At 72.0% G+C, this 57,530-nt stretch carries 47 protein-coding genes (1 of these 47 cut by a window edge); 17 read left to right on the top strand and 30 right to left on the bottom strand.

Translation table 11 applies throughout. The annotated features are described in order from the left end of the window. Positions 1–12 precede the first annotated feature (12 nt). Genes ettA through ACFYNL_RS10025 form a run of 3 tightly spaced genes read left to right on the top strand, consistent with a single transcriptional unit; the run spans position 13 to position 2,786 of the window. Positions 13–1,677 carry an energy-dependent translational throttle protein EttA gene (gene ettA / locus ACFYNL_RS10035; RefSeq protein WP_388799496.1) on the top strand — a complete coding sequence of 555 codons (1,665 nt, stop codon included), beginning with the start codon at positions 13–15 and terminating at the stop codon, positions 1,675–1,677. Positions 1,678–1,683: 6 nt separating this feature from the next. Further along, positions 1,684–2,097: an acyl-CoA thioesterase gene (locus ACFYNL_RS10030; protein WP_388799493.1), complete on the top strand. Its 414-nt coding sequence runs from the start codon at positions 1,684–1,686 to the stop codon at positions 2,095–2,097. Then, on the top strand, positions 2,094–2,786 hold the full coding sequence (locus tag ACFYNL_RS10025; RefSeq protein ID WP_388799490.1) for a hypothetical protein: 693 nt from the start codon (positions 2,094–2,096) through the stop codon (positions 2,784–2,786). The genes ACFYNL_RS10030 and ACFYNL_RS10025 overlap by 4 nt, the downstream gene beginning before the upstream one ends. Positions 2,787–2,921: 135 nt before the next feature. Here ACFYNL_RS10025 and ACFYNL_RS10020 read toward each other — a convergent pair whose 3' ends face one another. Then, on the bottom strand, positions 2,922–3,326 hold the full coding sequence (locus tag ACFYNL_RS10020) for a globin (RefSeq protein ID WP_388799487.1): 405 nt from the start codon (positions 3,324–3,326) through the stop codon (positions 2,922–2,924). Between the two features lie 245 nt (positions 3,327–3,571). Between ACFYNL_RS10020 and ACFYNL_RS10015 the strand changes: the two genes are divergently transcribed. After that, a complete protein-coding gene (locus tag ACFYNL_RS10015; RefSeq protein ID WP_388799484.1) occupies positions 3,572–4,576 on the top strand; it encodes a methyltransferase domain-containing protein in 1,005 nt (334 codons plus the stop codon). 91 nt (positions 4,577–4,667) lie between these two features. On the opposite strand, the gene ACFYNL_RS10010 is transcribed toward ACFYNL_RS10015, so the two are convergent. The 15 genes from ACFYNL_RS10010 to ACFYNL_RS09940 all read right to left on the bottom strand — a co-directional run bounded on the left by ACFYNL_RS10010 (position 4,668) and on the right by ACFYNL_RS09940 (position 25,783). Then, the gene (locus tag ACFYNL_RS10010) at positions 4,668–6,146 is read right to left on the bottom strand and encodes an FHA domain-containing protein (protein WP_388799481.1); all 1,479 of its coding nucleotides are present in this window, start codon (positions 6,144–6,146) and stop codon (positions 4,668–4,670) included. A 91-nt stretch (positions 6,147–6,237) separates the two neighbouring features. After that, complete coding sequence (locus ACFYNL_RS10005; protein WP_388799478.1) at positions 6,238–7,584, bottom strand: VWA domain-containing protein; 1,347 nt, start codon at positions 7,582–7,584, stop codon at positions 6,238–6,240. Positions 7,585–7,682: 98 nt separating this feature from the next. After that, the gene (locus ACFYNL_RS10000; protein WP_388799476.1) at positions 7,683–9,179 is read right to left on the bottom strand and encodes a PP2C family serine/threonine-protein phosphatase; all 1,497 of its coding nucleotides are present in this window, start codon (positions 9,177–9,179) and stop codon (positions 7,683–7,685) included. 3 nt (positions 9,180–9,182) lie between these two features. Continuing rightward, complete coding sequence (locus ACFYNL_RS09995) at positions 9,183–11,783, bottom strand: tetratricopeptide repeat protein (protein WP_388799473.1); 2,601 nt, start codon at positions 11,781–11,783, stop codon at positions 9,183–9,185. Positions 11,784–11,805: 22 nt separating this feature from the next. After that, positions 11,806–13,137 carry a hypothetical protein gene (locus ACFYNL_RS09990; RefSeq protein WP_388799470.1) on the bottom strand — a complete coding sequence of 444 codons (1,332 nt, stop codon included), beginning with the start codon at positions 13,135–13,137 and terminating at the stop codon, positions 11,806–11,808. A 154-nt stretch (positions 13,138–13,291) separates the two neighbouring features. After that, entirely contained in the window at positions 13,292–14,335 is a 1,044-nt protein-coding gene (locus tag ACFYNL_RS09985) for a glutamate ABC transporter substrate-binding protein (protein ID WP_388799467.1), read from the bottom strand. 14 nt (positions 14,336–14,349) lie between these two features. Next, the gene (locus ACFYNL_RS09980; protein WP_388799464.1) at positions 14,350–15,798 is read right to left on the bottom strand and encodes a hypothetical protein; all 1,449 of its coding nucleotides are present in this window, start codon (positions 15,796–15,798) and stop codon (positions 14,350–14,352) included. 332 nt (positions 15,799–16,130) lie between these two features. Beyond that, the gene (locus ACFYNL_RS09975) at positions 16,131–17,102 is read right to left on the bottom strand and encodes an N-acetylglucosamine kinase (RefSeq protein ID WP_388799461.1); all 972 of its coding nucleotides are present in this window, start codon (positions 17,100–17,102) and stop codon (positions 16,131–16,133) included. Then, entirely contained in the window at positions 17,093–18,358 is a 1,266-nt protein-coding gene (locus ACFYNL_RS09970) for a 6-phospho-beta-glucosidase (RefSeq protein ID WP_388799458.1), read from the bottom strand. The genes ACFYNL_RS09975 and ACFYNL_RS09970 overlap by 10 nt, the downstream gene beginning before the upstream one ends. A 7-nt stretch (positions 18,359–18,365) precedes the next feature. Next, complete coding sequence (locus tag ACFYNL_RS09965; RefSeq protein ID WP_388799455.1) at positions 18,366–19,256, bottom strand: carbohydrate ABC transporter permease; 891 nt, start codon at positions 19,254–19,256, stop codon at positions 18,366–18,368. 1 nt (position 19,257) lies between these two features. Further along, positions 19,258–20,199 carry a carbohydrate ABC transporter permease gene (locus tag ACFYNL_RS09960; protein ID WP_388799452.1) on the bottom strand — a complete coding sequence of 314 codons (942 nt, stop codon included), beginning with the start codon at positions 20,197–20,199 and terminating at the stop codon, positions 19,258–19,260. Between the two features lie 7 nt (positions 20,200–20,206). Next, positions 20,207–21,568, bottom strand: coding sequence for an ABC transporter substrate-binding protein (locus ACFYNL_RS09955; RefSeq protein ID WP_388799449.1), 1,362 nt, complete (start codon positions 21,566–21,568; stop codon positions 20,207–20,209). A gap of 114 nt (positions 21,569–21,682) precedes the next feature. Further along, positions 21,683–22,894, bottom strand: a complete 1,212-nt coding sequence (locus ACFYNL_RS09950; RefSeq protein ID WP_388799446.1) for an ROK family protein — start codon at positions 22,892–22,894, stop codon at positions 21,683–21,685. A gap of 179 nt (positions 22,895–23,073) precedes the next feature. After that, positions 23,074–24,291, bottom strand: a complete 1,218-nt coding sequence (locus tag ACFYNL_RS09945; RefSeq protein WP_388800583.1) for an MFS transporter — start codon at positions 24,289–24,291, stop codon at positions 23,074–23,076. Between the two features lie 397 nt (positions 24,292–24,688). Next, on the bottom strand, positions 24,689–25,783 hold the full coding sequence (locus ACFYNL_RS09940; RefSeq protein ID WP_388799443.1) for a mechanosensitive ion channel family protein: 1,095 nt from the start codon (positions 25,781–25,783) through the stop codon (positions 24,689–24,691). A gap of 318 nt (positions 25,784–26,101) precedes the next feature. On the opposite strand from ACFYNL_RS09940, the gene ACFYNL_RS09935 reads away from it, so the two are divergent. Continuing rightward, positions 26,102–26,638 carry an HNH endonuclease gene (locus tag ACFYNL_RS09935; protein ID WP_388799440.1) on the top strand — a complete coding sequence of 179 codons (537 nt, stop codon included), beginning with the start codon at positions 26,102–26,104 and terminating at the stop codon, positions 26,636–26,638. 99 nt (positions 26,639–26,737) lie between these two features. On the opposite strand, the gene ACFYNL_RS09930 is transcribed toward ACFYNL_RS09935, so the two are convergent. From ACFYNL_RS09930 to ACFYNL_RS09910, 5 genes are all read right to left on the bottom strand, one after another. Then, a complete protein-coding gene (locus ACFYNL_RS09930) occupies positions 26,738–27,346 on the bottom strand; it encodes a hypothetical protein (protein ID WP_388799437.1) in 609 nt (202 codons plus the stop codon). Continuing rightward, the gene (locus ACFYNL_RS09925) at positions 27,343–28,701 is read right to left on the bottom strand and encodes a hypothetical protein (protein ID WP_388799434.1); all 1,359 of its coding nucleotides are present in this window, start codon (positions 28,699–28,701) and stop codon (positions 27,343–27,345) included. The genes ACFYNL_RS09930 and ACFYNL_RS09925 overlap by 4 nt, the downstream gene beginning before the upstream one ends. Then, a complete protein-coding gene (locus tag ACFYNL_RS09920) occupies positions 28,698–29,498 on the bottom strand; it encodes an ABC transporter ATP-binding protein (RefSeq protein WP_388800580.1) in 801 nt (266 codons plus the stop codon). The genes ACFYNL_RS09925 and ACFYNL_RS09920 overlap by 4 nt, the downstream gene beginning before the upstream one ends. Positions 29,499–29,782: 284 nt before the next feature. Beyond that, positions 29,783–30,712, bottom strand: a complete 930-nt coding sequence (locus ACFYNL_RS09915; RefSeq protein WP_388799432.1) for a zf-HC2 domain-containing protein — start codon at positions 30,710–30,712, stop codon at positions 29,783–29,785. Beyond that, positions 30,709–31,308 (bottom strand): RNA polymerase sigma factor, encoded by a 600-nt coding sequence (locus ACFYNL_RS09910; RefSeq protein ID WP_388799429.1) that lies wholly within the window; start codon positions 31,306–31,308, stop codon positions 30,709–30,711. Before ACFYNL_RS09910 ends, ACFYNL_RS09915 begins: the two co-directional genes overlap by 4 nt. Positions 31,309–31,529: 221 nt before the next feature. Here ACFYNL_RS09910 and ACFYNL_RS09905 point away from each other — a divergent pair, with 221 nt between their 5' ends. From ACFYNL_RS09905 to ACFYNL_RS09895, 3 genes are all read left to right on the top strand, one after another. Then, positions 31,530–31,790 (top strand): hypothetical protein, encoded by a 261-nt coding sequence (locus ACFYNL_RS09905; RefSeq protein ID WP_388799426.1) that lies wholly within the window; start codon positions 31,530–31,532, stop codon positions 31,788–31,790. Next, complete coding sequence (gene malQ, locus ACFYNL_RS09900; protein ID WP_388799423.1) at positions 31,791–33,929, top strand: 4-alpha-glucanotransferase; 2,139 nt, start codon at positions 31,791–31,793, stop codon at positions 33,927–33,929. It begins immediately after the preceding gene. 156 nt (positions 33,930–34,085) lie between these two features. Next, entirely contained in the window at positions 34,086–34,361 is a 276-nt protein-coding gene (locus ACFYNL_RS09895; RefSeq protein WP_388799420.1) for a hypothetical protein, read from the top strand. Between the two features lie 118 nt (positions 34,362–34,479). Here ACFYNL_RS09895 and ACFYNL_RS09890 read toward each other — a convergent pair whose 3' ends face one another. Then, positions 34,480–35,064, bottom strand: coding sequence for a TetR family transcriptional regulator (locus tag ACFYNL_RS09890; RefSeq protein WP_388799417.1), 585 nt, complete (start codon positions 35,062–35,064; stop codon positions 34,480–34,482). A gap of 234 nt (positions 35,065–35,298) precedes the next feature. On the opposite strand from ACFYNL_RS09890, the gene ACFYNL_RS09885 reads away from it, so the two are divergent. Further along, positions 35,299–36,867, top strand: coding sequence for an FAD-dependent monooxygenase (locus tag ACFYNL_RS09885; protein WP_388799414.1), 1,569 nt, complete (start codon positions 35,299–35,301; stop codon positions 36,865–36,867). Positions 36,868–36,921: 54 nt separating this feature from the next. Here the strand turns inward: ACFYNL_RS09885 and ACFYNL_RS09880 are convergent, their stop codons facing one another. Beyond that, on the bottom strand, positions 36,922–37,437 hold the full coding sequence (locus ACFYNL_RS09880) for a MarR family winged helix-turn-helix transcriptional regulator (protein WP_388799411.1): 516 nt from the start codon (positions 37,435–37,437) through the stop codon (positions 36,922–36,924). A 133-nt stretch (positions 37,438–37,570) separates the two neighbouring features. Here ACFYNL_RS09880 and ACFYNL_RS09875 point away from each other — a divergent pair, with 133 nt between their 5' ends. Continuing rightward, a complete protein-coding gene (locus tag ACFYNL_RS09875) occupies positions 37,571–38,533 on the top strand; it encodes an EamA family transporter (RefSeq protein WP_388799408.1) in 963 nt (320 codons plus the stop codon). Positions 38,534–38,644: 111 nt separating this feature from the next. Here ACFYNL_RS09875 and pepN (ACFYNL_RS09870) read toward each other — a convergent pair whose 3' ends face one another. Beyond that, entirely contained in the window at positions 38,645–41,236 is a 2,592-nt protein-coding gene (pepN, locus tag ACFYNL_RS09870) for an aminopeptidase N (RefSeq protein ID WP_388799405.1), read from the bottom strand. Between the two features lie 182 nt (positions 41,237–41,418). On the opposite strand from pepN (ACFYNL_RS09870), the gene ACFYNL_RS09865 reads away from it, so the two are divergent. Next, complete coding sequence (locus tag ACFYNL_RS09865; protein WP_388799402.1) at positions 41,419–41,889, top strand: DUF1203 domain-containing protein; 471 nt, start codon at positions 41,419–41,421, stop codon at positions 41,887–41,889. 11 nt (positions 41,890–41,900) lie between these two features. Here ACFYNL_RS09865 and ACFYNL_RS09860 read toward each other — a convergent pair whose 3' ends face one another. Further along, positions 41,901–42,917 (bottom strand): aspartate-semialdehyde dehydrogenase, encoded by a 1,017-nt coding sequence (locus ACFYNL_RS09860; RefSeq protein ID WP_388799399.1) that lies wholly within the window; start codon positions 42,915–42,917, stop codon positions 41,901–41,903. A 346-nt stretch (positions 42,918–43,263) separates the two neighbouring features. Between ACFYNL_RS09860 and ACFYNL_RS09855 the strand changes: the two genes are divergently transcribed. Then, positions 43,264–43,806, top strand: coding sequence for an RNA polymerase sigma factor (locus ACFYNL_RS09855; RefSeq protein WP_388799396.1), 543 nt, complete (start codon positions 43,264–43,266; stop codon positions 43,804–43,806). A gap of 1 nt (position 43,807) precedes the next feature. Further along, complete coding sequence (locus tag ACFYNL_RS09850) at positions 43,808–44,662, top strand: hypothetical protein (RefSeq protein ID WP_388799393.1); 855 nt, start codon at positions 43,808–43,810, stop codon at positions 44,660–44,662. A 49-nt stretch (positions 44,663–44,711) separates the two neighbouring features. Here the strand turns inward: ACFYNL_RS09850 and ACFYNL_RS09845 are convergent, their stop codons facing one another. Further along, positions 44,712–47,999, bottom strand: a complete 3,288-nt coding sequence (locus ACFYNL_RS09845) for a S8 family serine peptidase (protein WP_388799390.1) — start codon at positions 47,997–47,999, stop codon at positions 44,712–44,714. A gap of 228 nt (positions 48,000–48,227) precedes the next feature. Between ACFYNL_RS09845 and ACFYNL_RS09840 the strand changes: the two genes are divergently transcribed. From ACFYNL_RS09840 to ACFYNL_RS09830, 3 genes are all read left to right on the top strand, one after another. Further along, the gene (locus tag ACFYNL_RS09840) at positions 48,228–48,686 is read left to right on the top strand and encodes an NUDIX hydrolase (RefSeq protein WP_388799387.1); all 459 of its coding nucleotides are present in this window, start codon (positions 48,228–48,230) and stop codon (positions 48,684–48,686) included. Between the two features lie 231 nt (positions 48,687–48,917). After that, complete coding sequence (locus ACFYNL_RS09835; RefSeq protein ID WP_388799384.1) at positions 48,918–50,705, top strand: TIGR03767 family metallophosphoesterase; 1,788 nt, start codon at positions 48,918–48,920, stop codon at positions 50,703–50,705. Positions 50,706–50,804: 99 nt separating this feature from the next. After that, positions 50,805–51,992, top strand: a complete 1,188-nt coding sequence (locus ACFYNL_RS09830) for a serine hydrolase domain-containing protein (RefSeq protein ID WP_388799381.1) — start codon at positions 50,805–50,807, stop codon at positions 51,990–51,992. Between the two features lie 81 nt (positions 51,993–52,073). Here ACFYNL_RS09830 and ACFYNL_RS09825 read toward each other — a convergent pair whose 3' ends face one another. Together ACFYNL_RS09825 and pepN (ACFYNL_RS09820) are read right to left on the bottom strand one after the other, a co-directional pair. Next, entirely contained in the window at positions 52,074–53,135 is a 1,062-nt protein-coding gene (locus tag ACFYNL_RS09825) for a hypothetical protein (protein ID WP_388799378.1), read from the bottom strand. A gap of 281 nt (positions 53,136–53,416) precedes the next feature. Continuing rightward, positions 53,417–55,996, bottom strand: a complete 2,580-nt coding sequence (pepN, locus tag ACFYNL_RS09820) for an aminopeptidase N (protein ID WP_388799375.1) — start codon at positions 55,994–55,996, stop codon at positions 53,417–53,419. A gap of 152 nt (positions 55,997–56,148) precedes the next feature. Between pepN (ACFYNL_RS09820) and ACFYNL_RS09815 the strand changes: the two genes are divergently transcribed. Continuing rightward, entirely contained in the window at positions 56,149–56,793 is a 645-nt protein-coding gene (locus tag ACFYNL_RS09815; RefSeq protein ID WP_388799372.1) for a DsbA family protein, read from the top strand. Between the two features lie 3 nt (positions 56,794–56,796). On the opposite strand, the gene ACFYNL_RS09810 is transcribed toward ACFYNL_RS09815, so the two are convergent. Both ACFYNL_RS09810 and ACFYNL_RS09805 read right to left on the bottom strand, forming a co-directional pair. Further along, positions 56,797–57,030: a hypothetical protein gene (locus tag ACFYNL_RS09810; protein WP_388799369.1), complete on the bottom strand. Its 234-nt coding sequence runs from the start codon at positions 57,028–57,030 to the stop codon at positions 56,797–56,799. After that, positions 57,030–57,530 carry the 3' end of a glycerophosphodiester phosphodiesterase family protein gene (locus tag ACFYNL_RS09805; protein ID WP_388799366.1) on the bottom strand. 555 nt of this gene lie beyond the right edge of the window, so the window shows 501 of its 1,056 coding nt (coding positions 556–1,056); the start codon falls outside the window, past its right edge — the gene reads right to left on this strand; the stop codon is at positions 57,030–57,032. The genes ACFYNL_RS09810 and ACFYNL_RS09805 overlap by 1 nt, the downstream gene beginning before the upstream one ends.

Here is a 57,530-nt window from a genome sequence, read left to right as displayed (position 1 = left end):
GGACGGTTTCTCTTGGCTGAGTTCATTTACACCATGCGCAAGGCGCGCAAGGCGCACGGCGACAAGGTGATCCTCGACGACGTCACCCTGAACTTCCTCCCCGGAGCGAAGATCGGCGTCGTCGGCCCGAACGGTGCCGGTAAGTCGACCGTTCTGAAGATCATGGCGGGCCTTGAGCAGCCGTCGAACGGTGACGCCTTCCTGTCGCCCGGATACAGCGTCGGCATCCTCATGCAGGAGCCCAAGCTGAACGACGAGAAGACCGTCCTGGAGAACGTCCAGGAGGGTGTTGCCGAGATCAAGGGCAAGCTCGACCGGTTCAACGAGATCGCCGAGCTGATGGCGACCGACTACTCCGACGCGCTGCTCGACGAGATGGGCAAGCTCCAGGAGGAGCTGGACCACGCCAACGCCTGGGACCTCGACGCCCAGCTGGAGCAGGCCATGGACGCGCTGGGCTGCCCGCCCGGCGACTGGCCCGTGGTCAACCTCTCCGGTGGTGAGAAGCGCCGCGTCGCGCTGTGCAAGCTGCTCCTGGAGGCCCCCGACCTGCTGCTGCTCGACGAGCCCACCAACCACCTCGACGCCGAGTCGGTGAACTGGCTGGAGCAGCACCTCGCCAAGTACGCGGGCACGGTCGTGGCCATCACCCACGACCGGTACTTCCTCGACAACGTCGCCGAGTGGATCCTTGAGCTCGACCGCGGGCGTGCCTACCCGTACGAGGGCAACTACTCCACGTACCTGGAGACCAAGCAGACCCGTCTGAAGGTCGAGGGGCAGAAGGACGCCAAGCGGGCGAAGCGGCTCAAGGAAGAGCTCGAGTGGGTCCGCTCCAACGCCAAGGGGCGGCAGGCCAAGTCCAAGGCGCGTCTGGCCCGCTACGAGGAGATGGCCGCCGAGGCCGAGAAGATGCGGAAGCTGGACTTCGAGGAGATCCAGATCCCGCCGGGCCCGCGTCTGGGCAACATCGTCGTGGAGGTCAACAACCTCAGCAAGGCCTTCGGCGAGAAGGTCCTGATCGACGACCTGTCGTTCACGCTGCCGCGCAACGGCATCGTCGGCGTCATCGGCCCGAACGGCGCCGGCAAGACCACGCTCTTCAAGATGATCCAGGGCCTGGAGACGCCGGACTCCGGTGACATCAAGGTCGGCGAGACCGTCAAGATCTCGTACGTCGACCAGAGCCGCGAGAACATCGACCCGAAGAAGACGCTGTGGGCCGTGGTCAGCGACGAGCTCGACTACATCAACGTGGGGCAGGTGGAGATGCCCTCGCGCGCGTACGTCTCCGCCTTCGGCTTCAAGGGACCCGACCAGCAGAAGCCGGCCGGCGTGCTCTCCGGCGGTGAGCGCAACCGCCTGAACCTCGCGCTCACCCTCAAGCAGGGCGGCAACCTGCTGCTCCTCGACGAGCCGACCAACGACCTCGACGTCGAGACCCTCTCCTCGCTGGAGAACGCCCTGCTCGACTTCCCGGGCTGCGCCGTGGTCGTCTCCCACGACCGGTGGTTCCTGGACCGGGTCGCCACGCACATCCTCGCCTACGAGGGTGACTCCAAGTGGTTCTGGTTCGAGGGCAACTTCGAGTCGTACGAGAAGAACAAGATCGAGCGGCTGGGGCCGGACGCGGCGCGTCCGCACCGGGCCACCTACAAGAAGCTGACCCGGGGCTGATCGGTCTTGCGGCACATCTACCGCTGCCCGCTGCGCTGGGCGGACATGGACTCGTACGGCCACGTCAACAACGTGGTCTTCCTCCGCTACCTGGAGGAAGCGCGTATCAACTTCCTGTTCCGCCCGGACAAGGACTTCAAGCAGGGGTCCGTGGTGGCGCGCCACGAGATCGACTACAAGCGGCAGCTCGTCCACCGGCACACGCCGGTGGACATCGAGCTGTGGGTCACGCAGATCCGCGCGGCGTCCTTCACCCTCACCTACGAGGTGAAGGACGACGACCTCGTCTACGTCCGGGCGTCGACGGTGATAGTGCCGTTCGACTTCGAGGCCCAGCGCCCGCGCCGGCTCACCTCCGAGGAGCGCGAGTTCCTCCGTGAGTACATGGACGACGACGAGGAGGAGGCCGTCGCCGCATGACGGTGCTCCACCTCGCCGACGAGGGGGAGGCAGCGGATCTCGCGGCCTTCCTCTCCCGGCTGCTCCACTACGACCGTGGGGCCGCGGTGCGCCTGCAGGGGGCGGGCACCGCGCTCGCCGTCTTCGGGCGGCCGCCGTCCTTCGAGGTGCTGGCGATCCGCGCGGTACGGCTGGCGAAACCGTACGAGAACGGGCTCGACGTCACACTCGATGTGACCGTCTCCGCGGGTGAGCTGCTGGAGTCCGTGGACGAGGCGGCGGCCACGGCCGTCGTCCCGGCCGCCGTGACCGGCCCGCCGTGGGCCGGGGTGCTTCCGCCGCGCGGCGGCTGGCGGCGCGAGCCGGGGCTGCCGGCACCGGGCGAGCTGCGGGCCATGGTGGGTGCGGCGGTCGCCGAATTCCGCTCCCGTACGCAGGAGTTGGCGCCGGAGAGTCGCACGCGGGCCGAGCTCGACCACATCGGGCGGGAGATCTGGTCCCGGGCGGTCGGGGACACCCGGCTGCCGGTGCGGGCCGTGCACGCGGCCCAGTCGCTGGGCTTCCTGCGCGCACCGGGCGGCACCCACGCGCCCGACGCGGCGCAGCTGGTCCTGTTCTCGTCGGGCGCGTGGCTGAGGCTGCGTACGCCGTACGGGTCGATCGCCGTACGCAGGGCGGGACTCGGGGCGTTGGACGTCAGCGTCCGCTGACCCTGCCGCGGAAGAAACGCCGGACGCGGAAGGAACGCCGGACGCAGAGGGGCCCCTTCTGCGTCACCGGCGCCGTCCGGATCCGGCCACCCCGCTGTCCGGCGGCGCTTCCGGTATCCGGCGACCAGGAGGCTCTCAGCCCTCCGTGTTCACCATCGACGCCGCCGCGTACGTCAGGTAGTTCCACAGCGTCCGCTCGTGCTCCTCGGAAAGGCCGAGCTCGTCGACGGCGTCGCGCATGTGCTTCAGCCAGGCGTCGTGTGCCGCCCGGTCGACGGTGAAGGGGGCGTGCCGCATCCGCAGGCGGGGGTGGCCGCGGTTCTCGCTGTACGTCGTCGGGCCGCCCCAGTACTGGATCAGGAACAGGGTGAGGCGCTCCTCGGCCGGGCCCAGGTCCTCCTCGGGGTACATGGGTCGCAGCAGCGGGTCCTCCGCGACACCCTCGTAGAAACGGCGGACGAGCCGGCGGAAGGTCTCCTCCCCGCCGACCTGCTCGTAGAAGGTCTGCTCCTGAAGAGTGCCGCGCCGAATCTCGGTCACGCCGCGCCGAATCTCGGTCACTGTGGGCTGCCTCGCATGTCTTGTTCCGGTCCGCCCGAGTCTGCTCTGCCGGGGGCCCGGGGGTCGTCCCCCGGAATGCAGTACGTCCCCCATGGTCTCAGACCGGGCGGCCCAGGACTCAAGGCCTAGGACCGGACCCGTTGCCGGAGGGTGCCATCACGCCGACTCCGGATCCGTCCGCAGGGGCGCTCGCCTCGCGCCGCCCCTCGCAGGACAGTGGACGTATGAGCACGCAGGATCTCGGCAGGGACGCGAGGGACGCGGAGGCACTCGCGTCGCTCGCCGCTTCGGCACGGGCCGCTCTGGTGCGTGAGATCGAGGCGAGCGGGGCGTGGGCCGACGACCCCGTGTGGCGGGACGCCTTCGCCGCCGTACCACGGCACCTGTTCGTCCCCTACTACTACGTCGGCGTCGTCGGCGGCTACGAGCGTCGCTGGGGCCTGAGTCCCGACCCGGCGGCGCGGGAGCGCTGGGTGCGCGGCGCGTACGCGGACACCCCGCTGGCCACCCGGCTGCGCGACGGAGAGCTGCTCTCCTCCAGCAGCCAGCCGTCCCTGATGGCGATGATGCTGGCCGCGCTGGCGGTTCGGGACGGGGACCGGGTCCTGGAGATCGGAGCGGGCACCGGCTACAACGCCGCCCTGCTCGCCCACCGGCTCGGCGACGACGACCTCGTCACCACCGTCGACCTGGAGCCGGACATCACCGAGACGGCCCGGCAGCATCTGGCGGCCGCCGGGTACCACCCCGTCGTCGTCACCGGCGACGGCGCGCGCGGCGTGCCGGAGCGCGCCCCCTTCGACCGGGTCATCGCGACCTGCACCCTGACGTCGATCCCGCGCGCCTGGCTCGCCCAGTCCCGTCCCGGCGCCCGCATCCTGACACCGCTGGCCACCGGTCTGGTCGCCCTCACCGTCCGCGACGCCGAGCACGCCGAGGGCCGCTTCCTGCACACGCCCGCCTACTTCGTGCCGCTGCGTGGCGGGAGCCGGGGCGAACCGGAGCGCGCGCGGCTGGGCGCACTGCCGCACCGGGCCCGCGATCACGACCTGCTCCGCTTCCTGCTTGCGCTGACCCGCGGCAGCCTCGATCCGCAGGAGGCGTACACGCTGTGGGAGCGCGAGGGGCAGCCGGCGCGGGAGCGGTACGGCATCACGGTGCGCGGAGAGCACGAGTGGGCGTGGCTGGACGACCCCGAGGGGCCGTACGCGTGGCCGCTGCCCGGCTGAGGCACCGCGTCGCCCCGGACACGCGGGAGGGGGCGGTCGCACGGCACTTCCACGCCGTGCGACCGCCCCCTCCCGGTCGAGCTTCGGGCTCCTAGCCGCGCCGGATCGTGATCGTCGTCCACGCCCCGACGTGCACCCGGTCGCCGTCCTGCAGCGGGACCGGGACGAACGGCTGGATCGGGTCCTCGGCGCCGTTGACCGTGGTGCCGTTGGTCGAGTTCTGATCGACGACCGCCCAGGTGCCGTCCGGCTGCTGGACCAGGACCGCGTGCTGGTGGGAGACGCCCGGGTCCTCCGGCGGCACCGACAGGTCGATGTCGGGGGTGTCGCCGGTGGAGTGGCGGCGGCGGCCGATGGTGACCTGGTTGCCGGTGAGCGTGCGCTGCTGCTCGGGCGAGTACGCGGGCAGGTTGAGCCCCGCGGCCTCCGGGCCGGAGCGCTGCATCATCGCCATGAAGTAGTCGCGGTCCGGGCCGATGGTCGCCGTCCAGGTCGCCGGCTGCTGCGGGAAGCCGGGGCCGGGCGGGGGCGGGGCCTGGGACGCGCCGGGCTGCGGGTAGCCGTAGCCGCCCTGGGCCTGCGGGGCGCCGGGGCCGCCGTGACCGCCACCGGGGCCGGACGACGGCGGGGAGATCACCCAGTCGTCGTCACCGCCGCCGAAGGGGGGCGGGCCGCCCTGCGGACGGTTCTGTTCCTGCGGGTATCCGGGCGGGGCGGAGGGGCCACCCGGTGCGGGCGGGGCCGCGTGGCCGCCGGGGCCGGGCGGGCCGGACTGCAGGAAGCCCTGCGGAAGGCCACCGGTCGCGCCGGGGCCGCCGGGCGGCGTGGGTCCGGGCGGGGGCGGAACCGGCCGTGACGGGTCGCCGCCGAAGCCGGAGGGGCCGTTGCCCTGCGGGCCGCCGGGGCCACCGGGGCCGGGCCCGAAGCCTCCGGGACCGGGGTTGGTCTGGGCAGGGCCACCGGGACCCGGGCCGAAGCCATGGGGGCCACCGGGGTTTCCGGGACCACCGGGAGGACCAGGGTGCCCCGGTCCGCCGGGTCCGCCGGGTCCGCCGTGGCCTCCAGGACCTCCGTGCCCGGGCGGCTCCGAGCCGAACGGAGGGATCGGCTCCGCCGGGCGGTTCACCTGCGAGGGGCGCGAGCTCTGGTAGTCGTACGCGTCACCGCCGCCGTACGACGGGCCGGGACCCGGCGGCGGCGGGAATCCGCCGGACGGGCCCGGGCCCGGGCCGGGTGCCGGCTGGCGCGGGGCGGCGGGGGTGTAGGACGTCGCCGTGTTGGTGAGGAAGTTCCACCGGCACTCCTCGCAGAACGGCGCACCGCCCTCACGCGGCGTGCGGCACTGCGGGCAGAGCTCCGGCTCGGGCGCTCCGCCCATGTGCGGGCGGCCGGCCGGCTGGCCGGCGTTCGGCCCCCCGGACGGGCCGCCGGGGCCGGGCGGCGGGAAGCCGTAGCCGCCGGGCGGGGGCGGCGGGGGAGGGGGCGGAGGTACGGCACCGGCCATGCGGTGACCGCAGACCTCGCACCAGTCGTCGGAACCCGACTGGTGTCCGTTCGGGCAGGTCGGCATGTCGGCGCTTCCCCCTCTCCTTTCCGGTCGCCTCGACCGGACTACTCCAACCCCAAGGGGTCAGGCTCGCTGCTTTTTCGGTCTTGCTGGGTCACTTCTTTACACGAACAGTCTTTGTCGACCGTGTTTCGAGAGTCATCTCGTCGGCCTCCGCGACCTTCGCCTTCAGTCGCACAGTACCTGCCGCGGCATCGACCACGTCCACCACCTTCGCAAGGAGTTTCGCCGTATCCGCGTTTCCGGAGCTGCTGGCGAGCTGGACCGCCCGGCCCAGTTTGGCTGTCGCTCCGTCGATATCTCCCGCTTTGCGCAGGTCGAGACCTTGCTGGATGGCCTGTGCCAGTTCGGCCTGGCCGGTGTAGTGGGCGACCTGGGGGTTGATCGAGGTCGAGGCGGCCATGTCATCGGTCCAGACGGCCCGTACGAGACCCTGGGCGCCCAAGTTGTGCGCGGTGCCGTCGGGTTGCGGGACCACCAGGGAGACCCGGGCGGCGAGCATCTCCTGGCCCAGGTTCGCGGCCGGGACCTCGACGCAAACGTGGTAGTCACGGGACTCGTCTCCCCATGAGCCGGTGGGGTAGTCACCGGCGCGCGGACCGGCGTCGGTGCGCCGCTCGGTCAACTCCTCCACGGTCGGCGCCACTTGCTTGACGAACTTGATGGTGGTGCCCACCGGTGTCCACAGCCGCAGCGCGACGTCCGCGACCTCCTTGCCCATCGCCGTCTCCATCATCCGGGTGAAGTCGGCGGCGAGGCCTGCCGGGTCGGCGACGATGTCGGCGCTGCCGAGCAGCGCGGAGGCGATCGCTGTGACTTCTTTCACTTCCCAGTCGGTGCCCACGCCTCGGGCGTCACATGTGAAGCGTCCGGCACAGTCGTCGAGCGCGGCCTTCAGGTCCTCGGGTGACTCGTGTTCGTTGCGGCCGTCGGTCAGCAGGATGCCGTGCCGGATGCCGACGTCGGCCGAGGACAGCAGGCGGTCGGCCAGCCGCAGCCAGGTTCCGATGGCGGTGCCGCCGCCCGCGCCGAGTCTGCGCAGCGCCTGCTTGGCCTGGTCGCGGGTGGTGGCGTCGGCCACGGCAAGACGGCCGCCGCCCGGATAGACCTCCTTCGCCACGTGCGTGCCGCCGATCACCGCGAAGTGCACACCGTCGCGCAGGGTGTCGACGGCGGCGGCGGTGGCGTCGCGGGCGTTGCGCATCTTGGTCGGCGGGTAGTCCATCGAGCCCGAGCAGTCGACCATGATCGCCACTGCCGCGGACGGACCCTGGCCCGGTGCGTAGAGGTGGGGCGCCGCGACCGCGCTTCCGACCGTGCCGCCGCCGGTCGCGGTCACCGTGACGATCGCGTTGACCTCGCGACCGCCCTCCGGCAGGTACTCGTTCTGGTACACGTCCACCGAGAACTGCGGCACGTTCGACTTCGAGAAATTGGCCATGCCTTCTCAAATCCCCCTAAAGACCCCCATGGTGGGGTAATGGCTGTAGGCGGACCGGTCCCCTCCGGTCCGATGAGGCCTGTCCCCTATGTGTGGCCTCAGGCCGATCCTGCCCCCATCGGCGGCGCCGGGAACGGCAGGACGGCCACTGTTACGTTGTCGTGGCCCCCGCCGTCGAGGGCGTGACCGACCAGAACCTGCGCCGTGTGCAGGGGGCGCGCGGCGGCGTCGAGGGGCACGACCTCGGCCATGTCCGCGGCCGCCTCGGCGTAGTTCCACAGCCCGTCCGTGCACACCACCACCACACCGGGCCGGTCCGGCTTGAAGGAAGCGGTGTGCGGCTCCAGTTCGTAGGCGTCCGCGCCGAGCCAGCCGGTGATCGCGTGGGCGCGCTCGTCGGCGTACGCCTCCGCCTCGTTCATCAGGCCCGCGGCGACCATCTGCGCCGCCCACGAGTCGTCCTCGGTGAGCCGGGCCGGGGGAGTGCCGCGGTCCACCGGCACCCAGTAGACGCGGCTGTCGCCGACCCAGCCGACGATCAGCAGGTCCGGGGTCACCACGGAGCCGACGATCGTGCAGGCCGGGGCGTTCTGGTGCGGTGCCTGCTCGCGGGCCGTCTCGGGCTCCGCGGCCAGCGCGTTGACCGCGTTGGCGGCGGCGACGATCGCGTCGTGCATGGCCTGCTGCGGGTGCGTGCCGCGCGGCAGGGCGGCCAGCAGCGACTCGCTCGCGGCCCGGGAGGCGGCCATCGAGGCGTCGTCGGGCCGCGTCGCCGAGGACACACCGTCGCAGACGATCGCCACGGTCGCGGGCCGTCCGTCGGGCAGCGCGGTGCAGCCGACGGCGAACGCGTCCTCGTTGCGGTGGTGGCGCAGGCCGCGGTCGCTGACGGCGGCGACCGGTCCCGCGTCCTGCTCCATGTGGTCGCGTTCACGCGGCTGCGCGTGCCCGCAGTTCTCGCAGTACCCGTCGTGGTCGACGCGGCCCGCCCGGCAGGCCACGCACACCTTGGCGCTCTCGCGCGGGCCGGGCAGGTCGGCCACGCGCGGGTCGGGTGCCTGCAACGGGTACTCCTCGGGCTCGGCCGGGCGGTCGAACCGGACACCGGACGCCGGGGAGACCGGCGAGTCGGTCGGGGCGGGGGGAACGGCCGGGGCCGACGGGGTCTGCGGGGCCGCCGGCACGCCGTGGTCGCCCGGGGCCGGGGAGCCGGGGAACCCCGCGCCGGGGGTGCCCTGCGGGGCGTGGGGGCCGTTCGCGGGCGGCGGCACCGGGGCGGCGGACGGCGGTGCCTGCGGAGGCGGGGGTGTGCCCGGGGGCAGGTCGTGACCGGCGGAGCCGGTGCCGTGGTGCTCCGCCGGACGAGCGGCCGGTGCGCCGCCGGTGCCGTCCGGCGCCGTGGCGCGCGGCCAGTGCACGCCGGGCGCGCCCGCCGCTGGGGGCGGCGCCGAACCGTTCATGGCGATGGTCGGGTTGTCGTCCGGCCGTACGGGCACGGCGGACAGGTCGTATCCGCACGCACCGCAGAAACGGTCACCCGACTCAAGCGGCCATTCGCAGCTCGGGCAGGCGGACAACTGGGGCATCTGCGACATCAACTACACCCACGTCCGGGGGCGGTAACGGTTGGCACGTTCCACCAGGTCGATCCTCTCCTCGCCGCCCCGTGCGAGCCGGGCCAGCGTGCGATATGCACGCTCCAGGCCGAAGCGCAGTCCCCGCTCGTCCAGGCCGCTGCCGAGCAGCGTCCGTCCTCCGGGGGCGGGCGGGGCGGAACCCTGGCCACCGGAGAGTATCCAGTCAAGCGCGCAACCGAGGACTTCCGCCGACAACTGCTCCCGGCGCGCCGGATCCAGGCCGTACGCCTCCAGCGCCTCGACCTGGCCCGCGGCGGCGGTCAGGTCCTCCAGGAACGGTACGTCGGCGGCGACCGGCGTACGGCCACGCAGCCGGGCGCGGACGGCCGCCACACGTGCGGCCGTGTAGTGAATGGAGCTTTCCGGTACCGACTCCAGGGTCCTGACGGCACCGCTCCGGTCACCGGAAGCCAGCCGGACCCGGGCGAGACCGAAGGCGGCGCTGACATAGCTGGGGTCGGTCGACCACACCAACCGGTAGTACTCGGCGGCGTTGTCCAACTGGCCCAGCACCTCCGCGCACATGCCGAGGGCCGACTTGGGGGCGGGCTCCCCGGGGAAGGCGTCGTAGATCGCGTCGAACGCGACCGCGGCGCCCTCGTGGTCGCCGATGACGAGCGCGGCCACACCGCGGTACCAGACGACCCGCCAGTCGTCGGGCCGCTCTTCCTCCAGCTCCAGCAGGGCCTGGTGCGCGCTGCCGCTGTCACCGTTCTCCAGCCAGGCACGGACCTGCCGCAGCCGTGTCTCGGTCGACGGCGTAGGCGTGGCCGCGAGCGCCCCGAGCAGCTCGGCCGGAGCGGTCGTCATCAGGCCGGCCAGGAAACCCGCGTTGGGGTCCGAGGGGTCGACAAGGGGGACCGGCAGGGCGAGGGCGGCGGCGGACGTGTCGACGGACTTGACGATCCCGGCAGGAAGCGCAGCCACGGGCGAGGGCGTGGCCGCGGCGAGCGCGACGGCGGAACCCGAAGAGGTGCCGGGGGAGCCGGACGCCGCGCCGCCGCCCTGGGCCGGGCCGGGCACCGGACCGGCGGCAACCCTCCCACGCCACCGCCCCGACGGGACGACCCGCGCCCCCAGCCGCGACACCTCCGTGTCCAGCCTCGGGAAAAGCTCGGTGTCCGTCACCCGCACCTCCGGGCCGAACAACGTCGACAGCGACGGCCGCGCACGCCCCGTCTGCAGGGACACGACCTCGCGCAGAACGCCCGTCAGCTGCTCCGCCATCTCCTGCGCGGAGGCGAAGCGGCGGGCCGGGTCGGGGTCGGTGGCGCGGACCAGGAGACGGTAGAAGGACTCGTACTGGCGGAAGACCTCGATGTTGTCGGGGTCGGGCAGGGAGTCGACGTAGACGTTCGTGTAGCCCTGGAAGTCGAAGGTGAGGACGGCGAGCGTACGCCCGACCGTGTACAGGTCGGACGCCACCGAAGGGCCCACCTCCGCGACCTCCGGCGCCTGGTAGCCGACCGTGCCGTAGATGGCCGACTCCTCGTCGTCCATCCTGCGCACCGCGCCCATGTCGATCAGCTTGAGCTGGTCCTCGGTCTGGATGGCGTTGTCGACCTTGAAGTCGCAGTACAGGAGGTTGCGGCTGTGCAGGTGACCGAGTGCCTCCAGGGCCTCGATCCCGTAGGCGCACGCCTGCTCGACCGGCAGCGGGTCCCGTCTGCCCTCGGGCGTACGGCGGCCGTTGGCTATCTCCTTCAGCGACTTGCCGCCCACGTACTCCATGACGATGTACCCGTCGAGCGAGCCCGTGCGCTGGTCCAGGTGCTCCACGAAGTTGTAGATCCGCACGATGTTGGCGTGCTCGATCTCCGCGAGGAAGCGCCGCTCGGATATGGCCGCCGCCATCGCGTCCTGGTCACCGGTGTCGAGCAGGCCCTTGAGCACCACCCAGCGGTCGGAGACCGCCCGGTCCACGGCGAGGTATATCCAGCCCAGCCCGCCGTGCGCCAGACAGCCCGCGACCTCGTACTGGCCGTGCACGATGTCGCCGGCCTTCAGCTTCGGGACGAAGGAATACGGGTGACCGCACTTGGTGCAGAAACCCTCGGTGCGCCCCGGACGGTCACCGCGGGCCCGGCCGACGGGCGCGCCGCAGTCCGAGCGGGAGCAGAACCGCTTGCGCTCCGGCACCTCCGCCTTCTCCAGCACCATCGCCCGCGGATCGGGGCGCGGGACCCCCGGAACCTGGACCAGACCGGCACCGAGGCGCCCACGGCCGCTGGAGCCGGCGGTCGAACCGGAGCTGCGCACCGACACCGAGCGGCCCGTCGAGCGGCCCGACAGGGAACGGGACAACCGGCCCGACACCGAGCGCCGGGACTTCGACGACTGCGACGACGTACGGGAGCTGCCCCGGCCGGTGGAGCGGGAGCCGGCGCTGCCCGCCGAGCCCTTGCCGCCGCCCGTGACACCGGTGGGCGGCGAGCCGACCGTGCCGGTCGCCGAGACGACCGGGGCGAGGCCGCAGGTGTCGCAGTACAGCTCACCGCCGCCCATGTCCTCGTACGATCCGTCGCAGTCCGGTCGCTGGCATTGCTGCTGTGCCTGACTCATGACGACGACTCCCCCCTGTCCCTCATGCCCCCGGACCCCCGCGGTCCTCGGGCCCCCGCGGCCCCGGCACCCGTCCGCTGCCCAGCAGTTCGGCGGCGGCCTGCTGGTAGCGCAGGACCGCCTGTTCGGCGACGCGCAGGTCGCAGGGCGCGCTCCACAGCATGCGGCGGGCCGCGTCGTAGCGCTCGATGAGGAAAGGGTCCTCCGCGAGGCCGTGCCGGGCCACCTTCGCCTTGTACGCGTCGAGACGGCCGCGCAGCTCGGCGCGGACCGCCAGCGGCGCGGTGACCGCGGTCAACGACTCGCGGGCGCGCAGCAGTTCGTCCTCCGCCTTCTGCTCCAGGGACTCCAGAAGGGGGGACAGGCGGTGCCACTGCCCCTGCCTGCGGTACTCGGCGGCCGTCGCCAGCTGCTCCTGCAGCACGGTCGGCGGACCGCTGACCACGGGCACTTCCGTGGCCGCGATCTTCGCCAGCACCTCGCCGCGCGCGGTCCGGGCCTCGGCGAGCGTACGGTCCGCGCGCGAGAGCACGTCCCGCAGCTTCACCAGGCGCTGCTCCGCGTCCTGACGGACCGTCAATACCGCGTCGATCTCCCGGCGTACGTCCTCCAGCGCGCGCGCCTCCCGGTCGTAGACCGTGGTGTCCGGCCTGCCGCCGCCGGGCGCCGAACTCCCGGGTGTCGGCAGCCAGTACGCGAGCGGGTCCGACACCACCTCGGCGCGCAGCCTGGTGAGCGTGCGCGTGATGCGCTCCAGGTCGTCGCCCGCCGGGTGCTCGCCGGGGCGTACCCCGACGGAGTGCGCGAGCCGACGGGTGCGCTGCAACTCCGCGGCCAGTAAATCGATACGGGCGGGCAGCGCCGACCAGACCGCGTCCGCGGCGACGACCATGTCCAGCGAGGCCGCGTACAGCTCGTTCATCCGGTCGACCAGCGCGGACAGGCTGAACTGCTCGCTGAGCTTGCCCGAACCGCCGTGCAGGGTCGGTGCGTTGGCCATCGCGGTGGCCGAACCGGCGACGGTCACCGACTCGCCGCGCAGCAGCTCCGTCAGCTCCACCAGGTCGTCCCGGCTCGACCAGCGGCGGCGGGCGCGGATCTCACGGGCGGAGCGCAACGCGCCCGTGTACGCGTCGAAGTACGCCCACAGCAGCGTGATCGACGCCTCCGCGGCCGTCCAGCGCTCCTTGGTGGTGCCGGTGAGCTCGGCGCCTTCGAGGAGTCTGCGGCCCGCGTGGTCCTGCAGGGCGAGGAGCGAGGTCTCGATCGCCTCGTGCTCCGCGCCGAGCCGCGCCAGCGCACGGTCCACCTCGTCCCGGTCCATCACCGGCCCGGCGGGGTCCGTGACGCCCATCGATCACCTCTCGCTGCGTTGAGTTCCGTCGGTCGGTCCGTCGGTCGGTCGGTCCGTCGGTCGGTCCGTCGGTCGGTCCGTTGGTCGGTCGGGTCGTCGGTTGCGTCGTCGTCGGTCTGAAACGGTGCGTCGTCCGGTGTCCGTCGGTGGCCGGTTACTTGTAGTCCGCCTCGGGAGGCGTCGCCGACTTCGACTTCTCACCGGGCTTGTCCATGGTGGGGTGCAGCCACTTCTCGTAGGACGCCCGCCATCCGTCCGATGCCGCTATGTAGCTCTCCAGCGTCCGGTTGACCTGGCGTACCAGATCGTCTGCCTTCAGGTTCATCGCCACGCCGTAGTACTCGTCCGTGAAGAGCCCGCCCTTGAGCTCCACCGCCGGGTCCTGTGCGGCCTGGCTGGCCGCGAGGGCGCCGTCGGTGACGACCGCGTCCGCCTGGCCGAGCTGCACCTTCACCAGGCAGTCCAGCTGGTTGGGAACGACGGTGGAGATGTCGGCCGAGGCCGGCAGCTCCCCGCTCTTCTTGTCCGCCTTCAGTTTGTCGTACGCCGTGGACCCCGTCGCCGAGCAGATCCGCTTGCCGGCGAGCGTGCCGTCGTAGCCCTTGATCGTCGAGGTCTTGGGAGCCAGGACCTGCTGACCCGTGACGAAGTAGGGAGCGGAGAAGGCGACTTGCCCGATGCGGTCGCAGTTGATCGTCATGGTGCGGACCACCATGTCGACCTCGCCCTTCTGGATCGCCTCGATACGGCGGCTCGTCGGGATGGCCTTGAACTGCACCGCGTCCCGGTCACCGAGGATGTCCTCGGCGATCCGGTGGACCAGGTCGATGTCGAACCCCTCCAGCTCACCCGCCGGGTTGTTCGGGTCGAGGTAGCCCCAGCGGTAGCTGTTGGTGTCGACGCCGACGATCAGGCGTCGGTCCTCGCGGTCCTTGATCGCGTCCAGCGTGGGGGTCGCGCCGTCGCCGCCGGACGGCGACAGGCTCTGGTTCTGCGGATCCTCGCAGTCCTCGGCCCGCACCCGGGTGGCCTGGGAGACGCCCTGGCCCGCGGCGAGCGCACCGCCGGTGTCGCCGAGCGGACGGCTCAGGGGCAGCATCAGCGCGAACGTCATGACCAGGGCGCAGACGAGCGCCATCGCGCCCACGCCGCCCCAGCCGCGGAGGCGTGAGCGGTGCGTCGTGCCGTGCGCGTTCATCGTCGTGCCCCCTTTCATCGGTACTCCGAAAGCCTGCGGCCGATGCCGAGCACCGCGCCGGCCGCCCCGAGGACCGCGAGGACCGCGGCGCCGGTCGGGAGGCCGGAAAGCGAGTCACGGCCGTCTCCCGCGGCGCGCTTGAACTCGGTCTGCTCATGGGTGAGCGCGGCCGCCAGGGCCTTGTCGACGTTGTCGAAGCACACGCTCGTCGGCTCCTTCGCGGCGCCGATGACGCGGTCGCGGGCCGCCTGGTAGTCGCCGGAGTCGTTGTCCTCGCGGGCGAGGCCGTGGCGGTCCTTCCAGACCTTCATGAATCCGTTCGCGTCCTGAACGGGTTTTCTGCCCGCCGTGTCGTCGGCGAGGCCCTCGGCCCGGGCGAGCGCCTTGCCCAGCCGGTCGATCTCCTGGTCGTAACCCCACTCGTAGAGGTCCACGACCTTGCCGTCGTCGAGCGTCCTGGAGTCCGCGCCGCGGCGTACCAGGGTGAGGTTCTCGTCGCTGCGAGCGGTCAGGGAGGCGATCCGGGCCTCGTGCAGCACGTCCAGGGAGCGGACGCCGTGGTCGTACGAGTCGTTGAGCCCCGCGCGTGCCACGGTGTGGCCCACGGCGAGCCAGAGCAGGACCACGGTGGACGCGGCCGTCGCGGTGACCAGTCCGTGGTTCAGGACCCGGTTGGTGCGCCGGTAGTTGCGGCGCTGGGCCCAGCCGAGGGCGGCCAGGGCGACCACGCCGAGGGCGGCGGCGCCCCATGGGAAGGACTTGGCCGCCGCGTAGTCGGCCCGCAGGCGCTGGTTCTCCGTCTGGTGGAGCTTCTCGGCGGCCGGCAGCATCTTCTGCTGCATCATCTCGTTCGCGGCACGCAGGTAGGCGCCGCCCACTGGGTAACCCTGGCGGTTGTTGGCCCGTGCCGTCTCGACGAGGCCCTTGTACTCCGGCAGCAGTCTGCTGAGCTCGGCGATCGTGTCCGCCGAGGTGGAACCCGGTTCGGAGTTGGCGGCGGCCTGGACCAGCTTGGCGGCGGCGGTGCGGATGTCCTGCTCGTAGCCCTCGCGCATGGCGGGCTTCTCCTGCAGGCCCGCGAGGTATCCGCTGGCCGCCGCGGTGTTGGCGTCCGCGAGGGAGCGGTAGATGTCGGCCGCGTCGGAGCTGAGGGGCTGGCTGCGGTTGAGGACGTCGTCGGCCGCTGCCGCACGGTCGGCCATCTGCCAGGCGGCGACGGCGCCGAAGGCCATGACCAGGGCGGCCAGGAGGGCGCCGATGAGGCGGAGTCTGCCGGGTTCGGTGGTGGCGGCCGCGCGCAGCTGGTCGAAGCCCTCGGCGAAGGCGGTGCGGCGAGGCTCCGCGGCCGGGAGTCCCGGTGGGGCGGGCCGGGAGGGTTGCGGCGGCACGGACGGCAGGGTGGGTACGCCGGGTGTCGGGCCGTGGCCCGGTGGTGGTGCGCTGGTTTTCGGCGTCTGTGTCACTGCTGACCTCCCCCATGGCCATCCGTCGCCGCAAGTATCGCTGCCGGGACTGACATCCGCATCGCGGACCCCGAACCTTCGCCACAACGAAACACGCCCGCACGTCCCCCTGCCCATGAACACGTCGCGGGAATCGGTTCGGTTCCAACTTCGGTCGGTGGGGGCGGCCGAGGGCGAGCGAGGGGGCGCTGGGGCGCGCGCCATCCGCCCTGAGCTCCCCGCCCGCCGGCTCTCCGCGCGCCGGCTCTCCGCCCGTCGGCTCTCCTTTCGTCGGCTCCTCGCCCGTCGGCTCCCGCCCGTCGGCCGCCGCACGGTGGCAGGGGGCACCCGGGCTACGACTCGAAGTACCGGCGGAGCCGCTCGTGCGCCGAGGCGGGCGCCCCGACCGCGTCCAGGCCCAGCAGGGCGGCGCCCAGTACCGGGCTCGCCGTGACCACCTTCGGAGCCGCTTTGGGGGCGCGAGAGGCGAGCAACTCGTGGATGCCGTCGATCAGTTGAGGGGGCCGGGCGGCCAGGACGCCCCCGCCCAGGAGCACGGGTGTCTCCTCCTCCAGCAGGTCCAGGCGGCTCAGGGCGACCGTGGCCATCGTGACGACCTCGTCGGCCAGGCGGGCCACGATCGCACGGGCGACCGGATCGCCGGAGGCTGCCGTGGTGAAGAGGACCGGGGTCAGTTCATGGCGGCGGTCGGGGGCGATCCGCTCCAGGTGCAGGGCCTCGATCAGGGCGTACATGGTGGGCAGGGCGAAGTGGGCGGGGAGGGCCCGCATCAGTGCCGTGGGCGCCCCGCGGCCGTCCTCCGCCCGCGCCGCGTGCCACAGTGCCTCCTCCGCCAGACCCCAGCCGCCGCCCCAGTCGCCGGAGATACGGCCCAGCGCGGGAAAGCGGGCCGTACGGCCGTCGGGGCGCATGCCCACGCAGTTGATGCCGGCACCGCACACCACGGCCACACCGCGGGGTTCCGTCACGCCCGCGCGCAGGATGGCGAAGGTGTCGTTGCGGACCTCTACGGTCGTGCTCCACGCGCGCGCGTGCAGTGCGGTGGCCAGGTTCGCCTCCTCCACCGGAAGGTCGGCGTTGGCCAGACACGCCGAGACATGGTCGGCGGCGGTGACACCCGCCGCGGTGAACGCCCGCCCCACGGCCTCGGCGAGGGTGTCCATCGCCGCGTCCACCCCCACCGCGGGCGGGCGGAAGCCGCCTGCGCGCGCGGTGGCGAGGACGGTTCCGTCGGCCGCCACCACCGCCACGTCCGTCTTGCTGTTGCCCGCGTCGACGGCGAGGACTCCTGCGGTCATGCCCACGCGAGGTGCTCCCGGTTGTGTGCGATCAGCCGGTCCGTGAGGTGCTCCGCGTACGCGTACTGGCCGATCAGGGGGTGGGAGAGCAGGGCCTTGAAGACCCGGGCGCGCCCCCCGTGCAGGGCCGCTTCGAGGGCCAGGTCCTCGTACGCGGCCACCTGGGCCGTCAAACCCGCGTAGAGGGGGTCCGGGCTCGGTACGGCGAGGGGGGTCGGGCCCTTGCGGCCCACCGCCGCCTCCACCTCGATCACCGCGTCGTCGGGGAGGAAGGGAAGTGTCCCTCTGTTGTGGGTGTTGACGACCTGGTACGGGCTGCCCGCTCCGTTCAGCAGCGCGGCCGCCAGGTCCACCGCCGCCTCCGAGTAGTACGCGCCGCCCCGCTTGGAGAGCAGCTCCGGCTTCTCGTCGAGGGCCGGGTCGGCATAGAGGGTCAGCAACCTTCTTTCCATTTCCGCCACTTCCGCGGCGCGGGACGGTTTGGTGCGCAGCTCACGGACCACCTCGTCGTGGGCGTAGTAGTAGCGCAGGTAGTAGGAGGGGACGACGCCCAGGCGGTCCAGGAGGGGCCGGGGCAGGCGCAGGTCCGCCGCGATGGCGTCGCCGTGTTCGGTGAGCAGCCGCGGCAGGACGTCCTCACCCTCGGGGCCTCCCAGACGTACGCCCGTCTCCCAGGTGAGGTGGTTCAGACCCACGTGGTCGAGGTGGATGTCGGAGGGGGACGCGTCGAGGAGGGCCGCGAACTTGCGCTGGAAGCCGATCGCCACGTTGCACAGACCGACCGCTCTGTGGCCCTCCTGGAGCAGTGCGCGGGTCACGATGCCGACCGGGTTGGTGAAGTCGATGATCCAGGCGCCGGGGTTGGTGCGGCGGACCCGGTCCGCGATGTCGAGGACCACGGGGACGGTGCGCAGGGCTTTCGCCAGGCCGCCGGCGCCGGTGGTCTCCTGGCCCACGCAGCCGCACTCCAGGGGCCAGGTCTCGTCCTGCTCGCGGGCCGCCTGGCCGCCGACGCGCATTTGCAGCAGCACCGCGTCCGCGCCGTCCACCGCCGCGTCCAGGTCCGTGGTGGTGGTGACCTCGCCGTCGTGGCCCTGGCGGGCGAAGATACGGCGGGCCAGCGGCCCCAGCAGGTCCAGGCGGTCCGCGGCCGGGTCCATCAGGACCAGTTCCTCGATGGGCAGGGTGTCCCGGAGGCGGGCGAAACCGTCGATGAGTTCGGGGGTGTAGGTCGAGCCGCCGCCGACCACGGTGAGTTTCATGTCTGGGTCAACCCTTCACTCCGGTGAGTGTGACGCCCTCGACGAACGCCTTCTGCGCGAAGAAGAACACGAGGATCACGGGGGCCATCACGAGGACCGTGGCGGCCATGGTGAGGTTCCAGTCGGTGTGGTGCGCACCCTTGAACGACTCCAGGCCGTAGGAGAGCGTCCAGGCGCCCGGGTTCTCGGACGCGTAGATCTGGGGGCCGAAGTAGTCGTTCCACGCGTAGAAGAACTGGAAGAGCGCCACCGCGGCTATGCCCGGTCTCGCCATGGGGAGGACCACGCGGACGAGTGTGCGGAGTTCGCCGCAGCCGTCCACCCGTGCCGCGTCCAGGTACTCGTTCGGGATCGTCATCAGGAACTGGCGCAGCAGGAAGATCGAGAACGCGTCGCCGAACGCCATCGGGATGATCAGGGGCCAGAGCGTCCCGGACAGATCCAGCTGCTTCGCCCAGAACAGGTACATCGGGATGACGATCACCTGGGGCGGCAGCATCATCATCGAGATGACCAGCATCAACGACAGATTCCGGCCGCGGAAGCGGAACTTGGCGAGCGCGTACGCCACGGGCAGGGAGGACACGACGGTCAGGACCGTGCCCAGGCCGGCGTAGACCAGCGTGTTCCGCCACCACGTCAGGAAGCCGGGGGTGTCGAGGACCTTGCCGTAGTTGCCCCATTCCCAGGTGGCCGGAATCAGGTCGCGGGTGAGCGCCTGCTGGTCGCTCATCAGCGAGGTCAGGACGACGAACACGAAGGGCAGCGTGAAGAAGAGCGCGGCCGCCACCCCGAGGGAGTGGATCGCTATCCATTGCAGGAGCGCCTTGCGACGCGCCGTGCGCTCCGCGACCGGCGGCGTGCTCACGCCGACCGGCCGGTCGAGTACCCGGGCCATGTCAGTCACCTGCCTGGATCAGTCCGCCCCGGCGCCGCATCAGCAGCGCGGTGAACGCCATGGCGAGGGCGAACAGGACGAGCGCGACCACACAGGCCGAGCCGTAGTCGAAGCGCTGGAAGCCGAGGTTGTAGACGAGCTGGGGGAGGGTCAGGGTCGACTTGTCCGGGTAGCCCGGCTCGAACTGCTGACCAGAGCCGCCGATGATCCCGGAGGCGACCTTCCCGGCCACCAGGGGCTGCGTGTAGTACTGCATCGTCTGGATCACGCCGGTGACGACGGCGAACATCACGATCGGTGAGATGTTCGGCAGGGTGACGAACCGGAACCGCTGCCAGGCCGACGCCCCGTCCAGTTCGGCGGCCTCGTACTGCTCCTTCGGTACGTCGAGCAGCGCGGCCATGAAGACGACCATGAGGTCGCCCACGCCCCACAGCGCCAGCGCGGTGAGGGCCGGCTTGGACCAGGCGGGGTCCGTGAACCAGCCGGGTGCGGGGAGCCCCAGGTCGTCCAGGACCGAGTCGACCGGGCCGGTGCCGGGGTTGAGGAGGAAGACGAAGGCCAGTGTCGCCGCCACCGGCGGAGCGAGGTACGGCAGGTAGAAGAGGGTGCGGAAGACGCCCGCGCCGGTCTTGATCTTCGTGATCAGCAGACCGACGCCGAGCCCGAAAACGACCCGGCACGTCACCATCACGAGTACCAGCCAGAGCGTGTTGCGCAGCGCGGGCCAGAACAGCGGGTAGTCGTCGAAGACGTAGGCCCAGTTGCCCGGGCCGCGGAAGACCGGAGTGCCGAAGCCGTCGTACTTCATCAGGGAGAAGTACACGGTGGACAGCAGCGGATAGGCGAAGAAGACGCAGAATCCGATGAGCCACGGTGCCAGGAAGGCCACCGTCCGAAGCGCCGACCTGCGGCGCTTCGCGCGGAGAGGGTGCGTGGACATCGGGCCGCTACTTCGCCTGCTCGATGTCGGTGTCGATCTGCTTCGCGGTCTTCTCCAGACCCGCCTTGAGGTCCGTCACCTTGCCGGACTCGTACTGGTAGCCGAAATCCTGAAGCGTCGTCTGGTACGTCGAGCCGTTGACGGACGCCGGCGGGGTGTTGGACTCCGGGTGCCGGGCGATGTCCAGGAACGTCCTGAAACCCGGTGCCACCTTCAGGTCGGGCGACTTCAGGGCCGCGAACGTCGACGGCACGTTGTGGATGGCGTTGGCGAAGGACACGACTGCCTGTGTGTCGGTCGTCAGGTATTTCACCAGTTCCCAGGCCGCGTTCTGCTTCTCGCTCTGCGGGGCGATCCCGATGATCGTGCCCGAGAGGAAGCCCTTGCCGTACTCGTCGGCCTCGTCGTCGGCGACGGGCATCGGCGCGGTGCCGATCTCGAAGTCCACCCCGGCGTTCTCGGCCATGCCGAGCCGCCACTCGCCGTCGAGCTGCATGGCCACCTGACCGGTGTGGAACGGGTGCTTGGCGCCCCACTCGTCGCCGAAGGTGTTGCGGTACTTCTCCAGCCTGGCGAAGCCGCCGAGGTCGTCGACGAGCTTCTTCTGGAACCTGAACATCTCGGCGAAGGCCGGGTCCTCGGCGACGGCGGACTTGCCGTCCTTGTCGAAGTAGGCGTGGTCCCACTGGGACATGTAGTGGGCCACTACCGTCTCGTAGCCGTGGTACGTCGGCATGAACCCGAGTCGCTCGTAGCCGTCGCCCTTGGTCTTCGTCAGCTTCTCGGCGACCTTCGCGAACTCCGACCAGGTCTTCGGCGGGGACGTGACGCCGGCCTTCTCGAAGGCGTCCTTGTTGTAGTACAGGCCGTAGGCGTCGCCCAGCAGTGGCAGGGCGCAGCGGGTGCCCTCGAACCGGGTGTAGTCCAGCATCGGCTTCGGGATCATCTTGTCCAGGTCGAGCTTCGACTTCTCGATGAAGGGCTTCAGATCGAGGAAGGCGCCCGAGGAGCAGAACTTTCCGATGTTGGAGGTCGTGAAGGACGACACCACGTCCGGCCCGTTCGAACCGCCCGCGCGCAGCGCCTGGTTGAGCTTGTCGTCGTTGATGTTGCCGACGACCTTCACGGTGATGTTCGGGTGCGCCTTCTCGAAGCGGTCGACGTTCGCCTGGACCGCCGCGACCTCGGCGGGCGCGCTCCAGCCGTGCCAGAAGGTGATCGTCGTCCTGGCGTTCGGGTCGTCGGTGGCCCCGGAGCCCGACTGGCCGGTACAGGCCGTGGCGAGGAGGGCGAGGGAGGCGGAGACGGCGAGGGCGGTGGCCGTGCGGCGGGGCAGTGAGGGTATGGCTTTTCCGGACTTTCCGGGCATGGTTGAGTCTCCCAAGGGCGGGGCGGGGTGGGTGAGGGCAGCGGGGGAGGAGAGGGAAGGCGGGGGTGGGGATGGGTAGTCGGTTACCGGGGACGCCGCCGAGGAGGCCGGCGATCAGCGTGAGGTGTCGAAGACCTCGTCGCGTGTGGTCGCGAGGGCGCTCTCCAACGCGCCCCGCAGCACCGGATGTTCGCGGACGTCGCCGACGACGAGCCGGGGCCGGGACGCGGCCAGCTCCTCCAGCTCGGCCTGGATCAGAGCGCGCAGGACCTCGCCGCCGGCGGTGAGGGAGGTGCCGCTGAGGACGACCAGTTCGGGGTCGAGGACGGAGACCAGCGAGGCCAGACCGGTGGCCAGCCGGGTCGCGTACGTCTCCAGGAGCAGCCGGTGCAGGACGGTGTCCTCGGTGGCGGCCCGCTGGACGAGGGTGGCGGCTGCCTCCGCGTACGGCCCCGACGGGATGTTCGTCATGCCGAGTTCGAGCGCGAGCCGCGGGATGGCCTGGGAACCGGCGAGCTCCTGGTATCCGCCGCTGTTGGCCCTGGTCACCTGCCTGACCAGGGGTGCGCCCGGAACCGGCAGGAAACCTACCTCGCCCGCGCCCCCGGTCCAGCCGCGGTGCAGGCGTCCGCCGAGGACGAGGGAGGCGCCGAGGCCGCCCTCGTTCCACAGCAGGACGAAGTCCTCGTGGCCGCGCGCCGCGCCGAGCCGCTGCTCGGCCACCGCGACGAGGTTGACGTCGTTCTCGTACTCGACCGGCATCGGCAGGGCGGCGGCGAGTTCGTCGAGCAACGCGGGGGTGTGCCAGCCGGGGAGGTGGGAGGCGTAGCGCAGGCGACCCGTGTTGGGGTCGAAGGCGCCGGGGGTGCCGATGACGAGCCGGTGGACGTCGTCGCGGGCGAGTCCCGCCGCCTTCACCGCGCCGTCGAGGGCGTCGGTGACCTGCCGGACGACGGGCTGGGTCGGGCGCCTGCCCGGGGTGGGCAGTTCGTGCGACCCCACCGTGCGGCCGGTGATGTCGGCGACGGCGGCGAGGATGCGTTCGGGTGTGACGTCGAGCCCCGCGGCGTACGCGGCGGTCGGGTTGACCTCGTACAGCTGGGCGCCCGGGCCGGGTCGGCCCTCCGTGGTGCCGGTGGCCAGGACCAGGCCGGCGGCCTCCAGGCGGGCCAGCAGCTGGGAGGCGGTCGGCTTGGACAGGCCGGTGAGCTTGCCGATCCGGGTGCGGGACAGCGGCCCGTGCTCCAGGAGGAGGTCCAGGGCGGCACGGTCGTTCATGGCGCGCAGGACGCGCGGAGTGCCCGGCGTACCGGCGGTTCCTGCCATGCGATCGACACCTGCCTTTCGGCTGACCAGCTTCTCAGCGGCTCGTGAGGTGCGTCCATCCGGGGTACCTCGATCGAGTACTGTTAGGAAACTTTCCTATCGCTTGCGGAGGAAGGTAAGCCGCGAGGGAAGGGGCCGTCAAGAGACGTGGCCCTCAATGGGGTGACCGGGTGGAGGGATCACTTGCGGGGCAGCAGCAGCGGGGTCGCCAGAAGGAGCACGCCGGCGACGCCGATCGCCGTTCGGGTGTCCGTGGTGGCGGCCAGCAGGCCCCACAGGGCGGTCATCGCGGCGGTCGTCGTCCTGCCGGTGATCTGCCACGCCGACAGGGTGCGGGTCACACGGTCCCGCGGGGTCAGTTCGAGGCGACGGGTGGCGAGCACCGGGTTGAAGACGGCCGCGCAGGTGATCAGGCCGAACTCGACGGCCATCACGAGGACCAGGCCGGACGTGCCCGGCCCGACGAAGGCCAGCCCGACGGACCAGCACGCGCGCAGGGCGCCGGCCGTGAGCAGGACCCGCCGTGAGCCGCAGCGGGCCACGAGCCGGCGCGACAGGCGGGAGCCCAGCAGGCCGCCCAGGCAGGGGACGGCGAAGGCGAGGCCGTACTGCCAGGGAGCGAAACCGAGTTCGCCGACCATGAGGACCGCGAGCAGCGGGGCGGGCGCCATGATCAGGGCGTTGACCAGGACCGTGTTGAGGAACAGTGGGCGCAGGGTGGGGTGGGTGAGGATGTGCCGCCAGCCTGCCTGGAGGTCGGCGGCCGACAGCTTGCCCGGGCGGGGGACCGACGGGAGGTCAGGAGGCGACTGTTGCCTTTCCTCACCACCGATCGCCCGGATCCCCAATGCCGACAGCAGATAGCTGACCGCGTCCGCCAGCACCGTCGTCATCGGCCCGAACACCCCGATCGCCGCCCCGCCGAGCGGCGGCCCGAGCGCGGTGGCCGTCCAGGCCGTGGCCTCGAAGCGGCCGTTGGCCACGAGCAGGTCCCCCGGCGCCACAAGGGACTTCAGATACGCCCCGCTCGCGGCGGTGAAGGTGATGTCCGCCGCGGCGACCACCATCGACACCACCAGCAGGTGACCGAGGCCGAGCCCGCCCAGGGCGTACGCGGCCGGAATGCTGAACATCGCCACGCACCGCAGCAGGTCCGCCGCGATCATCACCGGCCGCTTCCGGCGGAACTCCACCCACGCCCCGAGCGGCACCGCCACCAACGCCCCCACCGCGAGCCCCGAGGACGCGAGCAGCGCCACCTCGCCCGCCCCGGCGTGCAGCACGACGACCGCGATCAGCGGCAACGCGTCGAACGCCAACCGCGTCCCGAGCGCACTGACCCCGTAGGCGGCCCACAGCCACCCGAAACGCCGCCCCAGCGACTGCCCGCCCACCATGACCTGCCCCAACCTCCCGGTCTCGGGGGCCATCCAAACGAGCGGGGTTTCGCGGGGTCAAACAACCGCGGCGAACCCGGTCATCCCTGCTGGTCGTACGCACGGGAAGACCGCAGGGCGCCTCGCGAGCCGGTTCGGTGGACGGCTCAGTTCTGCTCGGCCCGCTCGGTCTGCCACAACTCCGGCACCGCCACCCGCAGCCCCACGAAGCCGGTTGCGGCCGGGGCGAAGACGCGATGGCGACGAACACCGCGGACGCGAGCGGGGGCCGCAACCGTGGGGCCGAGTGGGTCGCCGCCCTCACGCGTGCCCCGCCGGGGCCTGTTGTGCTCCGCGCCCATCCGGCCAAGCCCGTCCGCCCCGACGAGTCGGGTTCCGCCCTCCGCCGACCAGCGGCCTACTTGGTAACGCTCGGCGGCGTCAGCGGTGTGGCCGCCTGGGCCTGTGGGGAGGCGGTGTTGGCGTATGCGGACGGGGCTGCCATGCCGGCCGTGGGGTCGGACGGGGAGTTCTCGTCCGTCAGGACGGGTGCCTGGCCCACGATCGGGATGTCGGCGGCGTCGAAGGCGCGCTTGATGCGCCAGCGCAGTTCCCGTTCCACTGTCAGGGACTTGCCGGGCATGGTCTTGGCGGACACCCGGACCACCATCGAGTCCAGCAGCACGCTGTCCAGGCCGAGGACCTCGATCGGGCCCCACAGGAGCTCGTTCCAGGGCTCCTCCCTGCTCATCCGCTCGGCGACCGCGTCGATGGTGGCCTTGACCCTGTCCAGGTCCTCGCCGGAGCGGACCGTGACGTCCACGCCGGCCGTCGCCCAGCCCTGCGAGAGGTTGCCGATGCGCTTGACCTCGCCGTTGCGGACGTACCAGATCTCACCGTTGTCGCCGCGCAGCTTGGTCACGCGCAGGCCCACCTCGATGACCTCGCCGGAGGCGACGCCCGCGTCGACGGTGTCGCCGACGCCGTACTGGTCCTCCAGGATCATGAAGACGCCGGAGAGGAAGTCCGTCACGAGGTTGCGGGCGCCGAAACCGATGGCCACGCCCGCGACACCGGCCGAGGCGAGCAGCGGGGCCAGGTTGATCTGGAACGCGGAGAGGATCATCAGGGCGGCGGTGCCCATGATCACGAAGCTGGCCACCGAGCGCAGGACCGAGCCGATCGCCTGCGAGCGCTGACGGCGGCGTTCGACGTTGACCAGGAGGCCGCCGATGGCCGTGCCGTCCACCGCCTGGACCGTGCGGTTCATCCGGTCTATGAGCTTGGTGATCGCCCTGCGGATCACCACTCTCAGCACTGCCGCGATCACCAGGATCAGCAGGACCTTGAGGCCTATCGCGAGCCAGGTCGACCAGTTCTGCTCGACCCAGCTGGCGGCCTGGTTGGCGCTCTCCTGGGCGTCCTGGATCGAGGGAACGGCCGGGGTTGTCGTCTCGGCGGGAGACGGCGACGGCGTCGGTCCGACGGCCAGTAGGACGGCGGGCAAGGACACGGCAGGTACCTCCAGTGCAGCGGCCCGCCCCACCGGCAGATGGTCAAGGTCACGAAAAGGTCACCGATGGGGCAGGCTCACCACACTATCGGGGCATCGTGTGGGGATCGTCGCGATGTTCGAGGGAGAAACCGTGCCCACCTGGGGATGAACTGGTGGGATGAACAGTTCGCCGTTCGGGGGATGAATCAGATGTGGTCGAAAACACTCCCAGCCCGTTACCGGGACATGGTGGCGCTTTCACCAGGCAAGAGGGGAGACTGACTAACAGATCGTCCCGGCGCGAGCCACGCGCCGCCGACGCCCAAGGAGGCATCCGTGCCGCATGTCCTGGTCCTCAACGCGTCGTACGAGCCACTCGGCGTCGTACCGCTCCGCCGCGCGCTCGTCCTCGTCCTGGAGAACAAGGCCGTATGCCTTGAGGAGTCCGGCGCCTATCTGCACAGCGCAACCGTCACAGTCCCCGCACCCAGCGTGGTCCGGCTCAAGCGTTTCGTCCGGGTTCCCTACAGGGGGCCCGTTCCTCTGACCCGCAGGGCGCTCTTCGCGCGCGACGGGGGCCGGTGCATGTACTGCGGTGGCGTCGCAACCAGCGTCGACCACGTCATCCCGCGCAGCCGCGGGGGCAAGCACGTCTGGGACAACGTGGTGGCGTCCTGCCGCCGCTGCAACCACGTGAAGGCCGACCGACATCTGTTCGAAATCGGCTGGCGGCTGCGCCACAAACCTGCACCACCCACCGGTCTGGCCTGGCGCATCATCGGCACCGGGCATAGGGACCCGCGCTGGCTGCCGTACTTGCAGCCGTACGGCGCGGACGACGCCATGGCCCGGATCGACGGCATCTCCGCCTGAGGATCCGGGCTTTTGTGTACGCCGGTGCGGCACGCGCCGGCGAGGCGGCCCGGCGCCGGGCAGGGGAACCGACCCGCGCCCGGCACCGGCCCGCCCGCTTCAGTGACGCGGCCCCTCCGCCCGCGCCCCCCGCCGCAGGTACAGCAGGCCCCCGCCCACGAAGGTCACCAGGGCCACCAGCCACGCGTCCGCCTGCCCGGACGGCTGGACGAGCCAGGCCCACACCGGCACCGAGCCGCCGCGCAGGCCCGCGGACGCCACGTACACCGCGCTGACGTATCCGAACACCGGCAGCCAGCTCAGCCGGGCGCCGAGCAGCACGGCCGAGGCCGCGGTGAGGCCGACACAGCCGAGGGTGTTGCGGATCATGGCCGGCGGGCCGAACCACGACATGTGCCCGAACACCGCCCACGGCAGCAGCGCGGCGGCCAGGGCCGTGAGGGCCAGCAGATGGACCAGGCGACGGCGCCACCACGGGCGTACGGCCGTGCGGTCCAGTTCGTCGGAAGCCGTGTGGAGGCTCACGCCGATCACCGCGGCCGCGGCAAGCGGGGCGAGCGCGACCACCGGGACCCGCCGCTCGGGGTCCAGGAAGGCGTCCAGGCCGTGTGCGGCCCAGAGCGCGAGCCCCGCGGTCGCGACCAGCAGGGCGACGGTGCGCGGGAGAGTGCGCGAGCGGGCGTAGAGCAGCGGTCCGGAGGTCGTCACAGGGCCGGCACCTCGCTCGGGTCGCACGCGCGCGCGGTCGCGAAGTACGCGGACAGCCAGGCCCGGCGCTCCTCCTCGCCCATCGCCAGCAGCCGGGCGCGGGCGGCGAGCCGGGCCCGCAGCTCGGCGCGGTCGGCCTTGTCGCCCTCGGCGGCCAGCTCGTCGAACCGCCGCTCCGACGGACTCGGCGCCAGATAGTGCTCCACGGCGTCGTCGGTCCAGGCCACCTCCGGGTCGACGGCCGCGTTGCACTGGTCCCGGCTGTACAACGCCATCCCGGCCTCCCACGCGTACCGCCGCTGATCGGTGAGCCGGCCCCGTACGACACTCCAGCCGATCGGTGTGAGCATCGGCAGGTCGACCTCGTCCGGGCCGGACTCGCCCGGCAGGTCGGTGAAGCGGACCGGGAGGTTCTGCACGCCCTCCAGTCGGCCCGTCAGGCCGGACAGGGCATCCGTGACCTGCGGAAGGAGGCTCTCGTAGCGGGCGTTGACGCAGATGTGCGGGGTGGTGGAGGTGTCGCACACCTGGCGCCGGGCGACCGGGGCGGTGTGCCACAGGGCGTCGCCGGTCTGCACCAGCAGCGCACCCGCCGCCGTCGCGGCGGCCAGCGGCAGCAGGGCCGTGAACCGGCGCCGGGCGGCGTACCCGAGGACCGCGGCCACCGCGAGACCGCCCGTCCACACGGCCATCGCGGCCGGCTGCCACCACACCGGTACGTCGGTGACCGACTTGCTGCCGATGGGGGACAGCTCACGCAGCGGGCCGGTGCTGTCGTACGCCATGACACCGAGGACGGCGTACCCGGCGACCGCGAGCAGCGGTGCCGTCAGCCGCCGAGGCAGCAGCCGGCCCACCACATGGCCGACCAGGACGGCGGACGCCAGGGCGACGGTGTCCGTGAGCGGCGTCACGAGGTCCGGCTCGTCACCGGTGGCGTACAACGCGGTGGCGAGCAGAACGAGGGCCGCGGCGACGGCGTGACCGGCGACCACCCAGCACGCCACCGGCAGCGCGGCGGCCAGCGACCGGGCGAGCGGACCCCGCACGGCCGTCGCCAGCAACTCCTCGGTACGGCGGCGGCGTTCCCGGGCGCCCTGCAGGCCGCCGGCGGCCAGGGCCAGCGGGACACCGAGCAACTGGGCCGTCAGATGCAGCCGTTGCCGGGTCTCGCCCCAACCGCCCTGCCACTGCGCTGATGTGCCGGCCATGCCGACGACGAGCACGAGCAGCAGGGCCGCGCCGGTCCAGGGGGCGAAGCCGCGCAGGAACTCGGCACGAAGGGGATGGTGCGACCCGCGGGCCGGGGCGAGGGACCGCGGTCGGTGGCTCTTCTTGTCCGCTACGAGGGTCATCGCGCCGTTCCTCCGTGGGCGCCGGCCGCGTGTGCGGCGAGGTCGGGGGCGCGGTGGGAGCGCAGCGCGGCCGTGTAGCCGCGCTCGATCGGGTTGTCGCCGCTCACGTCGGCCGCCGTCTCACCGAGAGCCGCGAGGGACTCGGGTGTGCCGCGGTAGGCCACGCGGCCCGCGTCGATGAGCGTGACCTCCGTGCAGGCCGCCGCCACGTCCTCCACGAGGTGGGTGGAGACGATGACCGTGGCCGAGGCGCCCAGCTCGCGCAGCAACGCACGGAACTCCACCCGCTGTTCGGGGTCGAGACCGGCGGTCGGCTCGTCGAGGAGCAGCACCTGCGGGTCGTTGACGACGGCCTGGGCGATGCCGACTCGGCGGATCATGCCGCCGGACAGCGTACGGACCTTCGCGTCGATGCGGTCGGCGAGGCCGACGCGGGCGACGGCCCTTTCCACCGCGGCGGGGATGCCGGCTGCGGGCATCTCCTTCAGCCATGCGACGTACGCGACGAACTCCCGCACGGTGAAGCCCGGGTAGTAGCCGAAGTCCTGCGGCAGGTACCCCAGGCGCCGCCGCACCGTGCCGCGCCGCCGGTGCTCACCGGTGTCCTCGCCGAGGATCTCCACCCGGCCTCCGGACGGCTCGGCGACCGTGGCCAGGACGCGGATCAGCGACGTCTTCCCGGCACCGTTCGGGCCGAGCAGACCGTGCACTCCGGGGCCGAAGTCGAGGTCCAGCGCGTCGAGGGCGACGGTCTTGCGGTGCCGGACCCGTAGGCCGGTGACTCGGATGGCGGGCAAGGGAACTCCAGGGTTCGGGTGCTTGGGTGGTTCGGGTGCGTCGGGCAGGGCCGGTGGTGTGTCGGGCAGGGCCGGTGGTGTGTCGGGCAGGGCCGGTGGTGCGTCGGGCAGGACCGGTGGTGCGTCGGGCAGGACCGGTGGTGCGTCGGGCAGGACCGGTGGTGCGTCGGACAGCGCCGGTGGTGCGTCGGACAAGGCCGGTGGTGCGTCGGACAGCGCCGGTGGTGCGCCGGACGGCGCCGGTGGCCGGGCCGTCCGCACGCAGCGGCGGCCCTGTCCGTCGCTCAGCGCCGCTGCGCTCGGCCGAAGTCCGGGCGGCGCGCGGCCAGCAGGGCGGCGCAGACCAGGGCCGCTCCGGCCCAGGCGCCCTGTGCCGGAGCGCCGTCGAGACAGGCCGAGAGCTGCTCGGCCAGACGCGTGAGAGGCCGTCCCGGAGCGGTGAGCACGGGGGCGAGGACGGCACACAGCCAGCCGCCGCCAGTCAGGGCCGTGGCGGCACGGATCCCGATCCATGCGGCCAGGGCCAGCGTGGCCAGCGTCAGGGCGAGGCCGGGCAGCAGCCAGGCGACCGCGGCCGGCGCGCCCGAGGACGGCAGCAGGAGCCCCGCCGAGGTCAGCAGCGGCAGGCTCACCGCCAGCACGGCGGCCGTCCGGATCAGCACCAGCCGGAGCCCGGCGGACGGGGTGGCCGCCGTGATCTCGTGGAGCGGATCGGCGTGGGCGCCGTAGGACGAGGCGACTCCGAGGACCGGTACGACGGGTGCGACCGCCAGCAGCAGGGGCCGCGCACCCTCGAAGCCGGCGCCCCGTGCCAGCGCGACCGCGCCGAGCGCGACGCACAGCACGGCCAGCGACCATGCCCCGCGCACCGCGGGGCCGGCGGCCCACAGCATCCGGGTGAGGCGGGAGCCCACGGCGAGGACGCCCCGCCGCCGCACACGGGTCGGGGTGCCGTCGGGGAGCCGTACGGACTCCGGTGCCGGAGCGGGTGCCCCCGCCGCCGCCCGCGCATCCCTCGGTGCCGCCCCCAGGACCGCTTCCCGCAGCTCGGCCAGCACCGGGCCGGCCGGCGTCAGCCGAACCGCGCCCGACACCCGGGACGCGCAGGAGCCGCAGGACTCCAGATGCCTTTCCAGGGACCAGGCGTCGGGCTCCGGCAGGGAGCCGTCGGCGTAGCGGGTGACCAGGTCGTCGGACGCGTGCCAGCCGGTCATGCCGGTCCTCCCAGCGGGGACGGGTGCAACTGGGTCAGGGCGGCGCGGAGTTCCGCGCGGGCGCGGGTCGCGCGGGACTTCACGGTGCCTTCCGGTATGCCGAGCAGCCGGGCGGTCTCCCGGGTGGTGAGCCCGTCGACGACCGTGGCGCGCAGCACCTCGCGCAGCTCGGGCGAGATCCGGTCGAGGGCGGTGCCGACATCGCCGTACTCCAGGCCCGCCAGCACCCGCTCCTCCACCGACGGCGCGGCCGCCCGGTCGTACCCGGCCGTGGCCTCGTCCATCGACGTGGTCTCCAGCCGCGTCGCCCGCTCCCGCACGCGCAGCGCGTCGACCAGGCGGCGCGCCGCGATGGTCCACAGCCAGCCGCCGGTCTGCTCGCCCCGGTGCTTGCGCGCCGACCGCCAGACCGTGACGAACGTGTCCTGCAGCACCTCGCGCACGACCTCCGGATCGGCGCAGCGCCGGCTCAGCCGCGCGTGCAGCCACCCCGCGTGGCGGTCGTACAGCGTGGCCATGGCCGCAGAGTCCCCGCCCGCGACAGCACGCAACAGCGCCGCGTCCGAGTCCTCCTCGTCCTCCCGGTGACCCCCCATGGGGCGGAACAGTCTCACACCCCGTCTATCGACAGGATCTCGGCGGCCGGTTCACGGTCCGCCGGACTTCCTTTTCCGCAGCGGAACGTGGAGCGGAATGGGCGGCGGCACGCGCAGCGGAATGTGATGAGAGGCACGTTGCCGCGGTCGGTACGTCTGCCGCCGCGTCCGCTGGGTAGGGCTGCCGTAACCACCACGTCGTACCCGACAAGGAGGCCCCCATGGCCACAGCATCGGCCCTGTCCAAACCTGAGGCGCCCTTCGAGCCCGAGATGCACGCCTGCGTCTTCAGCGCCGAGGGCGCCTGCGCCGAAGCCCCGCTCACCAGCGAACCACCCCTCCCCGACGCCGAGCCCCTCACGAGCGAGCCGCCCCTCGCCGACGCCGCGCCGTTGACGAGTGAGGCGGCGACCTGGGACATGGGCATGGACCTGGGTATGGACACCGGTATGGACTTGGACATGGATGCCACGAGGCCGTAGATGACAGCACAGCGGCCGGCCGAAGCCTCACCCCAGGAGCCCGCGGGGCCCGAACACCCCGAGGACCCCCCTTCCGACGAACTGTCCCGGCTCGCCGAGCTGTACGGCGTCGCCCCCTCCTACCAGCCGTCCCCGGGCCGTACGGTCACCGCCTCCGCCACCGCTCTCACGCTCGCCCTGGCCGCCCTCGACGTCGACGCGAGCACACCCGCGGCCGTCGGCGCCGCGCTCGCCGCACGGGAACAGGAGCTGAGCGAGCGGCTGCTGCCCCCGACGGTGGTGTGCTGGAGCGGCGCCGAGCCCGACCTGCGGGCCGCGCTGCCCCCCGGCACCCGGCTGCGGATCGAGACCGAACAGGGCGGCACCCGCACCGCCTTCGATCAACTCCCGCCCGGCGTCCATCGACTGACCGCGACCACCCCCGACGGCCGTACGGCGACCAGTCACCTGGTCGTCGCCCCGCCCGGCCTGCCCACGCCGCCCGGACGCTCGTACGGCTTCCTCGTCCAGCTCTACTCCCTTCTGACCCGCCGCTCCTGGGGCATGGGCGACCTCGGTGACCTCGCCGAGCTCACCGCCTGGGCCGGACGGGCGCTCGGCGCCGGGTTCGTGCAGGTCAACCCGTTGCACGCGGCCGTACCCGGAGCCCCGACCGACCCCTCCCCCTACCGCCCGTCCTCCCGCCGCTTCCCCGACCCGGTGCACCTGCGGATCGAGGACGTGCCCGAGTTCGCGTACGTCGAGGACCGCGAGCGGGTGCGGACGCTCAGCGAGCGGGCCGGGCGGCTGCGGGAGGCGGTGCTGGAGAAGGGGGCGCTGATCGACCGGGACGCGGTGTGGGCCGCCAAGCGGGAGGCACTGGAGCTGCTGCGCGAGGTGCCCCTCGGGCCGGGGCGGCGGGCCGCGTACGCCGACTTCCTCGCACGGGAGGGGGAGGCGCTGGAGGACCACGCCACCTGGTGCGCGCTGGCCGAGGTGCACGGCTCGGACTGGCAACGGTGGCCGGCCGGACTGCGGCACCCGCGCTCGCCCGAAACCGCCCGTGCGCGCCGGGAGTTGATGGACCGCGTCGACTTCCACTGCCGTCTCGCCTGGCTCACCGACACCCAGCTGACCGACGCCCAGCGGATCGCCCGGGAGGCGGGCATGCCGGTCGGGATCGTGCACGACCTGGCGGTCGGGGTCCATCCCGGGGGCGCGGACGCCTGGGCCCAGCAGGAGTACTTCGCGGCCGGGATGTCGGTGGGCGCCCCGCCTGACGCCTTCAACGCCCGCGGCCAGGACTGGGGGCTGCCGCCGTGGCGGCCGGACCGGCTGGCCGGGTCCGGGTACGCGCCGTACCGTCTGCTGCTGCGGGCCCTGTTCCGCTCCGCGGGCGCGCTGCGGATCGACCACGTCATGGGGCTGTTCCGGCTGTGGTGGGTGCCGCAGGGACACGCGCCGACGCAGGGGACGTACGTGCGTTACGACGCCGAGGCCATGCTCGCGATCCTGGTGCTGGAGGCGTCCCGGGCCGGGGCCCTGGTGATCGGCGAGGACCTCGGCACGGTGGAGCCGGGGGTGCGGGAGACGCTACGCGCACGGGGCGTCCTGGGCACGTCCGTGCTGTGGTTCGAGCGGGACTGGGCCGGGGACGGCCGTCCGCTGCCGCCGGAGTCGTGGCGTTCCGACTGCCTCGCCACCGCCACGACCCACGACCTGCCGTCCACCGCGGCCCGCCTCACCGGCGAGCACGTGGAACTGCGCGACAGCCTCGGCCTGCTGACCCGCCCCCTGGAGCAGGAACGCGCGCAGGCCTCGGCGGACACCGCGGAGTGGCTGGCACTGCTGTCCCGGCTGGGACTGCTGCGGGGCACGGGCGGCGGGCGCTGCGCCTCGCAGGAGGAGGCCGAGATCCAGGCCGTCCACCGCTTCCTGCTGCGCACACCGGCCCGCATGGTCGGCGTCTGGCTCCCCGACGGGGTGGGCGACCGCCGCCCGCAGAACCTGCCGGGCACATGGGACCAGTACCCGAACTGGCGGCTGCCGATCGCGGACGCGACAGGGAGGCCGCTGACACTGGAGGAGCTGGCGGCTTCGCCCAGGGTGCGCAGACTGGTGGAGGTGCTGAGGGACGGGGTCGCCCGGCGCCGCGGGTGACCGGACAGAGCCCGGCACGAGGGCGGGAGCGGCCGGGCGCCGACGCGGTGGACGGGTGCCCCGGCGGGGGAGGGGTGACGGGCCCGCCGGGCGGGCCGGGGGCCGTACGGCACCCCGGGCGCGCGGCCCCTCGTGGCGTTCTGTACTTTTGGGACCGTGGACAAGAAGAACGCCCTGCGCGCCGGCGCCCTGGCCGCCGGTACGACGCTGATGATGCTGCTCATGTCGTCCCCTGCGCTCGCGCTCACGCGTGACGACGGCGACGACCCGGGTCCGGGTCTGAGCGTGATCGAGACGGTGACCCAGTTCGTCCTGGCCCCGACCGTGCTGTTCCTGGTCATCGCCGGGCTGGTGATGGTCCTGGACAAGTCGCACAAGCAGAAGGACACCACCAGCTCCAACATCCAGACCAAGGCCGACGCCAAGGTCTGACGCGAGGCTCTTCGAGTCCGCCGCGCGCTTCCCGAGGGCGCCGGCCCCGTCGTACGTACGCGCATCCGCCGTACGGGACGAGGCCGGCGCCCTCGGTGTGTTCACCGGCGGGCGACTTTCACACCTTCGGGTAGGGCGCCGTCAGATAGCGCTGCACCGTGGGCGCCAGCCAGGCCACGAGTTCCTCGGGGGCCAGTGCCACCGTGGGCGGGAACCGCAGGACATACCGCGTGAGCGCGAGCCCCAGCAACTGTGACGACACCAGCGCCGCCCGGGCCGCCGCCTGCTCGGGGTCGGGGCACATCCGGCGGGCGAGCGGCAGCAGTTGGTCCCCGAAGACGCCCCGCATGCGTTCGGCCCCGGCCTGGTTGGTCGCGCCGACCCTGAGGAGGGCGGTGAGGACCTCGTTCTCCTCCCACATGGCCAGGAAGTGCGTCACGAGCGCGCGGCCGGCGTCGTCCCGGTTCAGGGACGCCGGGTCCGGCAGCCGCAGGTCGATGGCGACGGCCGCCGCGAACAGACCCTCCTTGTTGCCGTAGTAGCGCATCACCATCGAGGGGTCGATGTTCGCGTCCCTGGCGATGGCGCGGATGGTGGCGCGTTCGTAGCCGTCGGCCGCGAAGCGCTCGCGGGCCGCGTCGAGGATCGCCGTGCGGGTGGCCTGGGAGCGGCGCGACGGGGCGGGGGCCTTGCCTTCTGTCATGTCGACCAATGTAGGCCAACGCGCGTGGGCCAACAAACGTGTGCCAACAAGTGTAGGCCAACGAGTGCGTGCCAACGAGTGTGCGCCAACGAGTGTGTGCCGCCAGGCATGCGCCGACAAACGCGTGCCAACAAGTGTAGGCCAACAAGTGTTGACTTGATCCCCGGCTCGCCCCTACGCTTGCCAACAGACGTTGACCAACGAATGTTGGCACCCACAGGAGGCGAGGCCGTCATGACCGGCACCGAGACCACGACCGGCACCGACACGGACACCACGATCGACACCGCCACGAACGCCGCTGCGAACACTCCTGCGGACACGGACACGGACACGGAGCCCGCCTCCCCCCACCCCCGCCCCCACGTCCACCCCGTCATCGTCGTCGGCTCCGGTCCCACCGGCCTCCTGCTCGCCGGTGACCTCGCCGCCGCCGGCGTCCCCGTCACCCTCGTCGAGAAGCGCCCCCGCAAGATCAGCAACCTCTCCCGTGCCTTCGGCGTGCACGCCCGCACCCTGGAACAACTCGACGCCCGAGGCCTCGCCGACCGGCTGCTCGCCACCGGCAGCACCCTCACCGAACTGCGGCTGTTCCGCCGGCTCTCGCTCGACCTGGGCACCCTGCCGTCCCGCTTCCCGTACCTGCTGATCACCCCGCAGTACGAGGTCGAGCGGCTGCTGGAGGAGCGGGCGCGGGAGGCCGGTGTCGAGTTCCTGTACGAGAGCGAGGTCGTGGGGCTGCGGCAGGACGACAGCGGGGTCGATCTCGGCATCCGCGGCGCGGACGGGGCGGTCGTCACCCGCCGGGCGCTCTACGTCGTCGGGGCGGACGGCCACCGCAGCGCCGTACGCCGGGCGCTCGGCCTGCCCTTCCCCGGTGTCTCCGTCATCCGGTCCCTCCTCCTGGCGGACGTCCGCCTCGCCGACCGGCCGGACAGCGTGCTCACCGTCAACGGCACGGGCGACGCCTTCGCCATGATCGCGTCCTTCGGCGACGGCTGGTACCGCGTCATGGGCTGGAACCGCCGCAACGAGGTCCCCGACGACGCCCCGCTCGACCTCGACGAGGTCAGGGAGGTCACCCGTCGTGCCCTGGGCACCGACTTCGGGATGCACGACGCCCGCTGGCTCTCCCGCTTCCACAGCGACGAGCGGCAGGTCCCCGAGTACCGGGTCGGGCGGGTCTTCCTGGCCGGCGACGCCGCGCACGTGCACTCACCGGCCGGCGGTCAGGGCATGAACACCGGCCTGCAGGACGCGGCGAACCTCGGCTGGAAGCTCGTCGCGGCGGTCGAGGGGCGGGCGCCCGAGGGGTTGCTGGACACCTACCAGGCCGAGCGGCACCCGGTCGGCAGGGCCGTGCTGCGCAGCAGTGGCGGACTGGTCCGGCTGGCCCGGGCGCAGAGCCCGGCGCTGCGTGCCGTGCGGGCCCTCGTCTCCGGTGTCCTCGGCGCGCTCCCGCCCGCCCGGGCGAGGGCTCTGGCCCAGATCTCGGGCATCGGCTACCGCTACCCCGCTCCGCGCGGCTCCCACCGCCTCGTCGGCAGGCGCGCGCCCGACGTCGCCCTGAAGAGCGGTCGCCTCTACGAGGCGCTGCGCGGCGGACGGTTCGTGCTGATCCAGCCGGCGGCTTCGGCGGCGCATGACGGGAGGGGTGCCCGCGAGGGCCGGCTCACCGTGGAGCGCTGGGCGAGCGAGAGCCGTACGACTGTGCTGGTGCGGCCCGACGGGTATGTGGCCTGGGCGGCGCAGGGCGCGGACGCGGCCGACGTCGAGCGCGCGGTCGCCGCTCACGTCGGGTGAGCGCAACCCGCTCCCGGGCCCGTCACCGCACGTGTGCCGCTGCGTTCCCGGCCCTCACCGGGACTCGTGCGTCCCCGCGAGCAACTCCCTGAGCAGGTCGGCCAGTTGGCCGGCCTGTTCGTCGTCCAGGACGGACAGGGCCTCCGTCTGGACGGCGAGTCCGGCGGTGACCGCCTCGTCGACGAGGGTCAGCCCCTCCGCGGTGAGGGTGACGTTCAGGCCCCGGCGGTCGTGCGGGTCGGGGGAGCGGCGCAGGAGCCCCGCTCGCTCCAGCTTGTCGAGGCGGCCGGTCATACCGCCCGTGGTGAGCATCAGCGTCGCCGAGAGCCGGCGGGGCGGGAGTGTGTACGGCTCGCCGGAGCGACGCAGGGTGGCCAGGACGTCGAACTCGCCCCGTGAGATCCCGAACCGGGCGTACGCCGAGTCCATCCGGGCGCCCATCGTGTGCGTGAGGCGGTAGATCCGCCCGAAGACCTCCATCGCGGTCGTGTCGAGGTCGGGCCGCACCTGCGCCCACTGGTCGATGATCGCGTCGACGGCGTCCTTGCGTCGGGGCGGGGGTGCACTCATGACCCCGAGTATCGGGCGAAGAACGGTCAGCCGCAAGAAAGTAGCGCGGAAGTAGCTTGACGGAAAGTTGCTTAGCGCTAAGCTACTTTTCTGCTGACCGATTTCCCGGGTATCTGTCGAAGGGTGCCGACCCATGGCCGCCAACCGCGCCGCCCTCATACTCCTCACCGCCCTCGCCCCCGTCTCCTGGGGCACGACCTACGCCGTCACCACCGAGTTCCTCCCCGCCGACCGCCCCCTGTTCACCGGTCTGATGCGCGCACTCCCGGCCGGTCTGCTGCTGCTCGCCCTCGCCCGGGTGCTGCCGCGCGGCGCCTGGTGGTGGAAGTCGGCGGTCCTGGGCGCGCTGAACATCGGGGCCTTCTTCCCGCTGCTGTTCCTGTCCGCGTACCGGCTGCCCGGCGGTATGGCGGCCGTGGTCGGCTCGGTCGGCCCGCTGTTCGTCGTGGGCCTCTCCGCGCTGCTGCTGGGGCAGCGGCCGACGGTCCGGAACGTCCTCACCGGTGTCGTGGCGGCGTTCGGTGTCAGCCTGGTGGTCCTGAAGGCGGCCGGCGCGCTCGACGCCCTCGGCCTGCTGGCCGCCCTCGCCGCCACGGCGGCCATGTCCGCCGGCACCGTCCTGACCAAACGGTGGGGGCGCCCGGACGGCGTCGGTCCGCTCGCCCTCACCGGCTGGCAGCTCACCGCGGGCGGCCTGCTCATCGCCCCCCTCGCCCTGCTGGTCGAGGGTGCTCCCCCCGCGCTCGACGGCCGGGCCGTCGGCGGTTACCTGTACCTGGCGCTGGCGAACACCGCGGTGGCGTACTGGCTGTGGTTCCGCGGCATCGGCCGCCTCAGCGCCACCCAGGTCACCTTCCTCGGCCCGCTGTCCCCGCTGACCGCCGCGGTGGTCGGCTGGGCGGCGCTGGGCCAGGCGCTGACCCCGGTCCAACTGGCCGGCATGGCTCTCGCGTTCGGGGCGACCGTCGTCGGGCAGCTCGGGGCCGCGGGCGGCGGTGCGGGCAAGGGGGTTTTCGGCGGCCGACCGTTCGGCACCGCCGGAGCGAGCCGTCGGGAAGAGCCGAGGGACGTGACGGGTGCGGCGCTGCGCCGGTAGACCGAGCCGTTCAGGTCCGCCGCCCACGCGGACGTACGAGGCGGCCTGATACGACATCAGGGGGCGCCCGGTGCAGACCGGGCGCCCCCTGTGGCGTACGTACCGCTGCGGCTACGCCTGCTGCGCCTGCTGCGCCGCGGCCGCGTCGGCCGCCTGGGCCTTCAGGGCGCGTTCCACGCCCGCGCGGGACTCCGAGACCAGACGGCGCAGGGCCGCGTTCGGCTCGGCCGAGGCCAGCCAGGTGTCCGTCTTGGCCAGGGTCTCCTCGGAGACCTGGAGGGCCGGGTACAGGCCGACCGCGATCTGCTGGGCGATCTCGTGGGAGCGGGACTCCCAGATGTCCTTGACCACCTCGAAGAACGCGTCCGTGTACGGCGCCAGGAGCTCGCGCTGGTCGGTCTGGACGAAGCCCCCGATCACCGCTTCCTGGAGGGCGTTCGGCAGCTTGTCGGAGTCGATGACCGACGACCAGGCCTCCGCCTTGGCCTCGGCGGTCGGGCGGGCCGCACGGGCCGTCGCGGCGTGCCGCTCGCCGGCCGCCGTCCGGTCCCGCTCGTACTCGCCGGTGATCTCCGCCTCGTCGAAGCGACCCACGGCCGCGAGCCGCTGGACCAACGCCCAGCGCAGCTCGGTGTCGACGGCCAGGCCCTCGATCGTCGTGGAGCCGTCCAGCAGGCCCTCCAGCAGGTCCAGCTGCTCCGGGGTGCGGGCCGTCGCCGTGAACGCCCGCGCCCACGCCAGCTGGTGGTCGCTGCCCGGCTCGGCGGCGCGCAGATGGGCCAGCGTGGCGTCCGTCCAGCGGGTCAGCAGGCTCTCGCGGGCGGCCGGGGCGGCGTACAGCTCGATCGCCAGCTTGACCTGGCGCTGGAGCGACTGCACGACGCCGATGTCGGACTCCTTGCCGATGCCCGACAGGACCAGGGAGAGGTAGTCGCGGGTGGCGAGTTCCCCGTCCCGCGTCATGTCCCAGGACGACGCCCAGCACAGGGCCCGCGGGAGGGAGGCCTCGAAGTCACCCAGATGCTCCGTGACGAAGGCGAGGGACTGCTCGTCCAGGCGGACCTTCGCGTACGACAGGTCGTCGTCGTTGAGCAGGATCACGTCCGGGCGGCGCTTGCCCGCCAGCTGCGGTACGGCGGTCAGCTCGCCGTCCACGTCCAGCTCGATGCGCTCGTCGCGCACCAGCTTGCCCGAGGCGTCGTCCAGGTTGTAGACGCCCACCGCGATGCGGTGCGGACGCAGCGTCGACTCACCCTGCGCGCCGGTGGGCAGCGCCGGTGCCTCCTGGCGGATCGCGAAGGACGTGATCACGCCGGCGGCGTCCGTCTCGATCTCCGGGCGCAGGACGTTGATGCCGGCCGTCTCCAGCCACTTCTTCGACCAGGCCTTCAGGTCGCGGCCGGAGGTCTCCTCCAGTGCGCCCAGCAGGTCGGACAGCCGCGTGTTGCCGAAGGCGTGGCGCTTGAAGTACGCCTGGACGCCGGTGAAGAACTCGTCCTCGCCGACGTAGGCGACGAGCTGCTTGAGGACGGAGGCGCCCTTGGCGTACGTGATGCCGTCGAAGTTGACGAGGACGTCGTCCAGGTCGCGGATCTCGGCCATGATCGGGTGCGTGGACGGCAGCTGGTCCTGCCGGTACGCCCAGGTCTTCATGGAGTTGGCGAAAGTGGTCCACGAGTGCGGCCAGCGCGACTCGGGGTGGGCCGCCTGGCAGGCGATGGAGGTGTACGTGGCGAACGACTCGTTCAGCCACAGGTCGTTCCACCACTCCATGGTGACCAGGTCGCCGAACCACATGTGGGCCAGCTCGTGCAGGATGGTCTCGGCCCGCGTCTCGTACGCGGCGTCGGTGACCTTCGAACGGAAGACGTACTGGTCCCGGATGGTCACCGCGCCCGCGTTCTCCATCGCGCCCGCGTTGAACTCCGGCACGAACAGCTGGTCGTACTTCGTGAACGGGTACGCGTAGTCGAACTTCTCCTGGAACCACTCGAAGCCCTGCCGGGTCACCTCGAAGATGGCGTCCGAGTCGAGGTACTCCGCGAGGGAGGGCCGGCAGTAGATGCCGAGCGGGACCGACCGGCCGTCCTTCTCGTAGACGCTGTGCACCGAGTGGTACGGGCCGACGATGAGCGCCGTGACGTACGTCGAGATGCGCGGCGTCGGCTCGAAGGACCAGACGTTGTCCGTCGGCTCCGGCGTGGGCGAGTTGGAAACGACGGTCCAGCCCTCGGGGGCCTTCACGGTGAACTGGAAGGTGGCCTTCAGGTCCGGCTGCTCGAAGGACGCGAAGACGCGGCGGGCGTCCGGGACCTCGAACTGGGTGTAGAGGTAGGCCTGCTGGTCGACCGGGTCGACGAAGCGGTGCAGGCCCTCGCCGGTGTTGGTGTACGCGCAGTCGGCGACGACCCGCAGCACGTTGCGGCCCTGGAGCAGGCCGGGCAGTGCGATCCGGGAGTCCTTGAAGACCTCGGCCGCGTCGAGCTGGTCGCCGTTGAGGGTCACCTCGTGAACGGTCGGGGCCACGAGGTCGATGAAGGAGTCGGCGCCGTTCTCCGCGACGTCGAAGCGCACGGTGGTGACGGACCGGTAGGTCCCGCCCTCCTGCGCGCCGGAGAGGTCGAGATCGATCTCATACGAGTCAACGGTGAGCAGCTTCGCCCGCTGCTGCGCCTCGTCGCGAGTCAGGTTTGTGCCAGGCACGCGGTCATCTCCTCGATATGTGTGGGTTCGGTCATCCTTCCACGGGACATCGGGATCAGGCGACGAGTGGGGCTTCGCACGGGGATGTGAGGGCAACTCATGGGGATACCCCTCTACCGGGGCGGGACGCGACGTCCGGATCCCGCCGGCGATCCGGGCCCGCGGGCGCGAGTGTGGGGGCCATGACGACGTACACCGCACGCCCCATCACACCATCGGCCCTGAGGGAACTGCGCACCGCCGACGACGCGGGCCGCCCCCTGTCCCCGTTCACCGACGAGGAGGGCGGGGCGCCGCTGAGGTGCTGCCTGCGCTCGAGCGGCCCGGGAGAGCGGATCGCGCTCGTGTCCTACGCACCCCTGCGCCGCTGGGCGGCCGGGACCGGTGCGGATCCCGGTGCCTACGACGAACAGGGCCCCGTCTTCGTCCACGCCGAGGACTGCGCGGGGCCGGACGGAGACGGCCGCCCCTTCGCGAGCGCCCACCGGATCGTCCGCCGCTATTGCGCCGACGGACACATCCTGGGCGGACAGCTCGTCGATGCCGCCGACGACCAAGCCCTCCGGAACGCGTTCGACGACCCGGCCGTGGCGCTCGTCCACGTCCGGGCCGTCGAGTACGGATGCTTCCTCTACGAGGTCCGCAGGGCCTGAGGGGGTGTGGCCTAGCCCTTCAGCTCCGCCGCCACCAGCTCCGCGATCTGCACGGCGTTCAGCGCCGCGCCCTTGCGGAGGTTGTCGTTGGAGAGGAACAGGGCGAGGCCGTGCTCGACCGTCTCGTCGGTGCGGATGCGGCCGACGTACGACGGGTCCTGGCCGGCCGCCTGCAGCGGGGTCGGGACGTCGGTGAGCGCCACGCCGGGCGCACCGGCCAGCAGCTCCTTGGCGCGCTCCACGCTGATCGGACGGGCGAAGCGGGCGTTGACCTGGAGGGAGTGGCCGGAGAAGACCGGAACGCGCACACAGGTGCCCGAGACCTTCAGCTCGGGGATCTCCAGGATCTTGCGGGACTCGTGGCGGAGCTTCTGCTCCTCGTCGGTCTCGTTCAGACCGTCGTCGACGATCGAGCCGGCCATCGGCAGGACGTTGTACGCGATCGGCGCGACGTACTTGTTCGGCGCGGGGAACTCCGCCGCCGAGCCGTCGTGGGTCAGCTTGGGCGCGTCGTCGCCGACCTTCTTGACCTGCTCGAACAGTTCGTCGACGCCCGCCAGACCCGAGCCCGACACGGCCTGGTAGGTGGCGACGACCAGCGCCTGCAGGCCGGCCTCGGCGTGCAGCGGCTTCAGCACCGGCATCGCGGCCATCGTCGTGCAGTTCGGGTTGGCGATGATGCCCTTGGGGCGGTCGGCGATCGCGTGCGGGTTCACCTCGGAGACGACCAGCGGGACCTCGGGGTCGCGGCGCCAGGCCGAGGAGTTGTCGATCACCACGGCGCCCTGCGCGGCGACCTTCGGGGCCAGGGCCTTCGAGGTCGAGCCGCCCGCCGAGAACAGCACGATGTCCAGGCCGCTGTAGTCGGCCGTGGCCGCGTCCTCCACGGTCACGCCGTCCAGGACCGTCCCCGCCGAGCGGGCCGAGGCGAACAGGCGCAGATCGGTGACCGGGAAGTCGCGCTCCGTGAGGATCCTGCGCATGACCGTGCCGACCTGACCGGTGGCTCCGACGATTCCGACCCTCACGGCGACTCCTTCTACGTGGCTTGTCTGTGTCTGCTGCATGGCCGAGGCATTTCCATCATGCGGTGCGCCTCGGTCCACCTGTCCAATTGTTTGACCGGGATGCTCGAACAATGGGACGCGACGGACCACGACCCGGGCTCCGCTTCTGCGGCTCCAACCAGGTCTGAGCTGGAGAAATTCCCCTTACGGCGGCCTCGCACCGCAAGCTCACCTGCCCATCCGGCTTCGGGCTACGCGAGTGTGTGACGTACGCCTCGGCCTGCCCCGCGACATTTCCGTGCCTTCCGCCGAACGTTTCCGCCCCTGCCCGCGTCACAGTCACAACACGGCGAGGGGAGGGGTGGCTGTGCTGCGCAGAAAGGCCCGCCGCGGCCAGGGGGGCGGGGTCGTCCGGGACGTCCTGGACGATCCGCTGGACGCGGCCCAGGAACGCCGGGTGCGAGCGGTGCTCGCGCTGGGCGGAGTGCCGCAGGCGGACCTGCCGGACGGGGTGCAGCAGGTCCGTCTGCGGCTGCTGGAGCGGGCCGCGAGCGGTCGCGAGGCGCCGCGGGACGTGTCCGCGTGGGCGGCCGTCGTCGCCTCCAATCTCGCCATGGACTGGCACCGGGCCAAGAAGCGCCAGGAGCGGCTCGGCGAGCGGCTCGCCGCCCTGCGCGAGCCCGCACACCCCTCCGGCGAGGACACCAGCCTGCTGTCCCTCGCCGTCGCCCAGGGCCTGGACGAACTGCCCGACGCCCAGCGTCAGGTCCTCGTCCTGCGGTTCTACGCCGACCTGCCGGTGCGCGGGATCGCCGAGGAGCTCGGCATCCCCGAGGGCACGGTCAAGAGCAGGCTGCACACGGCGGTACGGGCCCTGCGTGCCCGCCTGCACGAGGACGAGGTGGTGTGACGTGACCGCCGAGAACGAAGGCCGTACGGGCCACGACGGCTACGAAGGCCGCACGGGCCGCGACGGCCGAGACGGCTACGACGGCCGGACGGGCCGCGACGGCTCAGACGGCCGGACCGGTGTCGACGCGCTGATGGCCGCGATCACCGGCGAACCGCTGCCGGACGAGGCCCGCGCGGACGCCGCCCTGATGGCCGAGCACCGGTCGGCCACCGCCGATCTGGCGCTGCTGCGAGCGCAGCTGGAGATCATCGGGACCGCGCTCACCGCGGCCCCGGACCCGGCCCGGGAGCCGGAACCCGAACCTGTGCCCGCCCGGCCGCGACCGTCCTCCCGCGCCCGGCGTCGTGCGTTCACCCTCGCCTTCGGCACCCTCGCGGTGGCCGCCGTCGCCTCCGTGGTGACCGGCCTGGGCTGGCTGCTGTCGCAGGCCGGGGACGGCGGTGGCATGGCCTCGGGGAGCAGCGCCGACGAGGCGAGCAGCAAGCAGGCCGAGGCCGCCTTCGGCACCCCCCGCTACCTCGCCTGCGCCCGTCTGGTCGCCGAGGGCGACGTCACCGCCGTGGTGCCGGTGCCGGGGACGGCACAGGAGCGGATCACCCTGAGCGTGACCCGCTCCTACTGGCCGGAGAAGCCGGAGAAGCCGGAGAAGTCACAGAAGCCGGGGAAGGGCCATGACGAGGTGACCTTCCTGATGGAGGAGGACGCCGTCGGCGAGGGCGAGCACATCCTGGTCGGCATCCCCAGGCACGCGGCGGCCCCGGACTTCTGGGCCGTCGGGGAGCGGGACATCGCCCCCGAACGGGCGTGGATCGCCGCCGGGCTTCCCGAGGCGCGCAACCTCACCTGCGCATGACGAGGGGCGGGCGCCCGAACGGACGCCCGCCCCCTTGCCGTTCAACGGACTACGGCGTGACCTTCTCGATCTTCACGTTGCCCAGACCCGCGACCGTGCCGCGCGCGTTGAGCAGCCGGACCTGCCCGAAGAACTCACGGCCTTCCGGAGCGGCCGCGAGCGCGGTGACGCTGCCGGAGACGGCGGCCGAGTCGCCCGTACCGAGCTTCACCGGCGCCGACTCGTCGACCCGGACGGTGCCGAGCGCGGCCGAGTAGAACACGTCCAGGTAGTCGTACGCGGTCGAGCCTCCTGGCACCGCGTAGCCGACGACCTCGATGCGGTACTTCCCGGCCGCCGGCTTGGCGATCGAGACCGACTCCTCCGAGTCACCGTCGGCGGAGCTGCCCACCTGGGTGCCGGCCGCGTCGTAGACGACCAGGTCCAGGTCGGCGGCGGCGTCGGAGACGTTGCCGATGGTGACGTCGAGGGACGTGGCGCCCTCGGGCACGTCGACCGTGGTGGTCTGCGTGGCGCCCTCGGCGATCGTCGGACGCGTCGTCTTCGACGAGCCGAGCGGGCCGCCGGCCAGCTTGCCGTCGAGCGCGGCGTACTTGTTCGTCACCTTCCAGGAGGCGGTGGCCGGCGTGCCGACCTTGGCCTCGGGGACGGTCACGGTCTCCGGGTCGAAGGCCGCGCCGAGGACGGTGACGTCCAGCTTGTACGGGTTGTCGAGCAGCGGCGACGTACGGCGCGACTCGACCTCGATCTCCCAGACGCCGGGCTGCGGGTCGGCGTAGGAACGCACGTCCGGCTTGCAGCCGTTGCCGTCGTTGTAGTTGTTGTAGCAGTTCGGCGTGCCGGTCGGGTCGGACGGGGTGCCGTACGGGTGGATGGCGATGAACCGGGTCTGGCTCTTGTCCTTCAGCCCGCCGATCGCGACCTCGAGCGACTTGGCGCCCTCGGGCACGGTCACGAAGTAGTGCTTGGTGCTGTTGCGCTGCACCGAACCGGACGCCGAGTACGTGTACTTCAGCGGCGCGGCGACCACGACCGTGTTGAGGACCTGCTTGTCGATGCCCTCGGTGCGCGGGTCGTCGACCTCCAGGATGGCGCTCTTGATGCCGGCCGAGGACGGCTTGGCGGCGACCTGGACGGTGACCGGCTTGTTCAGGCCGAGCTTGATCTCGTCGGAGCCGACGATCCGGAAGGTGTCACCGGCGTTGTTCTCGAAGTGCAGCTCGTGACGGATCGCCCGGTCCGCACCTGAGGTACGGGTGATGGTGACGTCGTACGTCTTCTTCTGGCCGACCTTCAGGCCGCCCTCGCGGTCGTAGACGCCCGTGCCGAAGCCCGGCGTCTTCAGGAACTGGTCGATCGCGGTGTCCACCGGCGCCTTGACCGTGTACTCGTGGGCGGTGGCGCCGTCACGGATGGCGTCCCAGGCGTCCTCGACGTTGATGAGGCCCGCACCCTCCTCGTACGCCTGGACACCCTTGATGTGGTCGGCGGTCGAGGTCAGCGCGGTGCGCAGCTTCGCCGGGGTGAGGTCGATGCTCTTCTGCTTCGCGGCGCTCAGCAGCAGCGCGGCCGCGCCCGCGGCCTGCGGGGAGGCCATCGAGGTGCCCTGGAGCATGCCGTAGCCGGCCGGCAGCGAGTAGCCCGCCTCGGCGACCGGGGCGCCCGGCAGCCAGGTCTGGATGGTGTTGATCGCGGCACCCGGGGCCGACAGGGTCGGGGTGAAGCCGCCGTCCTCACGCGGGCCGCGCGAGGAGAACGGCATCATCGCGTACTTCTTCTCCACGACCGAGCCGTAGTTGGCGGCCCAGGTCTCCTTGGAGACGGTCGCGCCGACCGAGATGACCTTGCTGGACAGGGCCGGGTCGCCGATGGTGTTGGCGCCGGGGCCGGAGTTGCCCGCCGAGATCACCAGCTGCACGCCGTAGGTGTCGATGAGGCGCGTGTACAGCTCCGAGCGCGCGTTGTTGCCGTCGTTCAGCGCCGGAAGCCCGCCGATGGACATGTTGACGATGTCGACGCCGCGGTTGACGACGAGGTCGATCATGCCCTCGGTGAGCGCGACGTTGGTGCAGCCGCCGGTCCAGGTGCAGGCACGGGAGGCGACGAGCTTGGCGCCGGGCGCCGCGCCGTTCATCTCGCCGCCGAACAGGCCGTTGGCGGCGGTGATGCCGGCGACGTGCGTGCCGTGCTCGGACTCGATGACGCCGATGTTGACGAAGTCGGCCTTCTTGCCGACCCAGGTCCCGCCCAGCGGGTCCATCGGCACGTCCTTGCGGATCTGCACGACGAACGGCTGGCGCTCGGCGACGTCGGTGGACGGGTCGTCGGTGCCGAACCACCCGATCTGGAAGCCGTCCTTGTACGGCTTCATCGGGGTGTCGTCACCGAAGTCGTTGTTGTTGTTGAGGTCGACCCGGACGGTGCCGTTCGCGGCGTCGTACAGGACGCCCCAGGAGTCGGTCTTGTCGCCGTCGCGGTTGGCGTCGCCCGCCGCGTCGCCGCCGGTGGTGTACGACTCCAGGAAGGTGCTGACCTGGTAGGAACCGGCCGGCGCGGTCCAGGTCTTGCCGCCGTAGGTGAAGGTGGGCCCGGAGACGGAGGTCACCATCGGGCGCCAGGTGCGGTCGTTGTCGACGAGCGGGTCGGTGGCGGTGACCCAGTCGACGATCTTGCGCTCACCGGTCGTGGTCTTCTGCAGCGCGGGGTGGCTGAGGTCGACGCCGGAGTCGAGGATGCCGATGGTGATGCCGCGGCCGTCCGCCTTCGGGTGGTCCTCGACGAAGTCGACGGCGCCGGTCTCGAAGGACGGGTTGTACGGGTTCTCGGCCGGCGTCTTCTTGCCCGGGGCCGGGTAGGACGCCGCGGCGGCCGTCGACGCCTCGGTGTCGACGGCGGGGTCGTCCAGGGGTATCTCCTCGCGCAGGTCGATGCCGTGCACCGAGGAGAGCTTCGTGGCGGCCGCGATGGCCGAGTCGGCCTTGGCGGTGGGCACGGTGGCCCGGACGTAGCCGAGCTTGTCGTAGGTGCGGCCCACAGAGCCGACCGCGTCCAGTTCGTCGGCGACCTTCTCGGTCTGACCGGGCGCGGTCGCGATCATCATCGTGACGTTCTTGTCGCCGTCCGCCTTGGCCTCGGCGAGGAGGTCGGCGTCGCTCGAACCGAGCTTGTCGTGCGCGGACTTGACGCTCGGGTCCGCCGCCGCGGGAACGGCGTCCGCGGCGACGGCCGCGGATATCGGCCCGGCCGCGGAGAGCGCGGCGACGAGACCGGCGGCCACGGCTGTGCGGACCGCGCGTCTCGGACCCGGCTTCGGATCGCGCTGGGGGGTGAGGGTCATCGGCATCCCTTGTTGGTAAAGGAGCATCGGTCGTCCGGTATGCGATCCCGGACGACCGCACAGCCTTACGCAAGGGAAGGATGTTTGGGAAGAGTTGACCGAATCGAAATGGAGAGGTGGGGGAAACCCCCTGTGCATACCGGGCGAGAAGCTGGGAAGGGGGGCAAGCCGCCCGAACGGCACCCATATTCGCCTGCCGACTCGCCGACGGCCGACTAACGTCCCCATGTGCGGAAGAAGTTGAGGGTGGCGGCCTACGCCATATGCGTACGTGACGGACAGCTCCTCCTCGCCCGGTCCCCGGCGCCCCACGGCGGCTTCGAGTGGGTGCTGCCGGGCGGTGGCATGGAGCACGGCGAGGACCCCTACGACACGGTCGTGCGGGAGCTGGAGGAGGAGACCGGCTATCTCGTCGAACCCACCGGCCTGCTCGGCGTCGACTCCTCCCGCCGGGTCTTCCCCGGCCGCTTCGGCAGAGGGGTCGACCACCACGGCGTACGGCTCGTCTACGAGGCCGAGATCACCGGCGGCGACCTGCGCCACGAGGTGAACGGCTCCACGGACATGGCCGCCTGGCACCCCCTCGACGACGTGCCGGGCCTGACCCGGGTCCGGATGGTCGACCTGGGGTTGTCGCTGTGGCGGGAGCGGCCGGCCGTGGGACGGATCCAGAGCCCGGGGCGATAGCTGTGCTACCCCGGAAAATGAACAGGGAGTGACCGTGTCCCGGCCGTTCGAGGAGCGGCCGTGGACGCGGAAGGTAGTCCAAGATCCACGTACGGTGATCGGCGCTGCCCGTTGCGGCCGTGTTCACACGCAGGTCATCCCCGGTGCCAACGATCCCTGGTGAGCGGGACGTTTCGCGGAAGCGAAAGCCCGCGACCACTGCCGACGCGTTCGCACTCGGGGAGATCGCGCATGTCGCGCATACGCTCTGTCGCCAGCTCCGCGCTGGGGATCCACCGTCGAACCCTGCTCGCCGCGACCGGGGCGGTGGCCCTTTCCGCGGGCGTCGGCCACGCCCTGCGGCCCACCGACAGCCAGGCCGCCACGGCCACGGCCACGGGCACCACGAGCGCGGCGGGCGTCGGTGACGCCGCCGAGGCCCCCGTCGGCGCCTCCCGCAGGCTCCCGGTGGCGCTCGCCCCCTACACCCGGGGCACGACCCTCGCCGGCGTCGCCACCCCGGTCGGCGGCTCCGGCTACCGCCGCCTGGGTGACGGCCCCGGCTGGCGGCGGATCGTCCGCGAGGACCTGGCCGCGCCGAAGACGGGGCGCGCGAACCGGCGTACGGCGCTCGCCGCCTTCGTCCAGCTCACCGATCTGCACCTGATCGACGCCCAGCACCCGCTCCGGCTGGAGTACCTGCGCGCCACGGACGTGCACGCCTGGCGGCCGCAGGAGGCGCTGAGCGTGCCGGGAGCGGTGGCGCTCGTCGAGCGGATCAACGCGCTGCGCGGCGGCCCCGTCACCGGCGCCCCGCTGCACTTCGCCATGACCACCGGCGACAACACCGACAACAACTGCAGATCCGAGCTGGAGTGGTTCCTGACGGTGATGAGCGGCGGCCGGGTCACCCCGAACACCGGTGATCGGCGGCAGTACGAGGGCGTCCAGAGCAGTGGCCTGAAGCTCTACTGGCAGGCCGACGACAGCGTCCGCGACGCCGACAAGCAGCTCGGCTTCCCGCACATCGAGGGCTATCTGGCCGCCGCGATACGTGAACTGCGCAGCCCCGGCCTGAACATCCCCTGGTACTCGACGGTCGGCAACCACGACGCGATGCCGCTCGGCACCTACGCCTCGCACGGCGACTCCTACCTGACCGACCTCGCCGTCGGCGGAAGGAAGCTGATGAACGTCTCGGCGGCCGACGCCAAGAAGCTCCAGGACTCCCTCAAGCAGGACAAGGACCCCAGGGGCACGGTCTTCAAGGACTTCCTCAAGGCCCACGCCCGCTCGATGCGCTCGGTCACGCCCGACGAGAGCCGGGCCCCGTTCACGCCCCGGGAGTACCTGCGGGCCCACCTGGACCCGGCGTTCCGGGGCCACGGCCCGGTCGGGCACGGCTACTCGACGGCCAACCTGGACGCGGGCACGCAGTACTACAGCTTCCGCATCGCCGACGACGTCATCGGCATCAGCCTCGACACCACCGACCCGGGCGGGCACTACGAAGGGTCCATCGGGGCGGCGCAGTTCAGGTGGCTGGACAGGACGCTGCGCGACCACAAGGACTCGTACGCGATCATCTTCAGCCATCACACCAGCGAGACGATGGACAACCTCCGCCGCGACCCGGCCCGCCCCGGTGAGCGGCGGGTGGGCGGCACGGAGGTGGTGGAGCTGCTCGCGAGCCACCGCAACGTGCTGGCCTGGGTGAACGGCCACATCCACAAGAACGTCATCACCCCGCGCTCCGGCGCCGCCGGCGGCTCCTTCTGGGAGATCTCCACCGCCTCCCACGTCGACTTCCCGCAACTCGCCCGGATCATCGAGGTGGTGGACAACAAGGACGGCACGCTCTCCCTGTTCACCACCCTGATCGAGTCCTCGGCCCCGCACCGCACGGACTTCACCGACCTCTCCCAGACGGGCCTGGCCGCCCTGTACCGGGAGCTCTCCCTGAACGCCCCCGGCGCGCGCACGACGCTGGCGGGCGACCGGCGGGACCGCAACACCGAACTCGTGCTGAAGAAGGGCTGAAACACGCTCAACTGGCGTTCATCGTCTCAACCTTCGTCCCTCCCGCCCGGTCTCTCCCACCGACCCCGCTCGACGTGAGCGGTGAGAAGGGGGAGAGACATGAGCGTACGTACGAAACGAGCGGCCCTGGTGGCGGGGACCGCTGTGGCGCTGTCCGTGGCCCTCGCGGCCCCCGCGGTGGCGGCACCGCCCGCCGGAGCGGACCACGGGGCGACCCGCAAGGCCATCGAGGCCGCGGTCGGGACCGGAATCCCCGGCGTGACGGTGACGGCGAAGGACGCGAAGGGCACCTGGTCGGCCACGGCGGGGGTCGGCAACCTCAGGACGGGCAAGCCGCGTTCGGCCGACGACCGCTACCGGGTGGGCAGCATCACCAAGACCTTCGTCGCCACGGTGCTGCTCCAGCTGGAGGCGGAGGGCAGGCTGTCGCTGGACGACACGGTGGACAGGTGGCTGCCGGGCGTGGTGGAGGGCAACGGCCACGACGGCAGCCGCGTCACCCTCCGCCAGCTCCTCAACCACACCAGCGGCATCTTCAACTACACGGCGGACGAGGACTTCGGCCGCACCTACTTCCTCAAGGAGGGCTTCTTCGAGCACCGCTACGACACCAGGACGCCCGAACAGCTGGTCGCGGTCGCCATGACCCACAAGCCGGACTTCGAGCCGGGCACGTCCTGGAACTACTCCAACACCAACTACGTCCTGGCCGGCATGGTGATCGAGAAGGTCACGGGCCGCCCGTACGGCACCGAGATCCGCGAGCGCCTCGTCGAACCCCTGAAGCTGAGGGCCACGTCCGTCCCCGGCACCCGTGTGACGGTGCCGCGGCCCAGCAGCCGCGCCTACTCCAAGCTGGCCGAGACGGCGACGGGTCCGACGTACGACGTGACGCGGATCAACCCGTCGCTGGCCTGGGCGGCCGGGGAGATGATCTCCGACTCCAAGGACCTCAACCGCTTCTACACGGCTCTCCTGCGCGGCAGGCTCCTGCCGCGCGAGCAGCTGAACGAGATGACCACGACCATCCGCGTCGACCCGGCCCACTCCTACGGCCTCGGCCTGATGAGTACCGAGCTGAGCTGCGGTGTCACCGTCTGGGGTCACGGCGGCGGCATCCACGGCTCCCTGTCCGAGGCGGTCACGACCCGGGACGGCCGGCACTCCCTCGCCTTCAACTTCAACGGCGACTGGTCGGGGGACACGACGGCGGTGACCGAGGCGGAGTTCTGCGGGAAGGCCACGGCCACCGGGCGTAGCGCGACGCGCGGCCCGGACCTCAGCTGACGGCACGAGGAGGGGCCGCCCGGACCTTCCGGCCGGGCGGCCCCTCCTCTCCCCTCCTGGTGCTGTGCTCCCGGTCCGTCACTACCGGGGCAGCACCACGACGTACGCGGCCGGATCACGGTCCGCCGCCGCCATCAGGGCGGTACGGACCACCGCCGCCTGCTGCTCCATCGACTCCCGCAGCTTCTTCGGGGTGATGTACACGACCGTGATGCCGAGGCGCTCCAGATGCTCGCGCTTGCGGACGTACTCCGACCACAGGGCGTCCTCGTCCTGCCGGTGGCCCTGACGGGGGGCCCGCGTGTCCAGCTCCACCGCGACGGCCTGCTCCGGCCAGTAGGCGTCCAGGCCGCCGAGGTGGGGGCCGCCGGGCAGGCGCAGGTCGACGTTCCAGACGGGGTCGGGCAGGGCGTGGTCGCGGACCATCTCGTACAGGCGGTCCTCCGCGATCGCGCGGCCCTCGGCGAGCAGCGAGTCCACCGCGTCCACCACGTGCGGCCGGGACAGCAGCTTCGCCTGGTTCAACTCCCGTACCACCGAGGCAGGTTCGCAGTGGCCGCCGCGGACGGCCTCGGTCAGCAGCCGGCGTACGGCCCCCGCGTCCGTCAGCTCGGCGACCGCGTCGGCGAGGGCCCGCGGAACCGGTGCCACCGGCAGGCCCGTCACCTGCTCGGGCTGGGGGAGCGCGGGGGTGCGCAGCAGGCGGGCACAGCCCGCGGAGCGCAGCCGGCGCATACGGGGGACCAGGACGTCGATCGTGTCCAGCGCGGTCAGCGGCGGCGTCGCCGCGAAGCCGTGCAGGGTCAGTGCGGCGAGCCCCGTGATCACCGCGTCGGGGTAGCGGGGGGCGGCGTGGCCCTCGCCCGCGTTCGGCTGCGAGGGCACCCCGGACGCCCGTTCCCGCGCCGCGTACATCAGCACCGCGTGCAGGCGCTCCTCGCTGGTCGGCGGGCCGGGGTGGAGCAGGAAGACGCCGGGCAGGAACTGCTGCCAGGGGCCGCCGGGGCGGCAGTGCTCGTTCGTCTCGGAAGGCTGGACACCGTGCGACTTCAGCTGCGCCGCCGTCATGACACGGCGGTGCACCTCGGAGAGGTGGCGCAGCGGGCGGGGGGAGAGCGGGGGGAGCGGGGCGTTGTGGTTCATGCCCCGGAGGTTCCCGCGTCCCGTCCGCCTCCTAACCGCTGTTACACGGTCGTCGACAAATACGGACAACCCAGCACTAAAGGACGGGTGTTCGGATGCCGAGTAGGCACGGAAAACCCCTGGTCCGTTCGGGTTGGACCAGGGGTTACGGCTGCTATTGCCTGAATTCCGTAACGGTCACGGAGGGCCGTGATCGTTGGCCAGAGGTCGTGTGCGGTTGACGCCGCTTTGGACGGCGCGTTCGCCTACGGGGCGCCGTCAGCGGGCGGCGCCCCCACGGCTCACTCGTGCGCCGCGTCGCACGCCTGCCCCCGCAGCCCCCGCGCCAGATCGTCCCGCGCCTCCAGCACCAGCCGCCGCAGCGCCGGGGCCGCGTCCTCGTGGGCCGCGAGCCACGCGTCCGCGGCGTCCAGCGTCGCCTGTGAGTGCTGGAGCGCCGGGAACAGGCCCCGGACCACGTCCATGCCGATCTGGATGGACCGCTCGGACCACACCCGCTCGATGGCCGCGAAGTACTTCTCGGCGTACGGCGCGAGCAGCTCCCGCTGGTTCGACTGCGCAAAGCCCGCGATGGTCGCCTCGACCAGGGCGTTGGACAGCGCGTCCGACTCGACGACCTGCGCCCACGCCTGGGCCTTCACCGCCTCGGACGGCCGGGCGGCGAGGCAGCGCACCTGGTGGCGCCGGCCGGTCGCGGTGTCGTCCCGGGCCAGTTCGGCCGCCAGCGCCGACTCGTCGACCACGCCGTGCGCGGCCAGCGGCTCCAGGAACACCCAGCGCAGCTCCTGGTCGACGTCGAGACCCTCGATGGCGGCCGTACCGTCGAGCAGGCCGGTCAGCAGCTCCAGGCCCGGCTCGTCCGTCACCCGGGCGAAGAACCGCGCCATCGCCAGCTGGTGTTCGCTGCCGTGCTCGGCGGCGTACAGCTGGTCCAGGGTGCCCCGCCTGAGCAGCTCGGCGCCCTGGGCCCGCCACTTCGGCGCCGCGTAGTTCGTCAGCGCCGACTCGGCCCAGGCGTGCAGCATCTGCAGGACGCCGATGTCGGACTCCCGGTGCGCGAACTCCAGCACCAGGCCGATGAACTCGCGCGCCGGCAGCAGCGCGTCCCGCGTCATGTTCCACAGCGCCGACCAGCACAGGGCGCGGGCCAGCGGATCGGTCAGGTCGCCCAGGGCGACACGCAGCGTCGCCAGCGACGTCTCGTCGAAACGGGTCTTGCAGTACGTCAGGTCGTCGTCGTTGACCAGCACCAGCTCCGGCGCCTCGGCGCCCGCCAGCTCCGCCACCACCGTCCGCGGCCCGTCGACGTCCACCTCGGCGCGCGCGTACCGGGCCAGCTCGCCGCCCGCACCGCGCCGGTACAGACCCACGGCCACCCGGTGCGGGCGCAGCTCCGGGTGCGACTCGGCGGCCTCCTGCACCACCGCCAGCTCGCTCACCCTGCCCTCGGGGTCCAGCAGCACCTGCGGCGTCAGCGAGTTCACGCCCGCCGTCTGCAGCCAGGACCGCGCCCAGGCGCTCATGTCCCGGCCGCTGGTCTCCTCCAGCACCGACAGCAGGTCACCGAGGCGCGTGTTGCCGTACGCGTGCCGCTTGAAGTAGCGCCGGGCGCCCTCCAGGAACGCGTCCTGGCCGACGTACGCCACGAGCTGCTTCAGGACGGAGGCGCCCTTGGCGTAGGTGATGCCGTCGAAGTTCAGCTTCGCGTCCTGCAGGTCGCGGATGTCCGCGGTGATCGGGTGCGTGGAGGGCAGCTGGTCGGCGCGGTACGCCCAGGCCTTGCGGCGGTTGGCGAAGGTGATCCAGGCGTCCTTGAAGCGGGTCGCGCCGACGCTCGCGAACGTGCCCATGAAGTCCGCGAAGGACTCCTTCAGCCACAGGTCGTCCCACCACACCATGGTGACCAGGTCGCCGAACCACATGTGCGCCATCTCGTGCAGGATGACGTTCGCCCGGCCCTCGTAGGAGGTGCGGGTCACCTTCCCGCGGAAGATGAACTCCTCGCGGAAGGTGACCATCCCCGGGTTCTCCATCGCGCCGAGGTTGTACTCCGGCACGAACGCCTGGTCGTACTTCCCGAAGGGGTACGGGTAGTCGAAGTGGTCGTGGAAGAAGTCCAGGCCCTGCTTGGTGACCAGGAAGACGTCCTCGGCGTCGAAGTGGGGCGCCAGCGCCTTGCGGCACATCGCGCCCAGGGGGACCTCCAGGGTCGTGCCGTCGTCGAAGGTGCGCGCGTAGGAGTCCGTGACGTAGTGGTACGGGCCCGCCACCACGCAGGTGATGTACGTCGAGATCGGCTTGGTCTCCGCGAACCGCCACGTCCCGTCGGCGAGTTCACCGGCCCCGTTGCTCCACACGGTCCAGCCCTCGGGCGCCCGCACCTCGAAGCGGAAGGGTGCCTTGAGGTCCGGCTGCTCGAAGCCCGCGAAGACACGGCGGGAGTCGGCAGGCTCGTACTGGGTGTACAGGTACACCTCGCCGTCCTCGGGATCGACGAAGCGGTGCAGGCCCTCGCCGGTGCGGGAGTAGGCGCACTGGGCGTCGACGGTCAGCTCGTTGTCGGCGGCCAGGTCCTCCAGGACGATCCGTGAACCGTCGAAGACCTCGCTCGGGTCCAGGTCCTTGCCGTTGAGGGAGACGGCCGTCACGCTCGGCGCGATCAGGTCCGCGAAGCTGGTGGCGCCGGGCTCGGCGCAGCGGAAGCGGATGGTGGTGACCGAGCGGAACGTGCGCGGCGCCTCGCTCCCGGCGTCCCGGTCGCCGACGGCGGAACGCACGTCCAGGGACACGTCGTACCCGTCGACGGACAGCAGGGCGGCCCGCTCTCGGGCCTCGTCACGGGACAGATTCTCACCGGGCACGGGCGGCGCTCCCTCGGGTGGTGTTCAGTATGCGGACGGACGGTCCTGATCCTGCCATGCGCCCTGCCCGCACGGCACCGGGGAATGACATGCCGGGCGGCGGCGTTGCCCCAGACGTTGCGCGGACCCACGCCTGCCTCATGAGGAGAGACATGTCGGAGAAGACCCCCGTCGACTTCTGGTTCGACCCGCTGTGCCCCTGGGCCTGGATGACCTCCCGCTGGGTGCTGGAGGTGGAGAAGGTCCGTGACATCGAGGTGCGGTGGCACATCATGAGCCTGGCCGTGCTGAACGAGGACAAGCTGGACGAACTGCCCGAGGAGTACCGCGAGATGCTCGCCACGCACGCGTGGAAGCCGGTACGCGTGGTGACCGCCGCCTGGCAGAAGCACGGCGACGACGTCCTCGGCCCCCTCTACACCGCGCTCGGCACCCGCTTCCACAACAACGGCGAGGGCCCGACCACCGAGGCCATAGCCGGCGCGCTGGCCGACGCCGGGCTGCCCGCCGATCTGATCGACTACGCCGACCAGGAGGACTTCGAGTTCGACGCCGAGCTGCGCGCCTCCCACAAGGAGGGCATCGGCAAGGTCGGCCAGGAGGTCGGCACGCCGGTCATCGCCGTCCCCGGCGCCGACGGTGAGCAGCTCGCCTTCTTCGGTCCGGTCGTCACCCCCGCCCCCAAGGGCGAGGATGCCGCCAAGCTCTGGGACGGCACCCTCGCCGTGGCCTCCGTGCCGGGCTTCTACGAGATCAAGCGCACCCGGACGAAGGGGCCGGACTTCAGCAACCTGTAGGGGTCACTCCTGGGCGGCGGCCTCCTCCTCGCGGAACCTCTCGGGGAGGAGGCCGCGGTCGTACTTGTTGAGGTGGCGGTAGTACGTCAGACACCCCTTGGCCATGCAGCGCCAGAGGTTGTCCACGTCGTAGCCGTTCCCTCTGTCCGCCCGGATCGCCGCCTTCTCCTCGCCGTTGACGAGCCGGAAGTCCTGCATCGTGCCGCAGGTCGGGCACGACAGCCTGAACGTCCTCATCAACCCCTCCTAGCCATCACCGCCAGATCGGGGAAGTCGGTCACCACCGCGTCGACTCCCAGTGCGTAGTACAGCGCGTACTCCGCGAACGCGTCCCCGAAATCGTTCGCTCCGCTGCCACGCCGGAACCGGGCGGGCAGGAACTGGTTCTCCGCCCGGAAGGTGTACGGCCCGATCCGCAGCCCCGCGGCATGCGCGTCCGCCACGAGGGACGAGGCGGCGACCGACGACTTGTCCGGCCCGATCCAGTCCGCGTACTCGGCGATCCGCGCCAGCCCCGCCGGGGTCATCATGTCCTGGTACGTCGTCGGATCACCGGCCGAGACCAGGTCGTACGGCCCACCCGTGGTCCCCAGCGCCTGCCACAGCGGCACCTTCAGCCGCTCCGCCGCCATCCGCCGCAGGCTCGTCGGCTCGAAGGACTGCACGACGCACTCGCGCGGACCGAGCCGGTTGCGGCGGACGGCGGAGGCCAGCTTCGGCTCCAGCGGCAGGCCGAT

The organism is Streptomyces sp. NPDC007808 (assembly GCF_042868655.1).
In the GTDB taxonomy this organism is placed as follows: domain Bacteria; phylum Actinomycetota; class Actinomycetes; order Streptomycetales; family Streptomycetaceae; genus Streptomyces.
Note: the sequence above shows the minus strand (reverse complement) of the source record. Positions and strands in the feature narration are given on the sequence as shown.

What these genes read in the sequence shown, in the direction of transcription:
- ACFYNL_RS09990 (WP_388799470.1), bottom strand. Translation starts at nt 13,137, where the DNA reads ATGGGCGTCACGGACCCCGCCGGGCCGGTGATGGACCGGGACGAGGTG.
- ACFYNL_RS10025 (WP_388799490.1), top strand. Translation starts at nt 2,094, where the DNA reads ATGACGGTGCTCCACCTCGCCGACGAGGGGGAGGCAGCGGATCTCGCG.
- ACFYNL_RS09995 (WP_388799473.1), bottom strand. Translation starts at nt 11,783, where the DNA reads ATGAGTCAGGCACAGCAGCAATGCCAGCGACCGGACTGCGACGGATCG.
- ACFYNL_RS09985 (WP_388799467.1), bottom strand. Translation starts at nt 14,335, where the DNA reads ATGAACGCGCACGGCACGACGCACCGCTCACGCCTCCGCGGCTGGGGC.
- ACFYNL_RS10010 (WP_388799481.1), bottom strand. Translation starts at nt 6,146, where the DNA reads ATGCCGACCTGCCCGAACGGACACCAGTCGGGTTCCGACGACTGGTGC.
- ACFYNL_RS09865 (WP_388799402.1), top strand. Translation starts at nt 41,419, where the DNA reads ATGACGACGTACACCGCACGCCCCATCACACCATCGGCCCTGAGGGAA.
- ACFYNL_RS09970 (WP_388799458.1), bottom strand. Translation starts at nt 18,358, where the DNA reads ATGAAACTCACCGTGGTCGGCGGCGGCTCGACCTACACCCCCGAACTC.
- ACFYNL_RS09880 (WP_388799411.1), bottom strand. Translation starts at nt 37,437, where the DNA reads ATGAGTGCACCCCCGCCCCGACGCAAGGACGCCGTCGACGCGATCATC.
- ACFYNL_RS09915 (WP_388799432.1), bottom strand. Translation starts at nt 30,712, where the DNA reads ATGACCGGCTGGCACGCGTCCGACGACCTGGTCACCCGCTACGCCGAC.
- ACFYNL_RS09835 (WP_388799384.1), top strand. Translation starts at nt 48,918, where the DNA reads ATGTCGCGCATACGCTCTGTCGCCAGCTCCGCGCTGGGGATCCACCGT.
- ACFYNL_RS09815 (WP_388799372.1), top strand. Translation starts at nt 56,149, where the DNA reads ATGTCGGAGAAGACCCCCGTCGACTTCTGGTTCGACCCGCTGTGCCCC.
- ACFYNL_RS09945 (WP_388800583.1), bottom strand. Translation starts at nt 24,291, where the DNA reads ATGGTGGGCGGGCAGTCGCTGGGGCGGCGTTTCGGGTGGCTGTGGGCC.
- ACFYNL_RS09845 (WP_388799390.1), bottom strand. Translation starts at nt 47,999, where the DNA reads ATGACCCTCACCCCCCAGCGCGATCCGAAGCCGGGTCCGAGACGCGCG.
- ACFYNL_RS09910 (WP_388799429.1), bottom strand. Translation starts at nt 31,308, where the DNA reads ATGGGGGGTCACCGGGAGGACGAGGAGGACTCGGACGCGGCGCTGTTG.
- ACFYNL_RS09825 (WP_388799378.1), bottom strand. Translation starts at nt 53,135, where the DNA reads ATGAACCACAACGCCCCGCTCCCCCCGCTCTCCCCCCGCCCGCTGCGC.
- ACFYNL_RS10000 (WP_388799476.1), bottom strand. Translation starts at nt 9,179, where the DNA reads ATGTCGCAGATGCCCCAGTTGTCCGCCTGCCCGAGCTGCGAATGGCCG.
- ACFYNL_RS10005 (WP_388799478.1), bottom strand. Translation starts at nt 7,584, where the DNA reads ATGGCCAATTTCTCGAAGTCGAACGTGCCGCAGTTCTCGGTGGACGTG.
- ACFYNL_RS09950 (WP_388799446.1), bottom strand. Translation starts at nt 22,894, where the DNA reads ATGGCAGGAACCGCCGGTACGCCGGGCACTCCGCGCGTCCTGCGCGCC.
- ACFYNL_RS09890 (WP_388799417.1), bottom strand. Translation starts at nt 35,064, where the DNA reads ATGACAGAAGGCAAGGCCCCCGCCCCGTCGCGCCGCTCCCAGGCCACC.
- ACFYNL_RS09810 (WP_388799369.1), bottom strand. Translation starts at nt 57,030, where the DNA reads ATGAGGACGTTCAGGCTGTCGTGCCCGACCTGCGGCACGATGCAGGAC.
- ACFYNL_RS09830 (WP_388799381.1), top strand. Translation starts at nt 50,805, where the DNA reads ATGAGCGTACGTACGAAACGAGCGGCCCTGGTGGCGGGGACCGCTGTG.
- ACFYNL_RS09960 (WP_388799452.1), bottom strand. Translation starts at nt 20,199, where the DNA reads ATGTCCACGCACCCTCTCCGCGCGAAGCGCCGCAGGTCGGCGCTTCGG.
- ACFYNL_RS09905 (WP_388799426.1), top strand. Translation starts at nt 31,530, where the DNA reads ATGGCCACAGCATCGGCCCTGTCCAAACCTGAGGCGCCCTTCGAGCCC.
- ACFYNL_RS09965 (WP_388799455.1), bottom strand. Translation starts at nt 19,256, where the DNA reads ATGGCCCGGGTACTCGACCGGCCGGTCGGCGTGAGCACGCCGCCGGTC.
- ACFYNL_RS10015 (WP_388799484.1), top strand. Translation starts at nt 3,572, where the DNA reads ATGAGCACGCAGGATCTCGGCAGGGACGCGAGGGACGCGGAGGCACTC.
- ACFYNL_RS09885 (WP_388799414.1), top strand. Translation starts at nt 35,299, where the DNA reads ATGACCGGCACCGAGACCACGACCGGCACCGACACGGACACCACGATC.
- ACFYNL_RS09875 (WP_388799408.1), top strand. Translation starts at nt 37,571, where the DNA reads ATGGCCGCCAACCGCGCCGCCCTCATACTCCTCACCGCCCTCGCCCCC.
- ACFYNL_RS09925 (WP_388799434.1), bottom strand. Translation starts at nt 28,701, where the DNA reads ATGACCCTCGTAGCGGACAAGAAGAGCCACCGACCGCGGTCCCTCGCC.
- malQ (WP_388799423.1), top strand. Translation starts at nt 31,791, where the DNA reads ATGACAGCACAGCGGCCGGCCGAAGCCTCACCCCAGGAGCCCGCGGGG.
- ACFYNL_RS09955 (WP_388799449.1), bottom strand. Translation starts at nt 21,568, where the DNA reads ATGCCCGGAAAGTCCGGAAAAGCCATACCCTCACTGCCCCGCCGCACG.